Source organism: Pseudomonas sp. PS01300 (assembly GCF_029960155.1).
In the GTDB taxonomy this organism is placed as follows: Bacteria; Pseudomonadota; Gammaproteobacteria; order Pseudomonadales; family Pseudomonadaceae; genus Aquipseudomonas; species Aquipseudomonas palmensis.
In genome coordinates this window covers 1-48,609 of record NZ_JASCPN010000043.1, presented here as the reverse complement: position 1 = coordinate 48,609, position 48,609 = coordinate 1, and the positions used below count along the sequence as shown (strand labels likewise).

Sequence of the window (48,609 nt, the reverse complement as noted above, 5' to 3'; positions counted from 1 at the left end):
GCTTCACGCCCTTCGCCGGCCTCGCCGGTGAAGGGCGTGAAGCCGCCGGCGCACCGCAACCCCCACCGACACCCCACAGGAATACCCATGAAGAACGGCCTGTTCGCCACCCTGCTGATCGCTACCTTCGCCACCCTGGCCGGCTGCTCCACCCCAAGCCTGATCACCCTCAATGATGGCCGTGAGTTCCAGGCGGTCGACGCGCCGAAACTCGAACGCAGCTCCGGCTTCTACGAGTTCCAGCAGCTCGACGGCAAACGCACCCGTGTGAACAAGGATCAGGTGCGCACCATCACCGACCTGTAAGCACACAGGCCAAAAAAAAGGCGACCCCGCAAGGTCGCCTTTTTTCATTTCACCACTTTCAGGCTCGGCCGCCCACTTGGCCGCGGCGGCTGCCCGCCACTCGGCGGGCCGTCATCATCCGGCTCGACGCCCTCGTCCTCGAGGTCGTCATCCTCCATCAGTGGCGGCTCGAGTTCGAACACCATGCCCTGGCCATTCTCACGGGCATAGATACCCAGGATGGCGCCGGCAGGCACGTACAGCGTGTGGGCAACCCCACCGAAACGCCCCTCGAAGCTCACAGCTTCGTTATCCATGTGCAAGTGACGCACGGCATTGGGCGACACGTTCAAAACGATCTGGCCATCGCTGGCGAAGCCCTGAGGCACCTGCACCGCGGGGTACTCGGCATTGACCAGCATGTGCGGCGTGCAATCGTTGTCCACGATCCACTCATACAAGGCTCGCACCAGATACGGACGACTGGAGTTCATCAACGGCTCCTTAAAACCTAACGCATATCGCGTTCAGCGGCGGACAGGCTGGCCTTGAAGGCTTCCCGCGCAAACTGACGCTCCATGTAATCGAGCAGCGGCTTGGCTGGCCGCGGCAGTTCGATACCCAATACCGGCAAACGCCACAGTATGGGCAATAGACAACAATCCACCAGGCTTTGCTCCTCACTCAGGAAACAAGGCTTGTCGGCGAACAACGGCGAAACGCCGGTAAGGCTCTCGCGCAGCTCCTTGCGCGCCTGCACGCGGGCAGGCTCCTTGCTGCGCGGGTCGAGAATCAGGTCCACCAGCGAACACCAGTCACGCTGGATACGGTGGATCAGCAGGCGGCTGTTGGCACGCGCCACCGGGTAGACCGGCAACAGCGGCGGGTGCGGGTAGCGCTCGTCGAGGTATTCCATCACCACGGTCGACTCATACAACGCCAGGTCACGATCAACCAGGGTCGGTACGCTGCCATACGGGTTGGCTTCCAGCAGCTTGGGCGGCTGGCGCCCGGCTTCGACACTGATGATCTCGACGCCGACACCTTTCTCGGCGAGAACGATGCGCACCCGATGAGAATAATGATCAGCGGGGTCGGAGTAGCAGGCTAACCGATTGGTCACGCCCATGGGGGTCCTCCTCGCGTGTTGAACTTATGAAATTACAAATGCAAACGCGCCCTGGGGTCCCTCCATACTGCAGAGGGACCCCAGGGCGCGCGTTAAACTAACAGATTTTACCCTGTGATCAGTGCACGTCCTTCCAGTATTCGCGCTTGAGCAGGTAGGCGAACACGAAGAAGAAGGCCAGGTACAGCAGCACGTAGGTGCCGATGCGCTGGCTCTGCAGCTTGACCGGGTTGGCCGAGTAGGCCAGGAAGGTCACCAGGTTCTTGACCTTCTCGTCGAACTGCTCGTCGGTCAGGGTACCGGATTTCGGCACGATGGTCAGCTGATCGCACGCTTCGTGGGTCAGCGGGGCACCGGTGAGCGGGTCAAACTGCTTCTTGCCCTCGACCACGGTCTGGATCTGCTTGCAACCGACCACCTGACGCCCCTGCAGGCCCACCAGCACGTTTGGCATGCCAACGTTGGGGAAGACCTTGTTGTTCACACCCCAAGGGCGTGACGGGTCCTCGTAGAAGGCCCGCAGGTAGCTGTACAGCCAATCGGTGCCGCGTACCCGCGCCACCAGGGTCAGGTCGGGCGGCGCCGCACCGAACCAGGCCTTGGCGTCGGCCGGCTGCATGCCGATGTTCATGTGGTCGCCGATCTTGGCGCCGGTGAACACCAGCTTCTCGAGCATCAGCTCGTGCGGGATGCCCAGGTCATCGGCGACACGCTCGTAACGCTGGAACTTGGCGCTGTGGCAACCCATGCAATAGTTGGCAAAGGTCCGTGCGCCGTCCTGCATGGCGGCCTTGTCGGTCAGGTCGATGTCGACCTTGTCCAGTTCCACGCCGTGTTCGGCGGCGAAGGTCAGCGAAGGCATCACTGCCAGGAGCAATACTGCAAATAGCTTTTTCATCAGCCAGTCACCCTTTCCGGAACCGGTTTGGTCTTCTCGAGCCTGGTGTAGAACGGCATCAGAATGAAGTAGGCGAAATACAGGAAGGTACATACCTGCGACAGCAAGGTGCGACCCGGGGTTGGCGCCAGCACGCCGAGCACGCCCAGGATCACGAAGGAGATGCAGAACACCCACAGCCAGGCCTTGCTCATCCAGCCCTTGTAGCGCATCGACTTGACCGGGCTACGGTCCAGCCATGGCAGCACGAACAGCACCGCGATCGCAGCACCCATGGCGATCACGCCCAGCAGCTTGTCGGGTACCGCACGCAGGATCGCGTAGAACGGCGTGAAGTACCACACAGGGGCGATGTGCTCCGGGGTCTTGAACGCGTTGGCCTGTTCGAAGTTGGGTTTCTCCAGGAAGTAGCCGCCCATTTCCGGGAAGAAGAACACGATCATGCAGAAGACGAACAGGAACACCACCACGCCGACGATATCCTTGACGGTGTAGTACGGGTGGAACGGGATGCCGTCCAGCGGAATGCCGTTCTCGTCCTTTTTCTTCTTGATGTCCACGCCATCCGGGTTGTTCGAACCCACTTCGTGCAGCGCCAGGATGTGCAGCACCACCAGGCCGAGAATCACGATCGGCAGGGCCACCACGTGCAGGGCGAAGAAGCGGTTCAGGGTAATGCCGGAGATCAGGTAGTCGCCACGGATCCACTGGGTCAGGTCGCCGCCGATGACCGGGATGGCGCCGAACAGCGAGATGATCACCTGGGCACCCCAGTACGACATCTGGCCCCAGGGCAGCAGGTAGCCCATGAAGGCCTCTGCCATCAGCGCCAGGTAGATCAGCATGCCGAACAGCCATACCAGCTCGCGTGGCTTCTGGTACGAGCCGTAGAGCAGGCCACGGAACATGTGCAGGTAGACCACGATGAAGAACGCCGACGCACCCGTGGAGTGCAGGTAGCGCAGGATCCAGCCGTATTCGACGTCACGCATGATGTATTCGACCGAGGCGAACGCCTCTTCGGCCGAAGGGGTGAAGCTCATGGTCAGCCACACGCCGGTCACGATCTGGTTGACCAGGACCAGCAGGGCCAGGGAGCCGAAGAAATAGAAGAAGTTGAAGTTCTTCGGTGCGTAGTACTTGCTCAGGTGATCTTCCCACATCTTGGTGGCGGGGAAGCGGGCGTCAACCCAGTCCATGAACTTACTCATCACGCGTTCTCCTGATCGACGCCGACGACGATGATGTCATCCGACTCGTACGAGTGCGGTGGCACTGGCAGATTGAGCGGCGCTGGCTGGGACTTGTAGACGCGGCCGGCGAGGTCGTAGTGGGAGCCGTGGCATGGGCAGAAATAGCCACCCACCCACTTGGGACCCAGGTCGACAGGCGCCACTTCGGGGCGGAAGGTCGGCGAGCAGCCCAGGTGGGTGCACAGGCCGACGAGCACGAGGATTTCCGGCTTGATCGAGCGGTTCGACGGGTCGACGTAGGCCGGCTGCTCCGACGCCTTGGACTCGGGGTCGGAGAGCTCACCGGTGATCTTCTTCAGGTTGCCCAGGATCTCCTCGGTGCGGCGGACGATGAACACGGGTTGGCCGCGCCATTCAGCAATCATCTGCTGGCCGGGCTCCACCTTGGCGATGTTGACCTTGACCGGTGCACCGGCAGCTTTCGCCTTGGCACTGGGAAACCATGACCCTACGAACGGGACCGCAGCCCCCACCGCTCCTGCAGCACCCACCACGGACGTGGCTGCTACCAGGAAGCGACGCCGGCCTGCATTGACGCCGTCATTGCTCATTCAGTCCTCTCCCATCAGCTTTGTGGCCTGTTGCAACAGGCATCTACTAAGTAAATTTCGAACTGCTAAAAATAAATTTCGAACTGCTAAAAATTTGCCGCATGGTAATGAAAAGACCCATCGAAGACAAGGTTATTACCCGGCATAAAGGCTGTATCCCTTATAGCACTTGACCTGCGTCTATGCGGCAAGTTGTCACACAGGGTCGGCAGCCCCTTTTATTCAAGACATAAAAAAAGCCCGGTTCCACCAGGAACCGGGCTTTTTTTGAACGCCGAAGCGAATTAACGCTTGGAGTACTGAGGACGCTTACGTGCTTTACGCAGACCCACTTTCTTACGCTCGACTTCACGAGCGTCACGGGTAACGAAGCCAGCTTTGCGCAGAGCGCCACGCAGGGTTTCGTCGTAGTCCATCAGTGCACGGGTGATACCGTGACGGATAGCGCCCGCTTGACCGCTGACACCACCACCGATGACGGTGACGTAGATGTCGAACTTCTCGGTGGTTTCGGTGAGTTCCAGCGGCTGGCGAACTACCATGCGCGCGGTTTCACGACCGAAGAAGGTCTCGAGGGAGCGGTTGTTGATGGAGATGCTGCCAGTACCCGGACGCAGGAAAACGCGTGCGGTTGCAGTCTTGCGACGGCCAGTGCCGTAATTTTGAGTCGCCGACATAATGAACTATTCCGTTAAATCTTCAGTTCTTGGGGCTGCTGAGCAGTATGAGGGTGTACAGCGCCCGCATAGACTTTCAGCTTACGGTACATGTCGCGACCCAGCGGGTTTTTAGGCAGCATGCCCTTTACCGCGGTCTCGATCACGCGCTCAGGCGCTTTGGCGATCAACTTCTCGAAGTTGATTTCCTTGATGCCGCCCGGGAAACCGGAGTGGGAGTAGTACATTTTGTCCGAAGTCTTGGCACCAGTAACACGTACCTGCTCGGCATTGATCACGACGATGTAGTCGCCGGTGTCAACGTGAGGGGTGTATTCTGGCTTGTGCTTGCCACGCAGACGGCTCGCGATCTCAGTGGCCAGACGACCCAGGGTCTTGCCAGCAGCGTCAACGACGAACCAGTCGCGTTTTACTGTTTCCGGTTTAGCAGTAAAAGTTTTCATTCTTTATAGCCTCAGGGGCCGTCCCGCAATTTTAAGACGGCAGATCTTACTGAATAGTGCGTACTTTGACAAGGTCAAAGGCAGCCGGATACGGACGCTATCGGGGGCTCGGGTCAGCACGTCCAATACTCGGCAAGATTCTTCGGCGGCGGGGCATCACTTCCACTGCTGAGAGAGGTGCAGAATTATCCAGATTGCAGAAAAAATATCAACCTGCTTTTATGCTTCTTTTGCCATGGAGATCGTCATGGAGTATCGCCAGCTGGGTCGCACCGACCTCAACGTGAGTGCATTGTGCCTGGGCAGCATGACCTGGGGCGAGCAGAACGACCAGGCCGAGGGCTTCGCCCAGATCGAACGGGCCAAGGCGGCCGGGATCAATTTCATCGATACCGCGGAGATGTACCCGGTGCCACCGCGCCCGGAAACCTACTCGGCCACCGAGCAGATCATCGGCAACTGGTTCAGCCAGCGCGGCGATCGCGCCGACTGGATCCTGGCCAGCAAGGTGGCCGGCCCCGGCAACGGCATCAGCCACATTCGCGACGGCCAGCTCAAGCACAACCGCCAGCACATCGTGGCGGCCCTGGACGCCAGCCTCAAGCGCCTGCAGACCGACTGGATCGACCTGTACCAGCTGCACTGGCCCGAGCGCAGCACCAACTTCTTCGGCAAGCTGGGCTACCAGCACCTGCCCCAGGACCACTTCACGCCGCTGGAAGAAACCCTCGAAGTGCTCGACGAACAGGTCAAGGCAGGCAAGATCCGCCACATCGGCCTGTCCAACGAAACCCCGTGGGGCACCATGAAGTTCCTGCAACTGGCCGAAAGCCGCGGCTGGCCCCGTGCGGTCTCGATCCAGAACCCGTACAACCTGCTCAACCGCAGCTTCGAAGTGGGCCTGGCGGAAATCGCTATCCGCGAGCAGTGCGGCCTGCTGGCCTACTCACCGCTGGCCTTCGGCATGCTGTCGGGCAAGTACGAGAACGGCGCGCGCCCGGAAAACGGCCGCCTGACCCTGTTCAACCGCTTCTCGCGCTATTCCAACCCGCAGACCGTCGCCGCGTGCAGCCGTTATGTGGCCCTGGCCCGCGAGCACGGCCTGGACCCGGCACAGATGGCCCTGGCCTTCGTGACCCAGCAGCCGTTCGTGACCAGCAACATCATCGGCGCCACCTCGCTGGCGCAACTGGACAGCAACCTGGCAAGCGCCAGCCTGAAGCTCGGTGACGAGCTGCTGGCCGCCATCGATGCGATCCACCAGGACCAGCCCAACCCCGCCCCGTAAAGCGCTGCAACGGTTCCCGCAGCCCGCTGCGGGAACCGAGGGTAGACACAATCGCCAAAAAATAAGACGATCCAGCCGGTGATTGACCACTCTACCCTATAAGAATAACGACAATGATGTTTACCCAACCTACCGCATCGCTGCGGCGCGTCAGCATCCTGGCCATCGACAAGGTATTCGCATCGACCCTGATGCAGGCCAAGGATTTCTTCCACCTGGCCAGCCTGCGCTATGGCAAGCAACTGGGCCTGGGCCTGCAACCGATGTTCGAAACCCGCCTCGTGAGCCCCGACGGGCTGCCCGTGCAGAGCTTCAGCGGCGTGCAGCTACCGGTGGACAGCGGCCTCGAGCAGGCCGACGTAATCATCCTTCCGGCGTTCTGGGACGACTTCGATGCCCTGTGCCAGCGCTACCCCCAGGTACTGCCCTGGCTGCGCGAGCAGCATGCCCGAGGCGCGGTGCTGTGCGGCGAGGCCAGCGGCGTGTTCTGGCTGGCCGAGGCCGGCCTGCTCGATGGCAAGGAGGCCACCACCTACTGGCGCTTCTTCGGCCAGTTCGCCGAACGCTTCCCGAAGGTGTCGCTGAACCAGGACAAGCACCTCACCGATGCCGACAACCTCTATTGCGCCGGCGGCGCCACCTCGGCCTGCGACCTGTACATCTACCTGATCGAGCGCTTCTGCGGGGCCAACGTGGCCCAGGCAGTGGCCCGCGACATCCTCTACGAGGTGCAACGCAACTACACCCCGGGGCGCATGGGCTTTGGCGGACAGAAGCTGCACCAGGACCTGATCATCCTGCAGATCCAGCAGTGGCTGGAGGAACACTTCGCCGACAAGTTCCGTTTCGAGGACGTGGCACGCAACCATGGCATGAGCATCCGCAACTTCATGCGCAGGTTCCAGAGTGCGACGGGGGACAAGCCGCTGCATTATCTGCAACGGCTGCGGATCGAGACGGCGAAGGGCTTGCTGTCAGGGACGCGCAAGAGCATCAAGACCATCAGCTACGAGGTGGGCTATGACGACGCCAGCTTTTTTGCGCGATTGTTCAGGCAGCACACGGAGCTGTCGCCTAACCAGTATCGGCAGCAATTCATGCAGGAGGCCTGAGGGCCTATCGCGGGTCACGCCCGCCCCCACAGGTTCGCTGCAAACCTCTGTGGGAGCGGGCTGAGCCGCGACAGCAGTGACGCGACTTAAGGCTTGTGTGCCCGCGACAGGAACTCGTGGGACTGCATCTCCAGCAAGCGGCTCAGGGTACGCTGGAACTCGAAGCTCAGGCGCCCGCCGGTGTACAGGTCCTTGAGCTCCACTTCAGCCGAGATGATCAGCTTGACGTTGCGGTCGTAGAACTCGTCGACCATGTTGATGAAGCGACGCGCCAGATCGTCGGTGGCCACGCCCATCTGCTCCACGCCGCTGAGCAGCACCGCATGGAAGATCTTGCCCAGTTCGATGTAGTCGTTCTGGCTGCGCGGGCCGTCGCACAGTTCGCGGAAGTCGAACCAGGCCACGTCGTCGCAGGTACGCAGCGCACGGATCTCGCGGTTCTCGATCATCAGCACGTCGTTTTCCACCGCCTGGGTGCATTCCGGCGTCAATGCGCGAAAGCTCTTGCGCAGGCTTTCGTGGGCCGCTTCATTCAGCGGGAAGTGGAACAGCTCGGCCTGCTCCAGGTGACGCAGGCGATAGTCCACGCCGCTGTCGACGTTGACGATGTCGGTGTTCTGCTTGATCAGGGCAATTGCCGGCAGGAAGCGCGCACGCTGCAGGCCGTCCTTGTACAGGCCGTCCGGCACGATGTTGGAGGTGGCCACCAGGGTCACGCCGTTCTTGAACAGCTCCTCCATCAGGGTGCCAAGGATCATCGCGTCGGTGATATCGGACACGAAGAACTCGTCGAAGCAGATCACCCGCGCCTCGTCGGAGAACCGCTTGGCAATGATGGTCAGCGGGTTCTTCTCGCCCTTGAGAGTCTTCATTTCCTCGTGCACGCGCTTCATGAAGCGGTGGAAGTGCGTACGCACCTTCTGCGGGAAAGGCAGCGCCTCATAGAACGTATCGACCAGGTAGGTCTTGCCGCGCCCTACCCCACCCCAGAAATACAGGCCCTTGACGGGCGCCTGCTCTTTCCTGCCGAACAGCTTGCCGAACACACCCGGCTTGCTGTTGTGCGCCGCGACCAGGTCGTCGTACAGGCGCTGCAAGTGACGCACCGCTGTTTCCTGCGCCGCGTCATGGAAGAATTCGGGACGTTTCAGATCTGCTTGATATCGTTCTAGGGGCGTCATAATTCGTTAGCAAGGCAACAAAAGCGGGCCGTCACTGTAGCGACGGCCCCGGGTAATGGCAATCAGACTTGCGATTGACGGTCAGTCCTGCTGGGGCTGCAAGGCAGCGCGCAGGCTCTCGATGGCGGCATCGCGCGCCGTGGCATCGGCGAACTGCGGGCCGTCGGCCACGCACTCGCCTTCCAGCCACAGGCTGAAGCCCAGGCCTTCGTCACGTACATCCAGCGGCTGGCCCAGTTGCAACTGCTTGCTCACCGCACCGGCCGCCTTGCCATCGGCAAAGCTGCGCGACAGCAGCAACTGCTCGCCGTCGGCTGCCAGCAGGCGGAAGCGGAAGCTGCCGTCCTCTTCACGGAAGCTCACGAAGCGTGCCGCCTTGACCGCCTTCTTCCTGGTTTCACCGCTGACCTGAACCGTGCTGCGGAACGAGCGCAGGCCCACTGCTTCGCGCAGTTGCTCAAGAAACGGCGTGGCGATCCTGCGGGCCTTCTGCGCGCCGGCCAGAAGAATGTCCTCCAGGTCCGCCGGGCGGGAAATCAGCTGGTGGTAATGCTCGCGCGGCGCGCTCAACTGGCCGTCGACCAGCTGGAACAGGCGCTGCTTGGCTTCGCCCCAGCCCAGCCCCTGCAGCAGCTCGCTGCGGAAGGCTTCGGCTTGCTCGGCGGTGGCAAAGGCCTGGAACAGGGTGAACAGGTGCGAGTTGTCCGGGTCCTTGGCCTCGCCCGGCGCGCGCGAGTCGGTGACGATGCGCGAGATCGCGTCCTTCATCTCCTTGGCACTGGTGAACAGCGGGATGGTGTTGTCGTAGCTCTTGGACATCTTGCGACCGTCCAGGCCCGGCAAGGTGGCCACGCTTTCCTCGATCAGCGCCTCGGGCATGGCGAAGAAGTCCTTGCCCTGGCCGAACAGGTGGTTGAAGCGCTGCCCGATATCACGGGCCATTTCCACGTGCTGGATCTGGTCGCGCCCCACCGGCACCTTGTTGGCATTGAACATCAGGATGTCCGCCGCCATCAGCACCGGATAGCTGTACAGGCCCATGCTCACGCCCGCATCCGGGTCTTCGCCGCTTTCCAGGTTCTTGTCCACCGAGGCCTTGTAGGCATGCGCGCGATTGAGCAGGCCCTTGGCCGCCACGCAGGTCAGCAGCCAGGTCAGCTCGGGGATCTCGGGAATGTCGGACTGGCGGTAGAAAGTCACGCGTTCCGGGTCCAGGCCGCCGGCCAGCCAGGTGGCGGCGATTTCCAGACGCGAGCGCTGGATGCGCTGCGGGTCGTCGCACTTGATCAGCGCATGGTAGTCGGCCAGGAAGTAGAACGAGTCGACGCCCGGCTGCTGGCTGGCGAGGACCGCCGGGCGGATGGCACCGGCATAGTTGCCAAGGTGCGGCGTGCCCGTGGTGGTGATACCGGTAAGGATACGAGTGGTCATGGGTAATCGCTTATCAGGCTTGTATCAGTTCGAAAGGCGTGGCAGCACCAGATCCTTGAGGTCGGTCAGCTTGCCGTGAAAAAAGTGACCGCATTCTGCCACTTTCAGCAGCTCATGGGGGCGCGCCAGTGCATCGGACCAGGCGTAGACGATCTGCGGATCGATCACCTCGTCGGCTTCGGGCTGGATCACGCTCAAGGCACCTGCCTGCGGCAGACCGTCGGTACCGCCAAGGCGCATCACTGCCGGGGCTACCATGAACAGGTGCTTGAGCGTGACGCCCTGGGCTTCGAGCCGGCCGCCGAGGCTGGCCGCGACGAAGCCGCCGAAGGAGAAGCCCATCAGCGTCAAAGGTAATTCGGGATGTTTTTCGCGCAGCCAGGTTGCAGCGGCCTGTGCATCGTCGACTTCGCCGCTGCCCATGTCATGGCTGCCAGCGCTCTGGCCTACACCGCGGTAGTTGAAGCGCAGGGTGATGTAGCCGGCATCGCGTGCGGTGCGCTGCAGCATCGACACCACCTTGTTGGTCATGGTGCCGCCCTGCACGGGGTTGGGGTGGCACAGCAGGACGATGCCGCGAGGGTCTGCCACGTCCAGGTACAGGGCTTCCAGCTGGCCAACCGGGCCATCGATGAATACGGGGGTTTCGCGGATAAGCAAGGGTGAACTCCGTGACCTCTGGAGGGGTCGACTCGTCTAGCTGATGATTCTGTCTGAGATATTTGCGATCGCTCGCGGTATACAGCGCAGGTCCGAGCCGTTAACGTAAAGCAAAGCCGTTTATAGAGGAAGGACTCGTGGAACTCTCGCTCTTAGTTTGGTTGTTGCCGACCCTGGCCCTGGTAGTGGGTGTAGTCGTTGGTTTCCTGGTCGCCCGCCTCTTGCCCAATGCCGCCCCGAGCAGCACCCAGCGGCAGCTGGACGATATCCAGGAACGTTTTGACAGTTATCAGAGTGAAGTGGTGACCCATTTCAACAGCACCGCGGCGCTGGTCAAGAAGCTGACCCAGAGCTACCAGGAAGTGCAGGACCACCTGGCCGAAGGCGCCAACCGTCTGGCCCTGGACGAACAGACCCGTCAGCGCCTGCTGGCCGCACTGCACTCCGAAGCGCAGGGCCCGCGTGACCGTCTGACCCCGCCCAAGGACACCGAAGTGCCACGCGACTACGCGCCCAAGGCACCGAACACCCCGGGCATGCTGGATGAGCATTACGGGCTCAAGCGCTGATCGCAGCGGCCCCGTCACTGGCATGGCGCGCTCCTGCTGGAGCCGGCCTTGCCGGCGAATGCCACACCCAACCATCCGACACAAAGAAAAAAGGGGCCGATCACCGGCCCCTTTTTTCATCCCCTCACATCAACGATACCAGGGCCCCGCCGCATCCAGCGCCGGATACCTGGCCCGTGCCTGCGCCATCACATCGACCTCCAGCAGCCCGTCATCCACCAGCGCCTGCAAGCTGGCCAGCACCACACTGAAGCGGTCCACCTCGAAGAACTGGCGCAACCGCTGGCGCGTATCGCTGCGCCCGAAGCCGTCGGTGCCCAGCGTCACGTACGGCGCCGGCACGTACTCGGCAATCAGCTGCGGCCAGGCACGTACATAATCGGTCGCGGCAATCACCGGCGCATCCCCCACCAGGCACTGCGCCAGATGGCTGCTGCCGCCCAGCCCCAGACGCTGCCCGCGCTGCACATCCCGTGCATCACGCGCCAGTTCGCTGAAGCTGGTCACACTGAACACCTCGCTGGCGATGCCCCAGTCCGCCGCCAGCAGCTCGCTCGCGGCGATCACCTCGCGCAGGATCGCCCCGGAGCCCAGCAGGCGAACCCGCCCCAGGGCATGCTCCACCGGCTGTTCGGCAAACCGGTACATCCCGCGCAACACTGCCGCATGTGCTTCAGGTGGCAGGGAGGGGTGTGGATAACTTTCATTCATCACCGCCACATAGTGAAACTCGTCGCACTGCTCCACCAGCATGCGCCGCGCCGCGTGTTCCAGAATCACCGCCAGTTCGCCGGCAAAGCACGGCTCCCAGGCGCGGCAGTTGGGCACCATGGCCGCCATCACCAGGCTCGAGCCATCCTGGTGCTGCAAGCCTTCGCCGCCCAAGGTGGTGCGCCCTGCCGTGGCCCCCAGCAGCAGGCCCCGTGCACGCTGGTCGGCCGCCGCCCATATCAGGTCGCCGACCCGCTGGAAGCCGAACATCGAGTAATAGATGTACACCGGCAACATCGGCTCGCCATGCACCGCATAGGAGGTGGCCGCCGCTACCCAGGACGACAGGGCCCCGGCCTCGGTGATGCCCTCCTCCAGCAACTGACCATCGCGCGACTCCCTGTAGGAGAGCAGCGAACTGGCATCTTCGGGTTCGTAACGCTGCCCATGGGGCGAGTAGATGCCGATCTGCCGGAACAGGCTGGCCATGCCGAAGGTGCGCGCTTCATCGGCGACAATCGGCACCACCCGCGGCCCCAGTTCCGGGGCCTTGAGCCAGGCACCGAGCATGCGCACCGCAGCCATGGTGGTGGACATCTCCTTGCCCTCGGCGTGCAGCGCAAAACCGCCCATCACCTCCAGCGCCGGTACCGGCAGCGTGCGCGCCTGGGGCCGCCGCGACGGCAGGCTGCCGCCCAGGGCATTGCGTCGCTCGCGCAGGTAGCGCATCTCCCGGCTGTTTTCGTCTGGCCGGTAGAACTGCAACTGCTCAACCTGCGCATCGCTCAAGGGCAGGTGGAAGCGGTCACGGAAGGCCAGCAGCGCCTGCACGTCGAGCTTCTTGGCCTGGTGCGCGGTCATGCGCGACTCGCCGGCCGCACTCATGCCGTAGCCCTTCTTGGTCTTGGCCAGGATCACCGTCGGCCGGCCCTTGCACGCCTTGGCGGCGGCAAAGGCGGCATACAGCTTGCGAAAATCATGGCCACCGCGCTTGAGCGCGTTGATCTCGGCCGAGCTCATGTGCTCGACCAGGCGCTGCAAGGCCGGGTGCTGGTTGAAGAAGTGTTCGAGGTTGTAGGCGCCGTCATTGGCCCCCAGGGTCTGGAACTGGCCGTCGGGGGTTGCCGCCAGCTGGCGCAGCAGCACGTGCTCGCTGTCGCGGGCAAACAGCGCATCCCATTCCGAGCCCCACAACACCTTGATCACGTTCCAGCCGGCGCCGCTGAACAGCGACTCCAGCTCCTGGATGATCTGGCCATTGCCACGCACCGGACCATCCAGGCGCTGCAGGTTGCAGTTGACGATGAAGGTCAGGTTGTCGAGTTGCTCACGGGCCGCCAGCGTCAGCCCGGCGATGGATTCGGGCTCGTCCATCTCGCCATCGCCGAACACGCCCCACACATGGCGCTGCGCGGTATCGGCCAGGCCGCGGTGCTGCAGGTAGCGCATGAAGCGCGCCTGGTACACGGCGTTTAGCGGGCCGATGCCCATCGACCCGGTGGGAAACTGCCAGAAGTCGGGCATCAGCCACGGGTGCGGGTAGGAGCACAGGCCATCGCCTGCGACCTCCTGCCGATAGCTGGCCAGCTGAGCCTCGCTCAGGCGCCCTTCAAGAAAGGCCCGGGCATAGATGCCGGGCGCCGAGTGTGGCTGGAAGAACACCAGGTCGGCCGTGCGCTGCTCGCCGCCCTCCTCGCCGCGAAAAAAATGCTGAAACCCCACCTCGAAGATCTCTGCGGCCGAAGCGTAACTGGCGATGTGCCCGCCCAGGTCACCGTAGGCATGGTTGGCACGCACCACCATCGCCAGGGCATTCCAGCGCAGGATGCTGGTGATGCGCTCGTCCAGTTCCAGGTCGCCCGGGTAGGCGCCCTGATGTTCGAGCGACAGGGTGTTGCGGTACGCCGAGTACGGCTGGGCACCACGCTCCAGGCCCAGTTCGCGGGCATGCGCCTCCAACTGTTCGAGCAGAAACCGCGCGCGGGCCGGGCCGCAGTGCGCCAGGGTCGACTCCAGCGCCTCCAACCACTCTGCAGTTTCGCCAGGGTCGCTGTCACCGGGCACGCCGTCGCCAGGCACAAGGTTCATCATTGCCACCATTGCATTGACCTCATCCGTGACGGGTTCAGGCACTCGCCTTGAGTGCCTGTTGCACATCGGCCAGCAGGTCGTCGATGTCTTCCAGCCCCACCGACAACCGCACCAGCCCCTCGGAGATGCCGTAATGCGCACGCTCCTCTGGGGTATAGCTGGAATGAGTCATGCTTGCCGGGTGCTGCGCCAGCGACTCGGCATCGCCCAGGCTCACCGCCCGGCTGAACAGTTGCAGGGCGTTCATGAACCGCCGCCCTGCACCGATGCCGCCCTTGAGTTCGAAGGCGATCATGCCGCCCGGCTGGCTCATCTGCTGGCGGGCCAGGGTGTACTGCGGGAAGCTCGCCAGGCCCGGGTAATGGATCAGCTCCACCTGCGGCTGCCCGGCGAGGAACTCGGCCAGCACCTGAGCGTTGGCGCAGTGGCGGTCCATGCGCAGGTTGAGGGTCTTGATGCCGCGCATCAGCAGTGCGGCGTCATGGGGCGAGAGCACCGCACCGGTCATGTCCTTGAGGCCCTGCAGGCGTATACGGTCCACCAGTGCCTGGCTGCCCACCACAATGCCAGCAGTGATGTCGCCATGGCCGCTCAGGTACTTGGTGGCCGAATGCACCACCAGGTCGGCGCCCAGCTCCAGTGGCCGCTGCAGGTACGGCGTGCAGTAGGTGTTGTCGACCACCACGGTCGCGCCGTGCTTGCGCGCAATCTTCGCCACGCCGGCGATATCGGCCATGTGCATGTTGGGGTTGGCCGGCGACTCGAAATAGATCACCCGGGTGGCCGGCGTCATGGCCGCCTCCAATGCCTGCAGGTCGGCCATGTCCACATGACGCAGCTTGACCCCGAACTCGCCGATGCCGTGGTGCAGGAAGGCAAAGGTGCAGCCGTACAGGGTGTTGCCCAGCAGCACCTCGTCACCGAGGCGCAGCAGTGTCCATAGCGTGGACGTGATCGCCCCCATGCCCGAGGCCAGCGCCAGCCCGGCCTCGCCGCCTTCCAGCGAGGCCATGCGTGCTTCCAGCAGGTTGAGGGTGGGGTTGGAGATGCGGCTGTAGAAATGCCCGGCCTGCTCGCCGGCAAAGCACGCAGCGCCGTATTCCACTGTGGGGAAGGTGAACGTCGCGGTCTGGTAGACCGGTGGCACCAGTGCGCCGCCATGGTCCTGGGGGTCGTAGCCATGGTGAATGGCGCGGGTGGCAAATCCTGGGAGCTTGTTGGAGCCGTGCATGGCAACCGCCTCTTGTGGTTTGTTATAAGCTTATTCCACAGACCGGCTTAAATTTTTCCAAATACGCCTACGAAAAGCGCCGCTCACTGACATAAAAACAACAAGAACAGGCTATGGAGGGCAAGACATGCCTAGCGCCATCGACCGTACCGACCGCGCACTGCTGGCCGCGCTGCAAGACAACGCCCGACTGACCGTGGCCGAGCTCGCCGACAGCGTCGCCCTGACCACCTCGCCGTGCTGGCGGCGGGTCAAGCTGCTGGAGGAGTCGGGCTACATCACCGGCTATCAGGCCATCCTGTCACCCAAGGCACTGGGCTTCGGAGTGACCGCCTTCGTCAGCATCATGATGGATTCGCACAGCAAGGAGATGGCCCGGGCATTCGAGCAGCGGCTGATGGATATCCCCGAAATCGTGGCGTGCCACAACATCTCCGGGCGCTATGACTTCCTGCTGGAGATTCTGGCGCGGGATCTGGAGTCGTTCGGCGAGTTCACCCGCGAGGTACTGCAGCGGCTGCCGGGGGTGAAGGAGATCTATTCGAGCTTCTCGTTCAAGGCGGTGAAGGAGAAGCGGGTGATTCCGGTGGCACAGAAGCATATTTGAAGCGGCGTGTCCGCTGGGCACTTCCCCGGCAAGGCCTGCTCCTGCATGGCCTTGCGCTCACCGTAGGAGCCGGCCTTGCCGGCGAAGCGGCCAGCCGCCACAAAAAAGCCCGCGATGGCCTTCACCATCGCGGGCTTTTCATTCAGCAGCAGCGCTTAGATCGCGCCACGCTTGCGCAGCAGTTCCAGTACCTGCTTGACGCCCTCTTCCACGCCAACGCTCTGGGTGTCGATCACCAGGTCCGCATCCTGCGGCACGTCATACGGGAAGCTCTCGCCCGGGATGTTGTCGCCACCGGCCGCGTACAGCCCCTGCGGATCACGCTCACGGCACACCAACGGCGAAGCCTGGACGTAAACGGTCAGCAAGCGCTCCTTGCCGATCAGCGCCTTGGCCTGTTCACGGCCTTCGGCATCCGGTGCCACGAACGCGGCCAGGGTCAGCAAGCCCGCTTCGTTGAACTGACGCGCCACATGCGCAGCACGACGCCAGTTCTCGGTACGCCCGGCACGGTCCTGCGGCAGGCCTTTGTTCAGGTCATGGCGCAGGTTCTGCCCATCGAGCACGTACACCGCACGGCCCATGTCGAACAGCTTGCGCTCAACGGCATACGCCAGGGTGCTCTTGCCCGCGCCCGACAGGCCGCTGAACAGCACGGTGGCCGGCTGCTGGCCGAAGCGCAAGGCACGCTCCTCGGTGGTCACGTGGGCCTGCCTGCCATGCTGGCCGGTGCTGCCGTGAGGCAGTACCGGTGGCGCGATGATCATGCCCGCGCCCACGGTGCCGTTGGTCAGGCGGTCGATGATGATGAACGCGCCGGTGGTGCGGTTGCTGTCGTAGCCGTCCAGCGCGATCGGAGCGTCCAGGCTCACCTTGACCTTGCCGATCTCGTTGAGCTGCAACGCGCTCGCAGCGCCCTGTTCCAGGGTGTTCACATCGACCTTGTGGGCGATGCTGGCAATCGAGCCCGGCACGTAGCTGGTGGCGCGCTTGATGTCGTATTTCTTGCCCGGCAGCATCGGCTCTTCGGCCATCCACACCAGCATGGCGTCGAACTGGTCGGTCACCGGCGGGACGTTGTCGGCATGCACCAGCAGGTCGCCACGGGAGATGTCGATCTCGTCTTCCATGGTCAGGGTCACGGCCTGGCCCGGGCCGGCCTGCTCCAGCTCACCTTCGTAGGTGACGATGGACTTCACGCGGCTGCTCTTGCCCGAAGGCAGCACCACGATCTCGTCGCCCTTGTGTACCACGCCACTGGCCAGGGTGCCGGCAAAGCCACGGAAGTTCAGGTTGGGACGGTTGACGTACTGCACCGGAAAACGCAGGTCGGTGAAGTTGCGGTCGGCCGCCACTTCCACGGTTTCGAGGATTTCCATCAGCGCAGGGCCGGTGTACCACGGCGAACGCTCGCTGCGGTTGACCACGTTGTCGCCCTTGAGCGCCGACATCGGCACGAAGTGCAGGCTGCTGGGGGTCATGTTGATGGCTTCGGCAAACTTCAGGTAGTCGGCCTTGATGCCTTCGAACACGTCCTGGTCGAAGCCCTTGAGGTCCATCTTGTTCACGGCCACGACGATGTGCTTGATGCCCAGCAGCGAAGCGATGTAGCTGTGCCGGCGGGTCTGGGTCTGCACGCCGTAGCGCGCGTCCACCAGGATGATCGCCAGGTCGCAGGTGGACGCACCGGTGGCCATGTTGCGGGTGTACTGCTCGTGGCCCGGGGTGTCGGCGATGATGAACTTGCGCTTGGCCGTGGAGAAATAGCGGTAGGCCACATCGATGGTGATGCCCTGCTCGCGCTCGGCCTGCAGGCCGTCGACCAGCAATGCCAGGTCGATGTCGTCACCGGTGGTGCCGACTTTCTTCGAATCGCGGGTAATGGCTTCCAGATGGTCTTCGTAGATCATCTTGGAGTCGTGCAGCAGGCGCCCGATCAGGGTGCTCTTGCCGTCGTCGACGTTACCGCAGGTCAAGAAGCGCAGCAGTTCCTTGCGTTCGTGCTGGGCCAGGTAGGCGAGGATGTCCTCGCTGATCAATTCGGATTGGTGCGACATGGTCTGACCCTAACTTAGAAATAGCCCTGACGTTTCTTGTCTTCCATGGAACCTGCGCCATCGTGGTCGATGACGCGGCCCTGGCGCTCGGAAGTGCGCGTCAGGAGCATTTCCTGAATGATGTCGGTCAGGCTCTCGGCCTCCGACTCCACCGCGCCCGTCAACGGGTAGCAGCCAAGGGTACGGAAACGCACTTTCTTCTTGACGATGCGAGCCTTCTCTTCATCCGAGAGGTGCTCCAGGATGCGCTCGTCATCGATCATGATCAGGGTGCCGTTCTTCTCGATCACTTCGCGCTCGGCTGCAAAGTACAGCGGCACGATCGGGATGCCTTCGAGGTAGATGTACTGCCAGATATCCAGCTCGGTCCAGTTCGACAGCGGGAACACGCGAATCGACTCGCCCTTGTTGACCTTGCCGTTGTACACGTTCCACAGCTCTGGGCGCTGGTTCTTCGGGTCCCAGCGGTGCTTGCTGTCACGGAACGAGTACACACGCTCCTTGGCCCGCGACTTCTCTTCGTCGCGGCGCGCGCCACCGAAGGCGGCGTCGAAGCCGTGCTTGTCGAGCGCCTGCTTGAGGCCCTCGGTCTTCATGATGTCGGTGTGCTTGGCACTGCCGTGGGTGAACGGATTGATGCCCTGGGCAACGCCATCGGGGTTGACGTGGGTGATCAGCTCCAGGCCCATTTCCTCGACCATCTTGTCGCGGAAGCTGTACATCTCCTGGAATTTCCACTGGGTGTCGACGTGCATCACCGGAAACGGCAGCTTGCCCGGGAAGAAGGCCTTGCGTGCCAGGTGCAGCATCACGGCCGAATCCTTGCCGATCGAGTACAGCATCACCGGGTTGTCGAACTCGGCGGCCACCTCACGAATGATGTGGATGCTCTCCGCCTCCAACTGTTTCAAATGCGTCAGCTTGTCGACCATGGCTACTCACGGAAAATCAATCTTATGGACGGCCAGCGGGCCGTGTTCGAGCGGGCCACTTTATCACAGCACCCGATTCTATTTAGGCAGGCTACTAGAACGAAACAGTATAAGAATATGCCTTGGCGTTTTAGCCTCAGATCGGGTTCGGGCAGTCGATGAACAGGTGTTCCAGAGCGAATCGACGTGCCAGGTAATCGCCCAGCGCCTGCACCCCGTAACGCTCGGTGGCGTGGTGGCCGGCGGCGATGAAGCTGATGCCGTTCTCGCGAGCACTGTGGAAAGTCTGTTCCGACGCCTCGCCGCTCAGGTACAGGTCGACCCCTGCGGCAATCGCCTGGTCGATGTAGCCCTGGCCGCCGCCGGTGCACCAGCCCACCCGGCGAATGACCTCGTCGCCTTCGATCAGCAGCGGCTCGCGGCCCATCACGTCGCTGACCTTGCGCGCGAAATCCCGCGCCGACATCGGTTCGGCCAGCGAGCCCACCAGGCCCACCACCCGCGGGTTGGCCGGGTCCAGCGGGCCCTCGACGGTGATGTCCAGCTGGCGCGCCAGCTGCACGTTGTTGCCCACCTCGGGGTGCAGGTCCAGCGGCAGGTGGTAGGCCAGCAGGCTCAGGTCGTGTTTGAGCAGGGTCTTGAGGCGGCGCTGCTTCATGCCGGTGATGCAGGGGTTCTCACCCTTCCAGAAGTAGCCGTGGTGCACCAGCACCAGGTCGGCGCCCGCCTCGACCGCAGCGTCCAGCAATGCCTGGCTGGCGGTGACGCCGGTGACGATACGCGACACCTGCGGGTTGCCCTCGACCTGCAGGCCGTTGGGGCAGTAGTCCTGGATTTTTGCGCTGCCAAGGTAGCGATCGGCTTCCTCGACCAGGGTGCTCAGGGCAACAGCCATGCAAAGACTCCTCAATTCAGCGGTTCAGCGTGGCACAAGGCCTCGTATAATGGCCGCCATTATGAGCCGTCGACCGTTTTTGGGGAAACCGACGGCAACTGCCCGGGGGCGCGGCGCCATGACCGTCATGGCTCGACGTGATTTAGCAGTTCCTGCACGGGCCTTGCCGCAGTATGATCGCGCGCGTTCATCTACTCCCCACTGCGGCATCGGCTCTGGCCACCTCCCAGGATCCATCTCATGTTCAAGGCTCTGCGTTACTTTGCCTGGCCACTGGTCACCGGCGTACTGATCGCCCTGCTGGTCATCCAGCAATTTCCCCAATGGGTCGGCCTGCCCAGCCAGGACGTCAACCTGCAGCAGGCGCCGCAGACCACGCGGCTGATGCAGGGCCCCGTGTCGTATGCCGATGCGGTGAGCAATGCGGCCCCCGCAGTGGCCAACCTGTACACCACCAAGGTGGTCAACAAGACCGCGCACCCGCTGTTCGAAGACCCACAGTTCCGCCGCTTCTTCGGTGACAACCTGCCCAAGCAGCGGCGCTGGGAATCGAGCCTGGGCTCGGCGGTGATCATGAGCCCGGAGGGCTACCTGCTGACCAACAACCACGTGACCTCCGGCGCCGACCAGATCGTGGTGGCGCTCAAGGACGGCCGCGAGACCCTGGCACGGGTGATCGGCAGCGACCCGGAAACCGACCTGGCCGTGCTCAAGATCGACCTCAAGAACCTGCCCTCGATCACCATCGGGCGCTCGGACAACATCCACATCGGTGATGTGGCGCTGGCCATCGGCAACCCGTTCGGCGTCGGCCAGACCGTGACCATGGGCATCATCAGCGCCACCGGGCGCAACCAGCTGGGCCTGAACAACTACGAAGACTTCATCCAGACCGACGCGGCCATCAACCCGGGCAACTCCGGTGGCGCGCTGGTGGATGCCAATGGCAACCTGACCGGCATCAACACCGCGATCTTCTCCAAGTCCGGCGGCTCGCAAGGCATCGGCTTCGCCATCCCCACCAAGCTGGCGCTGGAGGTGATGAAGTCGATCATCGAGCATGGCCAGGTGATTCGCGGCTGGCTGGGCATCGAGGTGCAACCGCTGAGCCAGGAGCTGGCCGAGTCGTTCGGCATGCAGGGCCGGCCAGGCATCGTGGTGGCGGGCATCTTCCGCGACGGGCCGGCGCAGAAGGCCGGCCTGCAGCTGGGTGACGTGATTCTGAGCATCAATGGCGAACCGGCCGGCGATGGTCGGCGCTCGATGAACCAGGTGGCGCGGATCAAGCCCAACGACAAGGTGGCCATCGAAGTGGTGCGCAACGGCAAGCCGCTGAAGCTGATCGCCGAGATCGGCCTGCGTCCACCGCCTGCACCCGCGCCCAAGGAAGAGGACTGACCCCTGGCCGCGCCGGCCTGACGCCGCATCGGCGCAGCACCGGGGTGCGGCGGGTGATTGGCACAACCGACTGTTCTGTGACAGCCTTGCACGCAACGCCAGCGATGCCTTTCTTCAAGCACGCACCCCGGCCTGCGTGCACTTTTTCGGAGCAGTCATGACCAATCCCCTGATTCTCGAACCCCAGAAAACCGCCGACGCCTGTGTCATCTGGCTGCATGGCCTGGGCGCCGACCGCTATGACTTCATGCCGGTGGCCGAAGCCCTGCAGGAAGTGCTGCTGAGCACGCGCTTCGTGATGCCGCAGGCACCCACCCAGCCAGTCACCATCAACAATGGCTACGCCATGCCCAGCTGGTACGACATCAAGGCGCTGACGCCGGGTGCACGCGCCATCGACGAAGCGCAACTCGACGCCTCGGCACAGGCAGTCATCGACCTGATCAAGCAGGAACAGGCCAAGGGCGTCGCCCTGTCGCGCATCATCCTGGCCGGCTTCTCCCAGGGCGGTGCAGTGGTTCTGCACACCGCCTATGTAAAGTGGCAGGAGACGCTGGGCGGGGTAATGGCCCTTTCCACCTACGCCCCGACCTTCACCGACAGCACCGTGCTCAGCGCCAGCCAGCAGCGCATTCCGGCGCTGTGCCTGCACGGCGTGTACGACCCGGTGGTCATCCCGTCCATGGGGCGTGCCGCCTTCGAGTACCTGAACAGCTGGGGCGTCACCGTGCAGTGGAAGGAATACCCGATGGAACACGCCGTGCTGCCCGAGGAAATCCAGGACATCGGCGCCTGGCTGATCGAGCGTCTGCGCTAAAAAACGCCTTGCCTGTAGTTGTCGGAGCAATCCACTACGCCGCGCCCGAATCTTGCATTACACTGGCCGGCGTACATTCCTTAACCAATTGATGAGATGACCGTGCTCAAAGCACTCAAGAAGATGTTCGGAAAGAGCGAGGTTGAGCAACTCGCCACCGAAAGCGTTGCTACCGTGCAGCCGCCCGCAGCACCCAAGGCCCCGGCTCCCGCCGCGCCGCTCAAGGCTCAGACCGAAGCCGCCGCGCCAGCGCGCGCCGAAAAGCCGGCGGAAAAACCCCTGGAGCAACCGGCGAGCAAACCGGTCGAGGCCAAGCCGCGCCGCGAGCGCAAGCCAAAACCCCAGGCCAGCACCTGGAAACTGGAAGACTTTGTGGTGGAACCGCAAGAGGGCAAGACCCGCTTCCACGACTTCAAGCTCTCGCCCGAGCTGATGCATGCCATCCACGACCTGGGCTTCCCGTACTGCACGCCGATCCAGGCCGAAGTACTGGGCTTCACCCTGCGTGGCAAGGATGCGATCGGCCGGGCCCAGACCGGCACCGGCAAGACCGCCGCGTTCCTGATCTCGATCATCAGCCAGCTGCAACAGACCCCGCCGCCCAAAGAGCGCTACATGGGCGAGCCGCGGGCGCTGATCATCGCCCCTACCCGCGAACTGGTGGTGCAGATCGCCAAGGACGCCGCCGAGCTGACCAAGTACACCGGCCTGAACGTGATGACGTTCGTCGGTGGCATGGACTTCGACAAGCAGCTCAAGGCCCTTGAGGCACGCCACTGCGACATCCTGGTGGCCACCCCGGGTCGCCTGCTGGACTTCAACCAGCGCGGCGAAGCGCACCTGGACATGGTCGAGGTGCTGGTGCTGGACGAAGCCGACCGCATGCTCGACATGGGCTTCATCCCGCAGGTTCGCCAGATCATCCGCCAGACCCCGCCCAAGAGCGAGCGCCAGACGCTGCTGTTCTCGGCCACCTTCACCGAAGACGTGATGAACCTGGCGCAACAGTGGACCACCGACCCGGCCATCGTCGAGATCGAGCCGGAGAACGTTGCCAGCGAAACCGTCGAGCAGCATGTGTATGCGGTAGCCGGTGCCGACAAGTACAAGCTGCTGTACAACCTGGTGACCGAGAACAAGTGGGAGCGGGTCATCGTGTTCGCCAACCGCAAGGACGAGGTGCGCCGTATCGAAGAGCGCCTGGTGCGTGACGGCGTGAATGCCGCGCAATTGTCGGGCGATGTGCCGCAGCACAAGCGCATCAAGACCCTGGAGAATTTCCGCGAAGGCCGGGTCACCGTGCTGGTGGCCACCGATGTGGCCGGTCGCGGGATCCACATCGACGGCATCAGCCACGTGATCAACTTCACCCTGCCCGAAGACCCGGACGACTACGTGCACCGTATCGGCCGTACCGGCCGTGCGGGTACCAGTGGCGTGTCGATCAGCTTCGCCGGTGAGGACGATTCGTACCAGCTGCCGGGTATCGAGGCATTGCTGGGGCGCAAGATCAGTTGCGAGACCCCGCCGACCGAGCTGCTCAAGCCGGTGGCGCGCAAGCATCACTGAGTCGATTGATGGACAGAAAACGCAGCCCTCGCCGGCTGCGTTTTTTTTTGCGCTGACCGGGCTGGCTCATCGCGGGTCAAGCCCGCTCCCACAGCGACAACAGTAATGATTGTGGGGGCGGGCTCGACCCGCGATAGGGTTGGCGCAATTAAACTATTTGTCCATAATAGACAAAATAGTTCAAATGGAGCGCCGCATGTCTACCCCACGCGTGATCGACCAGCCCCTGGCCCGCCAACTGCTCGCGCAGGTGGACGTGCCGCAGATCCTGCGCAAGCTGTTCCGTGACCTGGCCGCCGGCCAGGCCGTGCAGCCGCCGCAACAGCTGGTGGAGTTCCCGGCCGGCAGGGGCGACTTCATCAACTACGGCGGGGTGCTCGCCGAAGACCGCGTCTACGGCGTCAAGACCTCGCCCTACATCGTGCGCGAAGGCGCGCCGCTGATCACCGCCTGGACATTGCTGATGTCCATGGACAGCGGCCAGCCACTGCTATTGTGCGACGCCGGCGAACTGACCACCGCACGCACCGCTGCCACCACCGCCGTCGCGGTCGACGCCCTGGCCCCCACCAGCGCCAGGCGCCTGACCGTGATCGGCAGCGGCCCCATCGCCCAGGCCCACCTGCACTATGTACGCGGCGTGCGCGACTGGCAGGACATCCGCCTGCACTCGCCAGGCCTCAAGGATAAAAGCGCCGAGCAGCGCGAAGCCCTCGGTGCACTCGACCCGCGCCTGAGCCTGGTGGACGACCTGCAATCAGCACTGCACGACGCCGACGTGATCATGCTGTGCACCTCGTCGGCAAAGCCTGTGATCGACCCGCGCCAGCTGAGCAAGCCGGCCCTGATCACCTCGATCAGCACCAACGCGGTACGCGCCCACGAAGTGCCGCCCGAGTGCCTGACCAACATGGACGTGTACTGCGACTACCGCCTGACCACACCCGGCTCGGCCGGCGAGATGCGCATCGCCAGCGAGCAGCACGGCTGGCAGGCCGACGCCATCATCGGCGACCTGGCCCAGTTGCTCAGCGAGCAGGCGCCGCGCCCGACCTACCAGCGCCATGCCTTCTTCCGCTCCATCGGCCTGGGCCTGGAAGACATCGCCCTGGCCAACGCCCTGTACCGCCTGCACGGGTGACGCCCGCCCGCGTTTGCGGCACACTCCCAGCGCCCTTCGCCTAGGGCGCTGACACCGCCTGGAGCCCGCCTGCATGCCGATACCGCCCCACGACCCCGCCCTGAGCAACTTTCGCGCGATTGCCGACGCCATCGCCACGCTGTTCTTCCCCCACGCCGAGGTGGTGCTGCACGACCTGCGCAGCCAGAAGATCGACTACATCGCCAATAACCTGTCCAAGCGCGAGATCGGCGACGATGCGGCCCTGGAAGACATGTTCGAGGCAGGTACCGACGAAACCAACATCGGCCCCTACGAAAAGCTCAATTGGGACGGGCAGAAGATCCGCTCGCTCAGCACCGTGCTGCGCGACGCCCAAGGCAAGCCGCAGGCCGTGCTGTGCATCAACCTGAACATCTCGATGTTCGAAAACGCCAAGGCGGCGCTGGACCTGTTTCTCTCGCCCACCCGGCTGATCGCCCAGCCCGACGCGCTGTTTCGCGATGACTGGCAGGAGCGCATCAACACGTTTCTCAACAGCTGGCTGCGCGAGCGCCAGCTGGCACTGAGCAACCTGAATCGCGACCACAAGCGCGAACTGGTGCTGGCCCTGCACGCCGAGGGTGCGTTTCGCGGCAAGAGCGCCGCCAACTACGTGGCCAACGTGCTGAACATGGGCCGGGCCACGGTGTACAAGCACCTCAAGGAGCTCAAGGCCTGAACGAACTCAGGCCTCGGGCAGGCGACGGTCAGTCGCCGTAGATGTCGGACTTGAAGTACTTGGCCTGGATCTTCTGGTACTCGCCATTGGCGCGAATGGCGTCGATGGCCGCGTTCAACTGGGCCACCAGTTCGGCGTTGCCCTTGCGCACCGCGATCCCGGCGCCCTCACCCACGTACTTGGGGTCTTTCAGCTCTGGCCCGACAAACCCGTAACCCTGGCCCTTGGGCGTCTCCAAGAAGCCCTGTTCAAGCGGGATGGTGTCAGCGAACACACCGTCCAGGCGACCGGCCACCAGGTCCATGAAGATTTCCTCGTTGCTGGTGTAGCGCACGATCTCGATGCCCTTGGGCACCAGTTCCGCAGTCACATAGCGGTCGGTGGTGGTCGCGCGCTGCACGCCGATGCGCTTGCCCTTGAGGTTGGCGAAGTCGTCATCGACCTGGCTGCCGACCTTCATGGCCAGGCGTGCGGAGGTGAAGTAGTACTTGTGGGTGAAGTCCACCGACTTCTTGCGGTCTTCGGTGATGGTGATCGACGACAGGGCGGCGTCGATCTTCTTGACCTTGAGCGACGGGATCAGGCCGTCGTATTCCTGTTCGGTCCACTGGCACTTGACCTGCATCTGCGCGCACAGGGCGTTGCCGATGTCGTAGTCGAAGCCACTGATAGCGCCGTCGGCGGTCTTGAACGCGAACGGTGGGTAGGCGGCTTCGATACCGATGCGCAGGGTCTTTTCAGCGGCGAACGACGGGGCGGCGGCAAACAGGCTCAACGCCAGCGCAGCCAACAGGGATGGGGTTTTCATCAGCGGTCTCTCTCGCTCGTTGTTGGGGTGTGTTGCAAGACAGAGGAAAAAGCGGCGGGCACAAGGCAGCCTGGAACTATTTTGTACTTATAATTCCATACTGGACTTTTGTGTATTAATTTTCAACCGATTCGCGGCACCGCACCGTTGCAGGTGCCAGCCTTGCCGGCGGCGCGTCTACCAACGCCCCGCCGCGTCCGCATCACTCTGGCGCCCCTCGACCCAGCGCGGCCCCTCGCCGGTCTGCTCCTTCTTCCAGAACGGCGCGCGGGTCTTGAGATAGTCCATCACGAAGTCGCACGCCTGGAACGCCGCCTGCCGGTGCGCACTGGCTACCCCCACGAACACGATCGGCTCGCCCGGCTGCAATGCGCCGATACGGTGCAGCACTTCGACCTTGAGCAAAGGCCAGCGCTGCTCGGCCTCCAGCACGATCTTGGCCAGGGCCTTTTCGGTCATGCCCGGGTAATGCTCCAGGAACATCCCCGCCACCTCGCGACCGTCGTTGAAGTCGCGCACATAGCCGACAAACGACACCACCGCGCCCACCCCGACGTTGGCCGCGTGCATCGCATTGGTCTCGGCACCGGGGTCGAACGCGCCGGCCTGCACTCGAACGCCCACCTCAGCCCCCGGTCACGGGCGGAAAGAACGCCACTTCGTCGCCGTCGGCCACCGGCTCGTCGAGCCTGCACAACTCCTGGTTGCGCGCGCACATCAGGTTCTGCTCGCCCAGCATCGCGTACCCCTCCCCGCGTGCCACCAGGGCCTTGCGCACATCGTCGACGCTGTCGAACGGCCCGTCGAGGCGTTCGCCGTCGCTTTCCAGCGCCTCGCGATACCGCGCGAAATACACCACGTCGATGTTCATGGCGCCTCCACCTGGTAGTGCCCGCTCTTACCGCCCAGTTTTTCCAGCACACGCACGCTGTGGATGGTCATGCCCCGGTCCACGGCCTTGCACATGTCGTAGATCGTCAGCGCCGCCACACTGGCGGCCGTCAGGGCCTCCATCTCGACGCCGGTCTGCCCGGCCAGCTTGCAGCGCGCCACGATATGCACCGTGTCGTCGCCTTCGCCAACCAGCTCGAGCTTGACGCTGGTGAGCATCAACGGGTGGCACAGCGGGATCAGATCGCTGGTCTTCTTCGCCGCCTGGATGCCGGCAATGCGCGCCACGGCAAACACGTCGCCCTTGGGGTGGCCGCCAGCCACGATCATCTGCAAGGTTTGCGGGAGCATGCGCACCCGCGCTTCGGCCACCGCCTCGCGCGAGGTGACGGCTTTGTCGGTGACGTCGACCATGTTGGCCCGACCTTGGGAATCGAGATGAGTCAGCACAGGGTTACTCCTGATCAGGAGCACCGATTGTAAACCCAGGGGTCAACATTAGGCAGCGGAAAAAACCGGGCGGCGCAAGGCCGCCCGGTGGCAGGGGTTACAGGTGGGATTCGGCGTATTCGGCCAGGACCGAACGCGGCACGCCCTGCAGGGTGATGTGCACGCCGTTGGGGAAGTCCTTGAAGCGCTCGGTCAGGTAGGTCAGGCCCGAGCTGGTGGCGGACAGGTAAGGGGTGTCGATCTGCGCCAGGTTGCCCAGGCAGATCACCTTGGAACCGGCCCCGGCACGGGTGATGATGGTCTTCATCTGGTGCGGGGTGAGGTTCTGGCATTCGTCGATCAGGATCAGGCTCTGCTGGAAGCTGCGACCGCGAATGTAGTTGAGCGACTTGAACTGCAACGGCACGCGCTCGAGGATGTACTCGACGCTGCCATGGGTGTTTTCGTCGTCCATGTGCAAGGCTTCGAGGTTGTCGGTGATCGCCCCCAGCCAGGGCTCCATTTTTTCCGCTTCGGTGCCCGGCAGGAAGCCGATTTCCTGGTCCAGCCCCTGCACGCTGCGGGTGGCGATGATGCGCCGATAGCGCTTGCTGACCATGGTCTGCTCGATGGCTGCGGCCAGTGCCAGGATGGTCTTGCCCGAACCTGCGGCACCGGTGAGGTTGACCAGGTGGATGTCGGGGTCGAGCAGGGCGAACAGCGCCAGGCCCTGATGGATGTCACGCGGTTTCAGGCCCCAGGCTTCCTGGTGCAGCAGTGGCTCCTGATGCAGGTCGAGCAGCAGCAACTCGCTGTCACGGATGCCCTTGACCCAGCCGACGAAGCCCTGCTCGTCGATGATGAACTCGTTGATGTGAACCGCCGGCAGGTTGTCGGCCAGCTGCACGCGGTGCCAGGTGCGCCCGCGCTCCTGGCGGGTCTCGACCTTGTTGACGCGGTCCCAGAACGAGCCGCTGACCGAATGGTAGCCCTTGGGCAGCAACGAAACGTCGTCGACCAGCTGATCGGTACTGTAGTCCTCGGCGGCGATACCGCAGGCGCGGGCCTTGAGGCGCATGTTGATGTCTTTGGTCACCAGCACCACGTCCAGTTCCTTGCGCCGGCTACGCAGCTCGAGCAACTGGTTGATGATGATGTTGTCGTTGAGGTGTTCGGGCAGCAGCCGGTTGGGTTCGGCGCGTGGGGTCATCAGGATCGACAGGAAGCCCTTGGGGCCGCTCTTGCCGCGCTGGATCGGTACGCCCTGCTCGACATCCTCGGGCGTGGCATCGCCCAGGGTCTGGTCGATCAGACGAATGGCCTGGCGGCATTCGGCGGCGATCGTGTGTTTGCCGGTCTTGAGTTTGTCGAGCTCCTCGAGCACGGTCATCGGCAGCGCGACGTGGTGTTCCTCGAAATTCAGCAAGGCGTTCGGATCGTGAATCAGAACATTGGTATCGAGCACGTAAAGGATTGGCTGGTTGGAAGAAACGTTACGTCCTTGATCATCCATACTCGGTCACCTTTGTAGGGGCCAGACGACGCAATACCTGGGCGGTGCTGCGCCGCGAAGTGACCGCCGGTCTCCCCCTGGCCGCGTCGTTACGGTAGGGAAGCTGCGAACAAAGGAGGGGCCATTAGTACGCCACCTGTGCTGCAGGGTTCGGCGGTCTGACTTCTTGATACCGCAAAACCCGTGACGATAAAAAGCGTTTTTACGTTTTTTTGAAGTTTATTTTTCGTTGTGCGGTCAAGCCCTTGGCGTGAGCCGCAAGCACCACTACAGTTAATGATCAAACCCCGATGAACGCCTGGCGATTTTTTCCGCCGGGTGCCGCCGCGCCCAGCGATTACGGGGTTTCGGCAAATTCCCGGCAGTTGCCCCAGCCAATCCCGCTCTGGGCCGTGTGCTGCAGCAACCAGTCGATCGCCGCCTGGGCCCTGGGCTGGCCGTCATGAAACTGGATCACCCCGCGGCGCCACAGCAGCATCAGGCTCAGTACTCGCTGCGCCGACTGCTCGGCATTCAACCCAGCCTGGTCCTGGGCGTCGATATCCCACAACATCACCTGCAGCTGCTGGCCGGCAAAAAACGCCGCACTGTCGGCGCGGCGCTGCCCGTAGGGCGGGCGAAACAGCGGCACGAATGCCTCGGGCAGGCTGCTCTGCACCAGTGCCCGGCTGGAGACCACCGAGTCCTGCCAGCCGGTCCACTGCGCATGCGAGCTGTACTGCCAGCCCTGCAGCCCCACGCACTGCCCGGCATACAGTTGCTGCAGCGCTGCGGCCGAGGTCTGGTCGCGGCGCGCCTGCAGGTTCTTGCCCACCACGAAGAACAGCCCGCCAAGCTTCTGCCGGCGCAGGTAGTCGGTCAGCGCCTCGGTAGCCGGCCCCGGGCCGCCATCGAAGCTGATCACGAACAGCCGGTCGTTGAGTGCCTGGCCATCGCGCTCCTGGTCGGAAAACCGCTCCACCTCGCTGGAGGTCTGGGTAAACAGCGCCGCCTTGCGCAATTGCTCGTTCAGGTAGTACTCGTGAAAACGCCGGCTTGGCTGCGCCCAACCGGCGTAGAACGAATCGTCTGCAACACTGAACTTGCCCGCCTGCTGGCGCAGGTCCGGCAGGCTGTCGATGGCGTAACAGAACGAGGCGTCCTGCTCGCAGCTCTGCTGGGCCAGGTCATAGTTGCGCCACAGCCGCTGCCACAGGCGCTGACGCAAGGCATTCAGCGTCACCAGGTTGACCTGGCGAAGGTTCAGGCGCTCGGCCAGCTGCGCCTCGCTCAGGGCCTCGCTGTCATACAGCACGCGGGCAAAGCTGAGGATTTCGGCACGCGAGGCCACATCGAACAGGGCCGGGCTGTCGAGTTGTTCGGGCCACACGCTGCGGTCGAACCGGGCCAGCTCGATCGGGGCAGCGTGCACCAGCGTGCTCAGCAGGCCGGCCAGTAAAAGAAGGGCTATGCGCACGATCACACTCTCCATTTTCTCGCCGCGCACTATAGCGCCAAGCGCCGCCAGGGTCTTGGCTATTGGCGCGATAGCTGGAGATCGGCGCCCCCCGCCCGTAGAATCGACGCCACGATTCAAGGAGCCGACCTCATGCTGACGGTGATCTCACCCGCCAAGACCCTCGATTACGACACCCCGCCCGTTACCCAGCGGCACACCCTGCCGCAATACCTGGACGACTCCCAGGAACTGATCCTGCAACTGCGCGAACTTTCGCCGCAGCAGATCAGCGACCTGATGCACCTCTCGGACAAGTTGGCCGGCCTCAATGCCGCGCGCTTCGGCAGCTGGACCCCGAACTTCACCCCGGCCAACGCCAAGCAGGCGCTGCTGGCGTTCAAGGGCGACGTGTACACCGGCCTGGATGCACAGAGCCTGAGCGAAGACGACTTCACCTATGCCCAGCAGCACCTGCGCATGCTGTCGGGGCTGTACGGCCTGCTGCGTCCGCTGGACCTGATGCAGCCCTACCGGCTGGAGATGGGCACCAAGCTGGCCAACGCCCGCGGCAAGGACCTCTACGCCTTCTGGGGCACGCGCATCAGCGAGTGGCTGAACCAGGCGCTGGCCGAGCAAGGCGACGACCTGCTGCTGAACCTGGCCAGCAACGAGTACTTCTCGGCGGTCAAGCGCAGCGCGTTGAAGGCGCGGGTGATCAACACCGAGTTTCGCGACTTCAAGAATGGCCAGTACAAGATCATCAGCTTCTATGCCAAGAAGGCGCGGGGCATGATGACCCGCTTCGTGACCCAGGAGCGCATCGACGACCCCGAGCGGCTCAAGCAGTTCGACGTGCAGGGCTACTACTACAGTGCCGAGCAGTCCAAACCGGACAACCTGGTGTTCCTGCGCGACCACCCGGCCGAGTAGAAAGCATCGCGGGTCCCCCCGCTCCCACCGGGATCACCTGAATCCTTGCGGGCGCGGGCTTGACTCGCGATGGCGTCCTCACAGCCCGCCAGGCGCCAATCCCGTGGCGCCAAAAAACCACCCCCTCTAGCCCTATCGCCAAACGTCATAAGACCGTTCGTAGTTTTCTGACGAAATATCCTGAAATTTTTTTTCATGCTGGCATAAAAACATCCCCCTCCAAGTTTGCCCTACAGACACGGGACGAAACTGCCGTGTGCTATCAAAGTGAAAGTATCGTCAACTGTTGAAATATTAAAAAATCCTTCACGGCGACTCGGGCGAGCCTGGAACTTATCCCCTTGAGGCTCGCTCATACCACCGGTACGGATTATCTCGTGATGGATGTGAGAGATGACGTACATGACAAATGGACAGTATCAGGAAGTTTTGAAAGCACTTTATTGTCCGCGCAATTGTTCGACAAGATTACGCGTCCAAGCCAGGAGAGAGCACCCTTAAAAATCGTCCTAGTGGTTGATTTCAAAGGATTTAATCCACTTGAAATAACAAGCACAGCAGTACACGCAGTGGGTACTGCAATAAAGACGGATACCGTCCAGGGCTCACCCCCTAATGTAAATGGCCATTAGCCGCCAACTTGAGTGCCGTTTATTTTTCGCACTCCAATTTAATTTGCCTGCCGGCAGTTAGCGGTTTAACCGTGACACTTCCGTGCACCCTGAATTTGCTGGTCAACCAACCCGGTCTGGCGCTTAGTTGTGCGCCGACATGATAAACACATGAGGTGAATGCGATGCGTATCAGCATCTTTGGTTTGGGTTATGTAGGTGCGGTCTGTGCGGGCTGCCTGTCCGCCCGGGGCCATGAAGTGATCGGCGTGGATGTATCGGCGACCAAGATCGACCTGATCAACCAGGGCAAATCCCCCATCGTGGAACCGGGCCTCGAGGCTCTGTTGCAGCAAGGCATTGCCAACCAGCGCCTGCGGGGCACCACCGATTTTGCCCAGGCCATTCGCGACAGCGACGTGTCGATGATCTGCGTCGGTACGCCGAGCAAGAAGAACGGCGACCTGGGCCTGGAATACATCGAGTCGGTGTGCCGCGAAATCGGTCTGGTACTGCGCGACAAGAGCAGCCGCCACACCATCGTGGTGCGCAGCACCGTACTGCCGGGCACCGTCAAGAACGTGGTGATCCCGATTCTCGAAGACTGCTCGGGCAAGAAGGCCGGCGTCGATTTCGGCGTGGCGGTCAACCCCGAGTTCCTGCGCGAAAGCACTGCGATCAAGGACTACGACCAGCCGCCGATGACTGTCATCGGCGAACTCGACCGCGCCAGCGGCGACGTGCTGCAGGCCCTCTACGAAGAGCTCGACGCCCCGATCATCCGCAAGGACATCGAAGTGGCCGAGATGATCAAGTACACCTGCAACGTGTGGCACGCCACCAAGGTCACCTTCGCCAACGAGATCGGCAACATCGCCAAGGCCTGCGGCGTCGATGGCCGCGAAGTGATGGAAGTGGTGTGCCAGGACAAGGCCCTGAACCTGTCGCAGTACTACATGCGCCCAGGCTTCGCCTTCGGCGGCTCGTGCCTGCCCAAGGACGTGCGCGCCCTCACCTACCGCGCCGGCAGCCTGGACGTGAAGGCGCCGCTGCTCAACTCGCTGATGACCAGCAACGAGTCCCAGGTGCAGAACGCCTTCGACATCATCGAAAGCCACGACAAGCGCAAGGTTGCCCTGCTGGGCCTGAGCTTCAAGGCCGGCACCGACGACCTGCGCGAGAGCCCGCTGGTGGAACTGGCCGAACGCCTGATCGGCAAGGGCTACGAGCTCAACATCTACGACAGCAACGTCGAGTACGCCCGCGTGCACGGCGCCAACAAGGACTACATCGAGTCGAAGATCCCCCACGTCTCGTCCCTGCTCAACGCCGATTTCGAGCAGGTGATCAACCACGCCGACGTGATCGTGCTGGGTAACCGCGACGAGAAGTTCCGTGCGCTGGCGCAACAGGCCCCGGCCGGCAAGCAGGTCATCGACCTGGTCGGCTTCATGGGCAAGCCGACCTGCCCCACCAGCCGCACCGAAGGCATCTGCTGGTAACAGCAGCCACTGCACGGGGTCGCCCCAGCCCCGTGCAGTTCCTTCCCATTCATTCGCTACGGATGCACACCATGCAAAGGCTCAAGCACGGCCTGCTACAGGTCGCCGGATGGCTGTTCTACGTGAGCCTGCTCATGCTGATCGCCCTGGCCTTGCCCAAGACCGTTTTCGACCCCGACTCCAAGGACTTCATCTTCCTCATCGGCGCTGTCGGAATCTGGCGTTACTCCATGGGTGCCACGCACTTCGTGCGGGGCATGCTGTTCCTCTACATCGTCTACCCGATGCTGCGACGCAAGGTCCGCAAACTGGGCAGCGCGGCCGACCCGTCGCACGTGTACCTGATGGTCACCAGCTTTCGCATCGACGCCCTGACCACCGCGCAGGTGTACAGCTCGGTGATCCGCGAGGCAATCGACTGCGGCTACCCCACCACCGTGGTCTGCTCGCTGGTGGAAATGAGCGACGAACTGCTGGTGAAAAGCCTGTGGGCCAAGTTCAACCCGCCCGACCGCGTGGCCCTGGACTTCGTGCGCATCGCCGGCACCGGCAAGCGTGACGGCCTGGCCTACGGCTTTCGCGCCATCTCGCGCCACCTGCCCGACGAGAACGCAGTGGTCGCGGTGATCGACGGCGACACCGTGCTCGGCGAAGGCGTGGTGGCCAAGACCGTGCCCTGGTTCAAGCTCTACCCCAATGTCGGTGGCCTGACCACCAACGAATTCTGCGAAGTGCGCGGCGGCTACATCATGAGCGAGTGGCACAAGCTGCGCTTTGCCCAGCGCCACATCAACATGTGCTCGATGGCCCTGTCCAAGCGCGTGCTGACCATGACCGGGCGCATGTCGGTGTTCCGCGCCGCCGTGGTGACCAACCCCGAGTTCATCAAGGACGTCGAGAACGACTCGCTGCAGCACTGGCGCCTGGGCCGCTTCAAGTTCCTCACCGGCGACGACAAGTCCAGCTGGTTCAGCCTCATGCGCCTGGGCTACGACACGTTCTACGTGCCGGATGCGGCGATCAACACGGTCGAGCACCCGCCGGAAAAGAGCTTCATCAAGGCCAGCCGCAAGCTCATGTACCGCTGGTACGGCAACAACCTGCGCCAGAACTCCCGCGCCCTGGGCCTGGGCGTTCGCCGCCTCGGCCTGTTCACCAGCGTGGTGCTGTTCGACCAGCGCGTGTCGATGTGGACCAGCCTGCTCGGGCTCACCGTGGCGCTGATCGCCAGCCTCAAGTTCGGCCCTGCCTTCCTGCTGGTGTACCTGCTGTGGATCGGCATCACCCGCCTGATCCTGACCCTGATGCTGATGTGCTCGGGGCATGCCATCGGCCCGGCCTACCCGCTGATTCTCTATTACAACCAGATCGTCGGCGCAATCATGAAGATCTACGTGTTCTTCCGCCTCGACAAGCAGTCCTGGACCCGCCAGCCCACTGCGCTCAAACGCGACCTCGCGAGCTTTCAACAATGGTTCAACACCTGGTCTTCGCGGACCATGACCTTCTCGGCAGCCAGCATCTTCGTCGCTGTGCTGTTCATGGTCGTGTGAGCCGCCGCCCTACGGAATAAACAGGAACATATCGCCATGAATACCGCCGTGAATGCCAATGTCGTGCATGAGTCCGAAGCCCAGCGTCAGCACGCCCGGGTAAAGATCCCCGCCAAGCTGCGCTACCTGGGGGCCAACCGCGAGACCCTCGAAGTCAAGGTCGAGGACCTCTCGGCCGGTGGCCTGAGCTTCTACACCCGCCACCCGCTGAAGGTCGGCGAAGTGGTGCGCGGCCGCCTGCAGTTCGTGGTCGACAACCTGGGCCTGGCCATCGACATCGAGTTCCAGGTGCGCTCGCACAACGTCGCCGACGGTCGTACCGGCGTGCAGTTCCAGAACCTGGAACAGCGCGACATCGCCACCCTGCGCCACATCATCACCTCGCACCTGTCGGGCGAGCTGATCAGCATCGGCGACGTGCTCAGCACCCTGCAACGCGACAACTTCACCAAGGCGCGCAAGCAGAAGGACACCGGCGGCGGCCTGAGCGCCTTCGGCCGCCTGCGTGCGGTCACCTTCAGCCTCGGCGTGTTCGTGGTTGGCGTGGCCGCGTTCGGCTTCATCGCCAAGTCGGTGTACGGCCTGTACTTCGTCAGCCATGCCGAGGCCGGGGTGGTCAGCGTCCCCACCACCAACGTCACCATGCCGCGCGACGGCACCGTGCAGAGCCTGGTGAAGGCGGACGGCCCGGTGGTCAAGGGCGCGCCGCTGGCCTCGTTCAACACCAGCATGCTCGACCTGCTCAAGGGCCACCTGGACGACCAGCAACTGGAGCCGGCGCGGGTCGAGGAACTGTTCGGCAAGCAGCTCAGCGGCACCCTCACCAGCCCGTGCGACTGCGTGGTGGCCAGGCAGCTGGTGGATGACGGGCAATACGCGAGCAAGGGCGCAGTGATCTTCCAGCTGATCCCGCGCACCACCAACCCGATCATCGAGGCCCGTTTCAGCTACCGCCAGTTCGACGAAGTGCAGCCCGGCACCCGCGTCAACTTCCAGGTGGCCGGCGAAGACGACGTGCGCCAGGGTCGCATCGTCAGCAGCACCAGCCAGAACAGCGACGACCTGTCTTCGGACATTCGCGTGCAGATCAAGCCGGATGCGCCGATGCCCAGCGAGCTGGCCGGGCGCCCGGTGTCGGTCAACAGCGACCGGGGCCCGTCGATGGACTGGCTGATCGACAAGGCCGTGGCCCGTGGGCTTTGAAGAGGACATGCCGGTGACTACCCAACACACCGCGATCCCTGTAGGAGCCGGCCTTGCCGGCGAATCGTGCAGCCCCCTTCGCCGGCAAGGCCGGCTCCTACCGATGGGTGCACTGGCCCTGGCCGTCAGCCTGGCCGGTTGCGCCGGCCTGCCCGACCAGCGCCTGGCCAACGAAGCCCTCAAGCGCGGCGACACCGCCCTGGCCGAGCGCAACTACCAGCAACTCGCCGACCTGGGCTACAGCGAGGCCCAGGTAGGCCTGGCCGATATCCAGGTCGAAACCGGTGACCCGGCCAAGCTCAGGCAGGCCGAGGCCACCTACCGCGCCGCCGCCCGCACCTCGCCCCGCGCCCAGGCCCGCCTCGGCCGTCTGCTGGTGGCCAAGCCCGACAGCAGCGAGGCCGAGCGCCACGAGGCCCAGGGCCTGCTCAAGCAGGCCTTCGCCGCCGGCGAAAGCAACACCCTGATCCCGCTGGCCATGCTCTACCTGCAATACCCGCAGAGTTTCCCCGACCTCGATGCCCAGCAGCAGATCGACCAATGGCGCGCCGCCGGCTACCCCGAGGCGGGCCTGGCCCAGGTGCTGCTGTACCGTACCCAGAACACCTACGACCAGCACCTGGACGAGGTGGAACGTATCTGCAAGGCCGCACTGGCCAGCACCGACATCTGCTATGTGGAACTGGCCAGCGTGTACCAGAAGCGTGCCCAGCCCGAACAACAGGCCGCGCTGATCGACCAGCTCAAGGCCGCCTATGCCCGCGGTGCGGTACCGGCCAGCCGGGTCGACAGCGTGGCCCGCGTACTGGCCGACCCCAGCCTGGGCCAGACCGACGAGAAAACCGCCCAGGCCCTGCTCGAACAGGTCGCACCGAGCAACCCCGCGTCCTGGGTCAGCCTGGCGCAACTGCTCTACAGCTTCCCCGAGCTGGGCGACAGCGACCAGTTGCTGGCCTACATCGACAAGGGCCGCGAGGCCGCACAACCGCGCGCCGAGCTGCTGCTGGGCCGCCTCTACTACGAAGGCAAGGCCGTGCCGGCCGACGCGAAAAAAGCCGAGACGCACCTGCAGTCCGCCGCCGATGCCGGCGAAATCAGCGCCCACTACTACCTCGGCCAGCTCTACCGCCGTGGCTATCTGGGCCAGGTCGAACCGCAGAAAGCCGTCGATCACCTGCTGCGCGCCGCCCGTGGCGGCCAGCTCAGCGCCGACTACGCGCTGGCCCAGCTGTTCAGCGAAGGTCGCGGCATTCGCCAGGACCTGGTCAACGCCTGGGTGTTCGCGCAACTGGCGCAGGCCAACCCCAGCGAGCAATCGACGGCGATGGCCGGCGAGCTCGACCAGCAGCTATCCGCCCCGCAGAAGGCCCAGGCCCAGCGTCTGTTGCAACAGGAGCGCCAGGCCCGTGGTGCCATGGGTCAGGGCCCCGGCGCCCAGGCCATGCAGGCCCTGCAGGACACCACCGAACAAGACGGCGAGGAATCCCTATGACACTCAACCCGTGGATGAAGGCCGGCCTGGGCCTGGGCTGTGCCCTGCTCTGGTCGTGCCCGACCCTGGCCGCGATGACCGCCGAGAAGAACTTCGGCCTGGAAGTGAAAGTCACCGGCCAGTCCGAGGATGACCGCGACCTGGGCACCCGCTCCGGCGGCGACGTCAACGGCCTGGGCCTGGACCTGCGCCCCTGGGTGTATGGCGAGCGCGGCAACTGGAGCGCCTACGCCATGGGCCAGGCGGTCACCGCCACCGACACCATCGACACCGACACCCTGCGCCAGGCCGACGACGACAGCCAGGTCGAAACCCGCCGCGCCAGCGGCCGCGAGCAGGACAAGAGCTACCTGGCCATGCGCGAGTTCTGGGTCGGCTACAGCGGCCTGACCGCCTACCCCGGCGAGCAACTACGCCTGGGCCGCCAGCGCCTGCGCAGCGACGACGGCATGTGGCGCGACACCAACATCGAGGCGCTGAACTGGACCTTCGACACCACCCTGCTGCGCGCCAACGCCGGCGTGGCCCAGCGTTTCAGCGAGTACCGCACCGACCTCACCGACCTGGCCCCCGAAGACAAGGACCGCCTGCACGTCTACGGCGACGTGGCCGCGCAATGGACCCCCGGCCACTGGGTCGGCCTGCGCGCGCACCACACCCACGACGACGGCAAGCTGAAGAACCCGGGCGAGACCCTCGACCCGCTGGACAAGACCCGCAACGGCGACCTCACCTGGCTGGGCCTTGAGGCCAACAGCGACGCCTACAACTGGCGCAACCAGAACACCGTCAACTACTGGGGCAGCGTCACCTGGCTCACCGGCGACCGTGATCGCCTGAGCGCCACCACCCTGGCCAACGGCGACCAGCTGGCCACGCAAAAGCAGAGCGGCGATGTCAACGCCTGGGCCACCGACCTGGGCATCCGCCTGCGCCTGGACCCCAACTGGCAGGTCGGCGCGGCCTATGCCCGCGGCAGCGGCGGCGGTGGCAGCGACGGCTCGGGCAACTTCGAACAGACGGGCCTTGAGAGCAACCGCTCCAACTTCACCGGCACCCGCTCGCGTGTACACCGCTTCGGCGAGGCCTTCCGTGGCGAGCTGGGCAACCTGCAGGCCGCCACCCTGTTCACCTCCTGGCAACTGCGCGACGACTACGACGCAAGCCTGGTGTACCACAAGTTCTGGCGCGTCGACGGCAAGCAGAACATCGGCAGCAGCGGCATCAACGCCGTGGTCGATGATGACGGCATCAACCGCCCGCTGATCCAGGGCGAAAAAGACCTCGGCCAGGAGATGGACCTGGTGGTCACCAAGTACTTCAAGCAGGGCCTGCTGCCGGCCGCGCTGAGCCAGTCGATCGACGAACCGTCGGCACTGGTGCGCTTTCGCGGTGGGGTGTTCAAGCCAGGCGACGCCTATGGCAAGGAAGCGGACTCGTACATGCACCGCGCCTTCATCGACGTGATCTGGCGTTTCTGATGCCTGGAGTGCATTGACATGAACCTTTACCCGCTCAACACGCTGATCGCCGGCAGCCTGCTGCTGGCCAGCAGCATCGCCCTGGCCAACGGCCTGCCCGTGGCCAGCCCGGCCAAAGAGCTGCAGCACGCCAAGACCTACACCGTCAGCAGCGCGCCGATCGAGCCGTTGCAGATCCCGGCGCCGACCCTGCCCGACCTCAGCGGCTACACCGCCGAAGCGGTGCAGGCCAAGATCCAGCGTGCACGCAAGGGCAAGGTCACGGTACGCCGCATGCTGCAGGAAGACGCCCTCAAGGAGTTCATCGGCGGCGACAACAAGATGGCCGAATGGGTAGCCCGCCAGCACGGCATCCCGCAGGCGATCTTCGTCGATGACGGGCATGTCGACTTCACCGAGCTGAGCAAGCACGTGCCGGCCCAGTACCTGCGTGAAACCGCGCCGGGGGTATACCTGTCGCGCCTGCCGATCGTGGTGGGGCAAAAGGGCGTGCTCGAGATCGATGCCAAGGTCAAGGAACTGCGCCTGTCCCAGGAAGGCGGTGCGTTCATCGTCAACGACGGCAAGCTGTTCGTCAGCGACACCCGCGTCACCGGCTGGCGCGAAAAGGACAACGGCCCGGCGACCTTCCGCACACCCAAGGAATTTCGCCCGTTCCTGCTCTCGTGGGGCGGCACCGAGACCTACATCGTCAACACCCGCATGGCCAGCTTCGGCTATGCCCAGAGCAAGTCCTACGGCGTGAGCATTTCGCAGTACACGCCCAACATGGCCAAGCAGATGGGCCGCCCCGAACCCACCGGCTGGATCATCGGCTCCGAGTTCAGCGACATGTGGTACGGCTTCTACTGCTACGAGACCAGCGACTTCGTGGTCAAGGACAACACCTACCGCGACAACATCGTGTACGGCATCGACCCCCACGACCGTTCGCACCGCCTGATCATCGCCGGCAACACCGTGCATGGCACCAAGAAGAAGCACGGCATCATCGTCTCGCGCGAGGTCAACGACAGCTGGATCATCTACAACAAGAGCTACGACAACAAGCTCTCGGGCGTGGTGATCGACCGCAACAGCGTCAACAACCTGATCGCCTACAACGAGATCTACCGCAACCACACCGACGGCATCACCCTGTACGAAAGCGGCGACAACCTGATCTGGGGCAACAAGGTCATCAGCAACCGTCGCCACGGCATCCGCGTGCGCAACAGCGTGAACATCCGCCTGTACGAAAACCTCGCCATGGCCAACGGCCTGGTGGGTGTGTACGGGCACATCAAGGACCTGTCCGATACCGACCGCGACATCGACCTGGACCCCTTCGACACCAAGGTGTCGCTGATCGTGGTGGGCGGTGAACTGGCGGCCAACGGCAGCGGCCCGCTGTCGATCGACTCGCCCCTGAGCGTGGAGCTGTACCGGGTGTCGATGCTGGCCCCGAGCAAGTCCAGCGGCATCAGTTTCTCCGGGGTGCTGGGCGATCGCCAGGACGAGATTCTCGACCTGATGGTGCGCCAGGGCAAAGCCGTACTGATCGACCCGGTCGAACGCCAGACCGACATGGCGGATTGAGGAAACCTGACATGACCCCACACCTGATGAAACTGCTTGGCCTGAGTGCGGCGCTGCTGGCGATCAGCAACGGCGTGCGTGCCGACGAGGTGCAGGCGCCCAGCTTCACCGCCCAGCCGTGCTGCCAACTGTGCCCCGAAGCCCACGATGCCAGCCGCTACACCACCCGCTACCAGCAGAACTTCACCACCCTGGTGCAAGCCCAGGGCGACTGGCTGTTCCGTACCCGCGAAGACCTGCGCACCGAGTTCACCACCACCCCGGCCGGCTACAAACGCCTGCAGCAGGTGCACGATGCGTTCAAGGCGCGCGGCGTGGAACTGGTGGTGGTGTACCAGCCCACCCGTGGCCTGGTGAACCGCAACATGCTCAACCCGGCCGACAAGGCCGCGTTCAACTACGAGAAGGCCCTGCGCAACTACCAGGCCATGCTCAAGCGCTTCGCCCAAATGGGCTACAACGTGCCCGACCTGTCGCCGCTGACCAACGAACAGTTGCCGGCCGCGCAGCAGGGCAAGGACTTCTACTTCCGCGGCGACCAGCACTGGACGCCCTATGGCGCCGAGCGTGCGGCAAAAATCGTGGCCGACACCGTGCACAGCATGCCGGCCTTCGCCGACATCCCGCGGCGTGAATTCGAAAGCCACCCGTCCGGCCGCATGGGCAAGACCGGCACCCTGCACAACGTCGCCGGCCAACTGTGCGGCACCAGCTACGCGGTGCAGTACATGGACCAGTTCGTCACCGAGCCCAAGGGCGAGAGTGGCGGCGACGACCTGTTCGGCGACTCGGGCAACCCGCAGATCACCCTGGTGGGCACCAGCCACAGCGGCAAGAACTACAACTTCTCGGGTTTTCTGCAGCAGTACATCGGCGCCGACGTGCTCAACGTCGCGTTCCCCGGTGGCGGCCTGGAAGGTTCGATGATCCAGTACCTGGGCAGCGAAGAGTTCCAGAACAACCCGCCCAAGATCCTGGTGTGGGAGTTCTCGCCGCTGTACCGCCTGGACCAGGAAACCATCTGGCGCCAGATGCTCGCCCTGCTCGACAACGGCTGCGAAGGCAAGCCTGCGCAGATGAGCGTCAGCACCTCGCTCAAGCCGGGCACCAACGAGCTGCTGGTCAATGGCAAGAACGGCGTGATCAAGAACCTGGTCAACGGCCGTCATCAACTGGACATCCAGTTCGAAGACAAGTCGGTCAAGACCTTGCAGGCCACCCTGTGGTACCTCAATGGTCGTCACGAGGACCTGAAGATCGAAAAACCCGAAACCTCCGACACCGACGGACGCTTCGCCTTCCAACTGCGCGAGGACGAGGACTGGGCCAACCAGACCTTGCTCGCGGTGGAAGTGCAGGGTCCCGAAAGCGGCAGCCAGAAGGTCCAGGCCAGGCTGTGTACACGCAACCCGATCGCCGGCGCCGGGCAGCATGCTGCCCAGGCCGGCCTGTGAGGCGCACATGACATCCATCCGCACCCTTGCCACCCCCGCCCTGCTCGCCCTGGCCCTGTTCGGCCCGGCGGTGCAGGCCGGCGGGCTGGTCCCGCCGCAGGGCTACTACGCCGGCATCGAGAAACCCAAGACCAGCCCCAACGACTTCACCTGTGAGGCCGTGCCCAAGCCCTACACCGGCGCGCTGCAGTTTCGCAGCAAGTACGAAGGCTCGGACAAGGCCCGCGCGACGCTGAACAAGGCATCCGAACAGGCCTTTCGCGACTCCACCGCCAGCATCACCACGCTGGAGCGCGGGGTCAGCAAGCAGGTGATGCAGTACATGCGCGACGGCCGCCCGCAGCAGCTGGACTGCACCCTGCAGTGGCTGGGCACCTGGGCGCAGGCCGATGCGCTGATGTCCACCGACTACAACCACACCGGCAAGTCGATGCGCAAATGGGCGCTGGGCAGCCTGAGCTCGGCATACCTGCGCCTGAAGTTTTCCAACGCACAGCCACTGGCGGCGCACCAGGCCCAGGCCGAACAGATCGAGAAATGGTTCGCGCGCCTGGCCGAGCAGACGGTCAAGGACTGGAGCGACCTGCCGCTGGAAAAGATCAACAACCACTCGTACTGGGCCGCCTGGTCGGTGATGGCCACGGCGGTGGCGACCGATCGCCGCGACCTGTTCGACTGGGCCGTGAAGGAGTACCGCGTGGGTGCCAACCAGGTCGATGCGCAGGGCTTTCTGCCCAACGAGATGAAGCGCAAGCAGCGCGCCCTGGCGTACCACAACTACGCACTGCCGCCGCTGTCGATGATCGCCAGCTTCGCCCAGGCCAACGGCGTGGACCTGCGCCCGGAAAACAACGGCGCGCTCAAGCGCCTGGGCGAGCGGGTGTTGTCCGGGGCCAGAGACCCGAGTGCGTTCAAGGCGCGCAATGGCCAGAAGCAGGACATGGACGATCTGAAGATCGACAGCAAATACGCCTGGCTTGAGCCGTGGTGCAGCCTGTACCAGTGCGACGCCGATGCGCTCAAGCGCAAGCACGCGATGCAGCCGTTCAAGAGTTTCCGCCTGGGCGGCGACCTGACGCGCGTCTACGACCCGCAGGCAGAACAGAAGAAGTAGCAACGACCGCAATCCCTGTGGGAGCGGGCTTGACCCGCGATGCGTTTGATCTGGTTCCCCCGCAATTTCAGCGGGGGGTTTGGGGGGCTGCTGCCCCGATTGTGGATAACGACAAGGAGAGATCGGGATGGTGTTCTCGTCCAATGTGTTCCTGTTCCTGTTCCTGCCGATCTTTCTCGGCCTGTACTACCTGAGCGGGCAACGCTACCGCAACGCCCTGCTGCTGCTGGCCAGCTACGTGTTCTACGCCTGGTGGCGGGTGGACTTCCTGGCGCTGTTCGCTGCGGTCACCCTGTGGAACTACTGGATCGGCCTCAAGGTGGGCGCCGCCGGCGTGCGCACCAAGCCGGCCCAGCGCTGGCTGCTGCTGGGGGTGGTGGTCGACCTGGGTATCCTGGGCTACTTCAAGTACGCCAACTTCGGCGTCGACAGCATCAACGCGATCATGACCTCGTACGGCCTGGAGCCGTTCATCCTCACCCACATCCTGTTGCCCATCGGCATCTCGTTCTACATCTTCGAGTCGATCAGCTACATCATCGACGTGTACCGCGGCGACACCCCGGCCACCCGCAACCTGATCGACTTTGCCGCGTTCGTGGCGATCTTCCCGCACCTGATCGCCGGCCCCGTGCTGCGCTTTCGCGACCTGGCCGACCAGTTCAACCACCGCACCCACACCCTGGACAAGTTCTCCGAAGGCTGCACGCGGTTCATGCAGGGCTTCATCAAGAAGGTATTCATCGCCGACACCCTGGCGGTGGTCGCCGACCACTGCTTCGCCCTGCAGAACCCGACCACCGGCGACGCCTGGCTGGGCGCACTGGCCTACACCGCGCAGCTGTACTTCGACTTCTCCGGCTACAGCGACATGGCCATCGGCCTGGGCCTGATGATGGGCTTTCGCTTCATGGAGAACTTCAAGCAGCCTTACATCAGCCAGTCGATCACCGAGTTCTGGCGGCGCTGGCACATCAGCCTGTCCACCTGGCTGCGCGACTACCTGTACATCACCCTGGGCGGCAACCGCGGCGGCACCTTCGCCACCTACCGCAACCTGTTCCTGACCATGCTGCTGGGCGGCCTGTGGCACGGTGCCAACTTCACCTACATCATCTGGGGCGCCTGGCACGGCATGTGGCTGGCGATCGAGCGCGCACTGGGCCTGGACACCAACCCGCAGCGCTTCAACCCGGTCAAGTGGGCCTTCACCTTCCTGCTGGTGGTGATGGGCTGGGTGATCTTCCGCGCAGAAAACCTGCACGTGGCCGCACGCATGTACGGCGCCATGTTCAGCTTCGGTGAATGGCAGCTGTCGGAACTCAACCGCGCCAGCCTCACCGGCCTGCAAGTGGCCACCCTGGTGATCGCCTACCTGAGCCTGGCGTTCTTCGGCCTGCGCGACTTCTACCGCAACGCCAAGCCCACGGCCAAGGCCAGCCCGGTGGCCGTGCATGGCGACGGCAGCGTGAGCCTGGACTGGGGCCTGTACATGACCCGCGCGCTGGTGCTGCTGCTGTTCGTGGCCTCGATCCTCAAACTCTCGGCGCAAAGCTACTCGCCGTTCCTCTACTTCCAGTTCTGAGCGAGCCGACCATGACCCGATCATTACGCAAACTCTACGCCGTGCTGTTCATGGCCCTGCTGCTGGGCCTGGGCATCTGGTCGCTGGGGGGCCTGGGCAGTTTCCAGCGTACCGCGCAGATGTCCCTGCTCGACGGCAAGCTGGCCAAGGCCGCCGAAACCCACTACGACGCGCAGTTCCCGATCAAGCGCCTGGGCACCAACCTCTGGGCGGCGCTGGACTTCAAACTGTTCAACGAAGGCCGCCCGGGTGTGGTGCTGGGCCGCGAGCAATGGCTGTTCAGCGATGAAGAGTTCAAGCCGGTGGCCGGCAGCGAACAGTTCGAGGCCGAGAACCTCGCACTGATCCGCGGCGTGCGCGACACCCTCAAACAACACGGTGTGCAACTGGTGCTGGCGATCATCCCGGCCAAGGCCCGCCTGTACCCGGAGTACATCGGTGAGCAGACGCCCGCCAGCCTGCATGCCGACCTGTACAACCAGTTCCATGCCAAGGCGCGTCAGGCCGGCGTGTTCGCCCCGGACCTGCTCGGCCCGCTGCAGGCGGCCAAGGCCCAGGGCCAGGTGTTCCTGCGCACCGACACCCACTGGACACCACTGGGCGCCGAGGTGGTGGCACGCCACCTGGCCGAAGCCGTGGCCCGCCAGACCCTGCTCAGCGGCACGCCGCAGCAGTTCGTCACCGAAGCCAAAGCCGCCACACCGTACAAGGGCGACCTCACCAACTTCCTGCCGCTGGACCCGTTGTTCAGCCACCTGCTGCCGGCCCCGGACAGCCTGCAGCAACGCACCACCCGCCCTGCCCGGGCCCAGGACCAGGCCGACAGCGACGACGCGCTGTTTGCCGACAACGAGATCCCCGTGGCGCTGATCGGCACCAGCTACAGCGCCAACCCGCACTGGAACTTCCTCGGTGCGTTGCAGCAGGCGCTGCGCAGCGACGTGGTCAATTACGCCGAGGACGGCCATGGCCCGCTGCTGCCGATGCTCAAGTACCTGCAGACCGACGCCTTCAAGACCAGCGCCCCACAGGTGCTGGTATGGGAGTTCCCGGAACGTTATCTGCCAATGAAAAACGACCTCAGCGCCTTCGATCCGCAGTGGATCGCCCAGCTGAAGCAAACCCGTACCGCCAATCAAGACATGGCCCTGTCGTCCAATCGGACGCAACACTGAGAGGAACTGCACATGACCACCAAGCACCGCATTGCCAAAGCATTCGCCCTGACCGCCGGCATGAGCCTGCTCTCGCTGCAGGCCTGGGCCGGCGCCGACGCCGCACTGTATGGCCCCAGCGCGCCCAAGGGCTCGACCTTCGTGCGCCTGTACAACGCCGGCAACCAGCCGGTGGCCGCCAGTGTCGGCAACACCCAGATCAGCGAAGTGGCCGCCCAGGGCAGCAGCGATTTCAGCTTCATGCCCCAGGGCGACTACAGCGCCAAGGTCGGCAGCCAGACCGTACCGGTCAAGCTGGCGGGCGATCACTACTACACCCTGGTCAACCACGGCAGCGGCCAGCCGCAACTGGTCGAGGAACCACCGTTCAAGAACAAGCAGAAATCCCTGGTACGCGTGCAGAACCTGAGCGACCAGGCCCTGACCCTGAAGACCGCCGATGGCAAGACCGAAGTGGTCAAGCCGGTGGCGGCCAAGGCGCGCGGCGAGCGCGAGATCAACCCGGTCAAGGTCAGCCTGGCGCTGTATGAAGGCGACAAGAAAGTCAGCGACCTCAAGCCCGTTGCGCTCGAACGTGGCGAAGCGGCCGTGCTGTATGTGACCGGCAGTGGCAGCAACCTGTCGCCGGTCTGGGTCAAGCGCCCTGTGTCCACCCGTTAATCAACTGCCCCTTTCAACGTTCGGAGATTACCCATGATTCCAGTCATCCTGTCCGGTGGTAGCGGCTCGCGTCTGTGGCCCCTGTCGCGCAAGCAATTCCCCAAGCAGTTCCTGGCCCTGACCGGTGAACACACGCTGTTCCAGCAAACCCTGTCGCGCCTGGTGTTCGACGGCATGGACGCGCCCATCGTGGTGTGCAACAAGGACCACCGCTTCATCGTCAACGAGCAATTGGCCAACCTGAACCTGGACACCCAGGCGATCCTGATGGAGCCGTTCGGGCGCAACACCGCGCCGGCCGTGGCGCTCACGGCCATGAAACTGGTCAACGAAGGCCGCGACGAGCTGATGCTGGTGCTGCCGGCCGACCACGTGCTGGACGACCAGAAGGCCCTGCAACGCGCCCTGGCCCTGGCCACGGTGGCCGCCGAACGCGGCGAAATGGTGCTGTTCGGAGTGCCGGCGACCAAGCCGGAAACCGGCTACGGCTACATCAAGTCGAGCCAGGACGCCCTGCTGCCCGAAGGCATCAGCCGCGTGGCACAGTTCGTTGAAAAACCGGACGAAAAACGCGCCACCGAGTTCGTCAAGAGCGGCGGCTACTACTGGAACAGCGGCATGTTCCTGTTCCGCGCCAGCCGCTTCCTCGAAGAGCTGAAAAAGCACGACCCCGACATCTACGACACCTGCCTGCTGACCCTGGAGCGCAGCCTGGAAGACGGCGACAGCATCAGCATCGACGAGGCCACCTTCGCCTGCTGCCCGGACAACTCCATCGACTACGCGGTGATGGAAAAGACCCAGCGCGCCTGCGTGGTGCCGCTGAGTGCGGGCTGGAGCGACGTGGGCTGCTGGTCGTCGCTGTGGGACGTGCACGAGAAGGACACCAACGGCAACGTGACCAAGGGCGACGTGGTGGTGCAGGACAGCCACAACTGCATGATCCACGGCAACGGCAAGCTGGTATCGGTGATCGGCCTGGAGAACATCGTGGTGGTCGAGACCAAGGACGCCATGATGATCGCGCACAAGGACAAGGTTCAGGGGGTCAAGCAGATGGTCAACACCCTGGACGCCCAGGGCCGCAACGAAACCCAGAACCACTGCGAGGTGTACCGCCCGTGGGGCTCGTATGACTCGGTGGACATGGGCGGGCGCTTCCAGGTCAAGCACATCACGGTAAAACCCGGCGCCAGCCTGTCGCTGCAGATGCACCACCACCGTGCCGAGCACTGGATCGTGGTGTCGGGCACGGCCGAGGTGACGTGCGACGAGAACGTGTTCCTGCTGTGCGAGAACCAGTCCACGTACATCCCGATCGCCTCGGTGCACCGCCTGCGCAACCCGGGCAAGATCCCTCTGGAGATCATCGAGGTGCAGTCGGGCAGCTACCTGGGCGAGGACGACATCGAGCGTTTCGAGGACATCTACGGGCGCTCCACGCCAGTGGAGCGCGGGGTGTCGATCAAGACCATCGCACAGTGATCTGAAGCCCGGTGGGCCCTTTCGCGGGTCAAGCCCGCTCCCACAACGGTCGCCATCGAACCTGTGGGAGCGGGCTTGACC

At 63.8% G+C, this 48,609-nt stretch carries 44 protein-coding genes; 23 read left to right on the top strand and 21 right to left on the bottom strand.

Going from position 1 to position 48,609, the window contains the following annotated elements; all coding sequences use genetic code 11:
• Positions 1-87: 87 nt before the first annotated feature.
• On the top strand, positions 88-306 hold the full coding sequence (locus QMX96_RS19140) for a YgdI/YgdR family lipoprotein (protein WP_043862052.1): 219 nt from the start codon (positions 88-90) through the stop codon (positions 304-306).
• 44 nt (positions 307-350) lie between these two features.
• On the opposite strand, the gene QMX96_RS19135 is transcribed toward QMX96_RS19140, so the two are convergent.
• The 7 genes from QMX96_RS19135 to rplM form a co-directional block, all read right to left on the bottom strand.
• Entirely contained in the window at positions 351-779 is a 429-nt protein-coding gene (locus QMX96_RS19135) for a ClpXP protease specificity-enhancing factor (protein ID WP_043862051.1), read from the bottom strand.
• 17 nt (positions 780-796) lie between these two features.
• Entirely contained in the window at positions 797-1,414 is a 618-nt protein-coding gene (locus QMX96_RS19130) for a glutathione S-transferase N-terminal domain-containing protein (protein ID WP_043862050.1), read from the bottom strand.
• A 118-nt stretch (positions 1,415-1,532) separates the two neighbouring features.
• Complete coding sequence (locus tag QMX96_RS19125) at positions 1,533-2,312, bottom strand: cytochrome c1 (protein ID WP_043862049.1); 780 nt, start codon at positions 2,310-2,312, stop codon at positions 1,533-1,535.
• On the bottom strand, positions 2,312-3,523 hold the full coding sequence (locus tag QMX96_RS19120) for a cytochrome bc complex cytochrome b subunit (protein WP_043862048.1): 1,212 nt from the start codon (positions 3,521-3,523) through the stop codon (positions 2,312-2,314). Before QMX96_RS19120 ends, QMX96_RS19125 begins: the two co-directional genes overlap by 1 nt.
• Positions 3,523-4,116 carry a ubiquinol-cytochrome c reductase iron-sulfur subunit gene (petA, locus tag QMX96_RS19115; protein ID WP_043862047.1) on the bottom strand — a complete coding sequence of 198 codons (594 nt, stop codon included), beginning with the start codon at positions 4,114-4,116 and terminating at the stop codon, positions 3,523-3,525. Before petA ends, QMX96_RS19120 begins: the two co-directional genes overlap by 1 nt.
• A 284-nt stretch (positions 4,117-4,400) precedes the next feature.
• On the bottom strand, positions 4,401-4,793 hold the full coding sequence (gene rpsI, locus QMX96_RS19110) for a 30S ribosomal protein S9 (RefSeq protein ID WP_043862046.1): 393 nt from the start codon (positions 4,791-4,793) through the stop codon (positions 4,401-4,403).
• Positions 4,794-4,807: 14 nt separating this feature from the next.
• Entirely contained in the window at positions 4,808-5,236 is a 429-nt protein-coding gene (gene rplM / locus QMX96_RS19105; protein WP_043862045.1) for a 50S ribosomal protein L13, read from the bottom strand.
• A 247-nt stretch (positions 5,237-5,483) separates the two neighbouring features.
• Here rplM and QMX96_RS19100 point away from each other — a divergent pair, with 247 nt between their 5' ends.
• Positions 5,484-6,524 (top strand): NADP(H)-dependent aldo-keto reductase, encoded by a 1,041-nt coding sequence (locus tag QMX96_RS19100; protein WP_043862044.1) that lies wholly within the window; start codon positions 5,484-5,486, stop codon positions 6,522-6,524.
• Positions 6,525-6,739: 215 nt separating this feature from the next.
• A complete protein-coding gene (locus QMX96_RS19095; RefSeq protein ID WP_167400212.1) occupies positions 6,740-7,636 on the top strand; it encodes a GlxA family transcriptional regulator in 897 nt (298 codons plus the stop codon).
• 86 nt (positions 7,637-7,722) lie between these two features.
• Here the strand turns inward: QMX96_RS19095 and zapE are convergent, their stop codons facing one another.
• The 3 genes from zapE to QMX96_RS19080 form a co-directional block, all read right to left on the bottom strand.
• Positions 7,723-8,817 (bottom strand): cell division protein ZapE, encoded by a 1,095-nt coding sequence (zapE, locus tag QMX96_RS19090; RefSeq protein WP_043862043.1) that lies wholly within the window; start codon positions 8,815-8,817, stop codon positions 7,723-7,725.
• Positions 8,818-8,898: 81 nt separating this feature from the next.
• Positions 8,899-10,248, bottom strand: coding sequence for a tryptophan--tRNA ligase (locus QMX96_RS19085; RefSeq protein WP_043862042.1), 1,350 nt, complete (start codon positions 10,246-10,248; stop codon positions 8,899-8,901).
• A gap of 24 nt (positions 10,249-10,272) precedes the next feature.
• On the bottom strand, positions 10,273-10,908 hold the full coding sequence (locus QMX96_RS19080; protein ID WP_254996629.1) for an alpha/beta fold hydrolase: 636 nt from the start codon (positions 10,906-10,908) through the stop codon (positions 10,273-10,275).
• Between the two features lie 137 nt (positions 10,909-11,045).
• Here QMX96_RS19080 and QMX96_RS19075 point away from each other — a divergent pair, with 137 nt between their 5' ends.
• Positions 11,046-11,477, top strand: a complete 432-nt coding sequence (locus QMX96_RS19075; RefSeq protein WP_043862040.1) for a DUF1043 family protein — start codon at positions 11,046-11,048, stop codon at positions 11,475-11,477.
• Positions 11,478-11,606: 129 nt separating this feature from the next.
• Here QMX96_RS19075 and mdeB read toward each other — a convergent pair whose 3' ends face one another.
• A complete protein-coding gene (gene mdeB, locus QMX96_RS19070) occupies positions 11,607-14,288 on the bottom strand; it encodes an alpha-ketoglutarate dehydrogenase (protein WP_123752847.1) in 2,682 nt (893 codons plus the stop codon).
• Between the two features lie 25 nt (positions 14,289-14,313).
• On the bottom strand, positions 14,314-15,510 hold the full coding sequence (locus QMX96_RS19065) for a methionine gamma-lyase (protein ID WP_282362228.1): 1,197 nt from the start codon (positions 15,508-15,510) through the stop codon (positions 14,314-14,316).
• A gap of 127 nt (positions 15,511-15,637) precedes the next feature.
• Here QMX96_RS19065 and QMX96_RS19060 point away from each other — a divergent pair, with 127 nt between their 5' ends.
• Positions 15,638-16,117, top strand: coding sequence for an Lrp/AsnC family transcriptional regulator (locus QMX96_RS19060; RefSeq protein WP_043861021.1), 480 nt, complete (start codon positions 15,638-15,640; stop codon positions 16,115-16,117).
• Between the two features lie 155 nt (positions 16,118-16,272).
• Here QMX96_RS19060 and cysN read toward each other — a convergent pair whose 3' ends face one another.
• The 3 genes from cysN to QMX96_RS19045 form a co-directional block, all read right to left on the bottom strand.
• Positions 16,273-18,174: a sulfate adenylyltransferase subunit CysN gene (gene cysN / locus QMX96_RS19055; protein WP_088515546.1), complete on the bottom strand. Its 1,902-nt coding sequence runs from the start codon at positions 18,172-18,174 to the stop codon at positions 16,273-16,275.
• 14 nt (positions 18,175-18,188) lie between these two features.
• Complete coding sequence (gene cysD / locus QMX96_RS19050) at positions 18,189-19,106, bottom strand: sulfate adenylyltransferase subunit CysD (RefSeq protein ID WP_058540870.1); 918 nt, start codon at positions 19,104-19,106, stop codon at positions 18,189-18,191.
• A gap of 136 nt (positions 19,107-19,242) precedes the next feature.
• Complete coding sequence (locus tag QMX96_RS19045; protein WP_043861018.1) at positions 19,243-20,001, bottom strand: Nif3-like dinuclear metal center hexameric protein; 759 nt, start codon at positions 19,999-20,001, stop codon at positions 19,243-19,245.
• Positions 20,002-20,241: 240 nt separating this feature from the next.
• On the opposite strand from QMX96_RS19045, the gene algW reads away from it, so the two are divergent.
• From algW to QMX96_RS19020, 5 genes are all read left to right on the top strand, one after another.
• Positions 20,242-21,399 (top strand): Do family serine endopeptidase AlgW, encoded by a 1,158-nt coding sequence (algW, locus tag QMX96_RS19040; protein WP_043861017.1) that lies wholly within the window; start codon positions 20,242-20,244, stop codon positions 21,397-21,399.
• A gap of 157 nt (positions 21,400-21,556) precedes the next feature.
• Positions 21,557-22,216 (top strand): alpha/beta fold hydrolase, encoded by a 660-nt coding sequence (locus QMX96_RS19035; RefSeq protein ID WP_043861016.1) that lies wholly within the window; start codon positions 21,557-21,559, stop codon positions 22,214-22,216.
• Positions 22,217-22,318: 102 nt separating this feature from the next.
• Complete coding sequence (gene rhlB / locus QMX96_RS19030) at positions 22,319-23,785, top strand: ATP-dependent RNA helicase RhlB (RefSeq protein WP_078479565.1); 1,467 nt, start codon at positions 22,319-22,321, stop codon at positions 23,783-23,785.
• 196 nt (positions 23,786-23,981) lie between these two features.
• Positions 23,982-24,926, top strand: coding sequence for an ornithine cyclodeaminase family protein (locus QMX96_RS19025; RefSeq protein WP_282362227.1), 945 nt, complete (start codon positions 23,982-23,984; stop codon positions 24,924-24,926).
• Between the two features lie 73 nt (positions 24,927-24,999).
• Positions 25,000-25,626 carry a PAS domain-containing protein gene (locus QMX96_RS19020; protein ID WP_054914846.1) on the top strand — a complete coding sequence of 209 codons (627 nt, stop codon included), beginning with the start codon at positions 25,000-25,002 and terminating at the stop codon, positions 25,624-25,626.
• Positions 25,627-25,654: 28 nt separating this feature from the next.
• Here the strand turns inward: QMX96_RS19020 and QMX96_RS19015 are convergent, their stop codons facing one another.
• The 6 genes from QMX96_RS19015 to QMX96_RS18990 all read right to left on the bottom strand — a co-directional run bounded on the left by QMX96_RS19015 (position 25,655) and on the right by QMX96_RS18990 (position 30,723).
• Positions 25,655-26,434 (bottom strand): ABC transporter substrate-binding protein, encoded by a 780-nt coding sequence (locus QMX96_RS19015; RefSeq protein WP_210014194.1) that lies wholly within the window; start codon positions 26,432-26,434, stop codon positions 25,655-25,657.
• Positions 26,435-26,611: 177 nt separating this feature from the next.
• The gene (moaE, locus tag QMX96_RS19010) at positions 26,612-27,058 is read right to left on the bottom strand and encodes a molybdopterin synthase catalytic subunit MoaE (RefSeq protein ID WP_043861012.1); all 447 of its coding nucleotides are present in this window, start codon (positions 27,056-27,058) and stop codon (positions 26,612-26,614) included.
• A 1-nt stretch (position 27,059) separates the two neighbouring features.
• Positions 27,060-27,305 (bottom strand): MoaD/ThiS family protein, encoded by a 246-nt coding sequence (locus tag QMX96_RS19005; protein ID WP_278929140.1) that lies wholly within the window; start codon positions 27,303-27,305, stop codon positions 27,060-27,062.
• Complete coding sequence (gene moaC / locus QMX96_RS19000) at positions 27,302-27,775, bottom strand: cyclic pyranopterin monophosphate synthase MoaC (protein ID WP_043861010.1); 474 nt, start codon at positions 27,773-27,775, stop codon at positions 27,302-27,304. Before moaC ends, QMX96_RS19005 begins: the two co-directional genes overlap by 4 nt.
• 97 nt (positions 27,776-27,872) lie before the next feature.
• Positions 27,873-29,267: a PhoH family protein gene (locus QMX96_RS18995; RefSeq protein ID WP_043861009.1), complete on the bottom strand. Its 1,395-nt coding sequence runs from the start codon at positions 29,265-29,267 to the stop codon at positions 27,873-27,875.
• Between the two features lie 337 nt (positions 29,268-29,604).
• Positions 29,605-30,723 carry a polysaccharide deacetylase family protein gene (locus QMX96_RS18990; RefSeq protein WP_274096806.1) on the bottom strand — a complete coding sequence of 373 codons (1,119 nt, stop codon included), beginning with the start codon at positions 30,721-30,723 and terminating at the stop codon, positions 29,605-29,607.
• A 132-nt stretch (positions 30,724-30,855) separates the two neighbouring features.
• Here QMX96_RS18990 and yaaA point away from each other — a divergent pair, with 132 nt between their 5' ends.
• From yaaA to QMX96_RS18925, 13 genes are all read left to right on the top strand, one after another.
• Entirely contained in the window at positions 30,856-31,635 is a 780-nt protein-coding gene (gene yaaA, locus QMX96_RS18985; protein ID WP_043861008.1) for a peroxide stress protein YaaA, read from the top strand.
• A 796-nt stretch (positions 31,636-32,431) separates the two neighbouring features.
• Entirely contained in the window at positions 32,432-33,748 is a 1,317-nt protein-coding gene (locus tag QMX96_RS18980; protein ID WP_043861007.1) for a UDP-glucose/GDP-mannose dehydrogenase family protein, read from the top strand.
• Positions 33,749-33,819: 71 nt separating this feature from the next.
• Positions 33,820-35,301 carry a mannuronan synthase gene (gene alg8, locus QMX96_RS18975; RefSeq protein ID WP_043861006.1) on the top strand — a complete coding sequence of 494 codons (1,482 nt, stop codon included), beginning with the start codon at positions 33,820-33,822 and terminating at the stop codon, positions 35,299-35,301.
• A 36-nt stretch (positions 35,302-35,337) separates the two neighbouring features.
• On the top strand, positions 35,338-36,504 hold the full coding sequence (locus QMX96_RS18970; protein ID WP_043861005.1) for an alginate biosynthesis protein Alg44: 1,167 nt from the start codon (positions 35,338-35,340) through the stop codon (positions 36,502-36,504).
• Between the two features lie 103 nt (positions 36,505-36,607).
• A complete protein-coding gene (gene algK / locus QMX96_RS18965) occupies positions 36,608-37,996 on the top strand; it encodes an alginate biosynthesis TPR repeat lipoprotein AlgK (protein WP_054914850.1) in 1,389 nt (462 codons plus the stop codon).
• A complete protein-coding gene (locus tag QMX96_RS18960) occupies positions 37,993-39,477 on the top strand; it encodes an alginate export family protein (RefSeq protein WP_058540863.1) in 1,485 nt (494 codons plus the stop codon). The genes algK and QMX96_RS18960 overlap by 4 nt, the downstream gene beginning before the upstream one ends.
• 18 nt (positions 39,478-39,495) lie before the next feature.
• Positions 39,496-41,055: a mannuronan 5-epimerase AlgG gene (gene algG / locus QMX96_RS18955; RefSeq protein ID WP_282362225.1), complete on the top strand. Its 1,560-nt coding sequence runs from the start codon at positions 39,496-39,498 to the stop codon at positions 41,053-41,055.
• A gap of 11 nt (positions 41,056-41,066) precedes the next feature.
• On the top strand, positions 41,067-42,509 hold the full coding sequence (locus QMX96_RS18950) for an alginate O-acetyltransferase (RefSeq protein ID WP_043861001.1): 1,443 nt from the start codon (positions 41,067-41,069) through the stop codon (positions 42,507-42,509).
• Between the two features lie 7 nt (positions 42,510-42,516).
• Complete coding sequence (locus tag QMX96_RS18945; protein ID WP_058541092.1) at positions 42,517-43,623, top strand: mannuronate-specific alginate lyase; 1,107 nt, start codon at positions 42,517-42,519, stop codon at positions 43,621-43,623.
• Positions 43,624-43,750: 127 nt separating this feature from the next.
• Complete coding sequence (locus QMX96_RS18940) at positions 43,751-45,208, top strand: MBOAT family protein (protein WP_058540860.1); 1,458 nt, start codon at positions 43,751-43,753, stop codon at positions 45,206-45,208.
• A gap of 11 nt (positions 45,209-45,219) precedes the next feature.
• On the top strand, positions 45,220-46,383 hold the full coding sequence (locus QMX96_RS18935; protein WP_054914853.1) for an alginate O-acetyltransferase: 1,164 nt from the start codon (positions 45,220-45,222) through the stop codon (positions 46,381-46,383).
• Between the two features lie 12 nt (positions 46,384-46,395).
• Positions 46,396-47,043: an alginate O-acetyltransferase AlgF gene (locus QMX96_RS18930; RefSeq protein ID WP_043860998.1), complete on the top strand. Its 648-nt coding sequence runs from the start codon at positions 46,396-46,398 to the stop codon at positions 47,041-47,043.
• Positions 47,044-47,076: 33 nt separating this feature from the next.
• Positions 47,077-48,528 (top strand): mannose-1-phosphate guanylyltransferase/mannose-6-phosphate isomerase, encoded by a 1,452-nt coding sequence (locus tag QMX96_RS18925; protein ID WP_043860997.1) that lies wholly within the window; start codon positions 47,077-47,079, stop codon positions 48,526-48,528.
• The last annotated feature ends 81 nt before the right edge of the window (positions 48,529-48,609 follow it).

What these genes read in the sequence shown, in the direction of transcription:
- QMX96_RS19140 (WP_043862052.1), top strand. Translation starts at nt 88, where the DNA reads ATGAAGAACGGCCTGTTCGCCACCCTGCTGATCGCTACCTTCGCCACC.
- QMX96_RS19135 (WP_043862051.1), bottom strand. Translation starts at nt 779, where the DNA reads ATGAACTCCAGTCGTCCGTATCTGGTGCGAGCCTTGTATGAGTGGATC.
- QMX96_RS19130 (WP_043862050.1), bottom strand. Translation starts at nt 1,414, where the DNA reads ATGGGCGTGACCAATCGGTTAGCCTGCTACTCCGACCCCGCTGATCAT.
- QMX96_RS19125 (WP_043862049.1), bottom strand. Translation starts at nt 2,312, where the DNA reads ATGAAAAAGCTATTTGCAGTATTGCTCCTGGCAGTGATGCCTTCGCTG.
- QMX96_RS19120 (WP_043862048.1), bottom strand. Translation starts at nt 3,523, where the DNA reads ATGAGTAAGTTCATGGACTGGGTTGACGCCCGCTTCCCCGCCACCAAG.
- petA (WP_043862047.1), bottom strand. Translation starts at nt 4,116, where the DNA reads ATGAGCAATGACGGCGTCAATGCAGGCCGGCGTCGCTTCCTGGTAGCA.
- rpsI (WP_043862046.1), bottom strand. Translation starts at nt 4,793, where the DNA reads ATGTCGGCGACTCAAAATTACGGCACTGGCCGTCGCAAGACTGCAACC.
- rplM (WP_043862045.1), bottom strand. Translation starts at nt 5,236, where the DNA reads ATGAAAACTTTTACTGCTAAACCGGAAACAGTAAAACGCGACTGGTTC.
- QMX96_RS19100 (WP_043862044.1), top strand. Translation starts at nt 5,484, where the DNA reads ATGGAGTATCGCCAGCTGGGTCGCACCGACCTCAACGTGAGTGCATTG.
- zapE (WP_043862043.1), bottom strand. Translation starts at nt 8,817, where the DNA reads ATGACGCCCCTAGAACGATATCAAGCAGATCTGAAACGTCCCGAATTC.
- QMX96_RS19085 (WP_043862042.1), bottom strand. Translation starts at nt 10,248, where the DNA reads ATGACCACTCGTATCCTTACCGGTATCACCACCACGGGCACGCCGCAC.
- mdeB (WP_123752847.1), bottom strand. Translation starts at nt 14,288, where the DNA reads ATGGTGGCAATGATGAACCTTGTGCCTGGCGACGGCGTGCCCGGTGAC.
- QMX96_RS19065 (WP_282362228.1), bottom strand. Translation starts at nt 15,510, where the DNA reads ATGCACGGCTCCAACAAGCTCCCAGGATTTGCCACCCGCGCCATTCAC.
- QMX96_RS19060 (WP_043861021.1), top strand. Translation starts at nt 15,638, where the DNA reads ATGCCTAGCGCCATCGACCGTACCGACCGCGCACTGCTGGCCGCGCTG.
- cysN (WP_088515546.1), bottom strand. Translation starts at nt 18,174, where the DNA reads ATGTCGCACCAATCCGAATTGATCAGCGAGGACATCCTCGCCTACCTG.
- cysD (WP_058540870.1), bottom strand. Translation starts at nt 19,106, where the DNA reads ATGGTCGACAAGCTGACGCATTTGAAACAGTTGGAGGCGGAGAGCATC.
- QMX96_RS19045 (WP_043861018.1), bottom strand. Translation starts at nt 20,001, where the DNA reads ATGGCTGTTGCCCTGAGCACCCTGGTCGAGGAAGCCGATCGCTACCTT.
- algW (WP_043861017.1), top strand. Translation starts at nt 20,242, where the DNA reads ATGTTCAAGGCTCTGCGTTACTTTGCCTGGCCACTGGTCACCGGCGTA.
- QMX96_RS19035 (WP_043861016.1), top strand. Translation starts at nt 21,557, where the DNA reads ATGACCAATCCCCTGATTCTCGAACCCCAGAAAACCGCCGACGCCTGT.
- QMX96_RS19025 (WP_282362227.1), top strand. Translation starts at nt 23,982, where the DNA reads ATGTCTACCCCACGCGTGATCGACCAGCCCCTGGCCCGCCAACTGCTC.
- QMX96_RS19020 (WP_054914846.1), top strand. Translation starts at nt 25,000, where the DNA reads ATGCCGATACCGCCCCACGACCCCGCCCTGAGCAACTTTCGCGCGATT.
- QMX96_RS19015 (WP_210014194.1), bottom strand. Translation starts at nt 26,434, where the DNA reads ATGAAAACCCCATCCCTGTTGGCTGCGCTGGCGTTGAGCCTGTTTGCC.
- QMX96_RS19005 (WP_278929140.1), bottom strand. Translation starts at nt 27,305, where the DNA reads ATGAACATCGACGTGGTGTATTTCGCGCGGTATCGCGAGGCGCTGGAA.
- QMX96_RS18995 (WP_043861009.1), bottom strand. Translation starts at nt 29,267, where the DNA reads ATGGATGATCAAGGACGTAACGTTTCTTCCAACCAGCCAATCCTTTAC.
- yaaA (WP_043861008.1), top strand. Translation starts at nt 30,856, where the DNA reads ATGCTGACGGTGATCTCACCCGCCAAGACCCTCGATTACGACACCCCG.
- QMX96_RS18980 (WP_043861007.1), top strand. Translation starts at nt 32,432, where the DNA reads ATGCGTATCAGCATCTTTGGTTTGGGTTATGTAGGTGCGGTCTGTGCG.
- alg8 (WP_043861006.1), top strand. Translation starts at nt 33,820, where the DNA reads ATGCAAAGGCTCAAGCACGGCCTGCTACAGGTCGCCGGATGGCTGTTC.
- QMX96_RS18970 (WP_043861005.1), top strand. Translation starts at nt 35,338, where the DNA reads ATGAATACCGCCGTGAATGCCAATGTCGTGCATGAGTCCGAAGCCCAG.
- algK (WP_054914850.1), top strand. Translation starts at nt 36,608, where the DNA reads ATGGGTGCACTGGCCCTGGCCGTCAGCCTGGCCGGTTGCGCCGGCCTG.
- QMX96_RS18960 (WP_058540863.1), top strand. Translation starts at nt 37,993, where the DNA reads ATGACACTCAACCCGTGGATGAAGGCCGGCCTGGGCCTGGGCTGTGCC.
- algG (WP_282362225.1), top strand. Translation starts at nt 39,496, where the DNA reads ATGAACCTTTACCCGCTCAACACGCTGATCGCCGGCAGCCTGCTGCTG.
- QMX96_RS18950 (WP_043861001.1), top strand. Translation starts at nt 41,067, where the DNA reads ATGACCCCACACCTGATGAAACTGCTTGGCCTGAGTGCGGCGCTGCTG.
- QMX96_RS18945 (WP_058541092.1), top strand. Translation starts at nt 42,517, where the DNA reads ATGACATCCATCCGCACCCTTGCCACCCCCGCCCTGCTCGCCCTGGCC.
- QMX96_RS18940 (WP_058540860.1), top strand. Translation starts at nt 43,751, where the DNA reads ATGGTGTTCTCGTCCAATGTGTTCCTGTTCCTGTTCCTGCCGATCTTT.
- QMX96_RS18935 (WP_054914853.1), top strand. Translation starts at nt 45,220, where the DNA reads ATGACCCGATCATTACGCAAACTCTACGCCGTGCTGTTCATGGCCCTG.
- QMX96_RS18930 (WP_043860998.1), top strand. Translation starts at nt 46,396, where the DNA reads ATGACCACCAAGCACCGCATTGCCAAAGCATTCGCCCTGACCGCCGGC.
- QMX96_RS18925 (WP_043860997.1), top strand. Translation starts at nt 47,077, where the DNA reads ATGATTCCAGTCATCCTGTCCGGTGGTAGCGGCTCGCGTCTGTGGCCC.